The sequence below is a fragment of the Nocardioides flavescens genome (genome assembly GCF_009823805.1).
GTDB classification, from domain to species: domain Bacteria; phylum Actinomycetota; class Actinomycetes; order Propionibacteriales; family Nocardioidaceae; genus Nocardioides; species Nocardioides flavescens.
Map to the genome: position 1 here is coordinate 282449 of NZ_WUEK01000003.1, position 55789 is coordinate 338237.

Here is a 55789-nt window from a genome sequence, read left to right on the forward strand (position 1 = left end):
GGGCGCCGCCGACCACCACGCTGCAGCGGCCCGCCTCCATCCGCACCTCCTCGACGTGGCGCAGCGCGACCAGCAGCGAGCGGTGGATGCGCACGAAGCCGGCCTCGGCCCAGTCCTCCTCGAGGGTGGTCAGCGGCACTCGGACGAGGTGGGAGCCGGTCGGGGTGTGGAGGCGGGCGTAGTCGCCGTGCGCCTCGACGTGGGTGACCTCCGAGCGGGCGACGAAGCGGGTGACGCCGCCGAGCTCGACCGCGATCTGCACGTCCTCGACCGGCGCCGGCGCGCGCTCCTCGACGACGCCCTCGATGACCCGGCGGACGGCCTCGGCGAGCCGCTCGGCCCGCACCGGCTTGAGCACGTAGTCGACCGCTCGCAGCTCGAAGGCGTCGACGGCGTGCGCCTCGTGCGCGGTCACGAAGACGACCGGCGGCGGCTGGCGGAAGCGCCCCAGCACCTGAGCCAGCTCCAGCCCGGTCAGCCCGGGCATCTGCACGTCGAGGAACACCGCGTCGACCTCGCGCTCCTGCAGGGTCTTGAGGGCCTCGGTCGCCGAGCCGCAGGCCAGCACCTCGCCGATGCGCTGGTCCTGCTCGAGCAGCCACTGCAGCTCGTCGAGGGCGGGGCGCTCGTCGTCGACGGCGAGCACCCGCAGGCCGCTCACGCCTGCACCCCCGGCGCGAACTTCGGCACCCGCACGACCACCCGGGTGCCCGCACCGGGCGCGGTCTCGACCACGAGCCCGTGCCCATCGCCGTACGCCGCGCGCAGCCGGGCGTCGACGTTGCCGAGCCCGACCGAGTCGAGGCTGGCGTCGCCGGCCAGGGCGCGGCGCACCCGCTCGGGGTCCTCGCCGGCGCCGTCGTCCTCGACCTCGATCACGGCCTCGCTGCCGCGGTCGTGGGCGGTGATGGTGATCGTGATGGCGCCGCTGGCCCCCTCGAGACCGTGGCGCACAGCGTTCTCGACGAGGGGCTGCACGCACAGGAACGGCACCGCCACCCCGAGCACCTCCGGGGCCACCGACAGGCGCACCTGCAGCCGGTCGCCGAAGCGTGCCTGCTCGAGCAGGAGGTAGCGCTCGATGGAGCGCAGCTCCTCGGCCAGCGTCGTGAACTCGCCGTGGCGGCGGAAGGAGTAGCGCGTGAAGTCCGCGAACTCCAGCAGCAGCGAGCGCGCGCGGTCGGGGTCGGTGCGCACGAAGCTCGCGATGGCGTTGAGGGAGTTGTAGATGAAGTGCGGGCTGATCTGCGCGCGCAGGGCCCGCACCTCGGCCTCGGCGCTGCGGGTGCGGGTCGCGTCGAGCTCGGCGAGCTCGAGCTGCCCGCTCACCCACTGCGCGGTCTCGTCGGCGGCGAGCGCGAGCCCGGCGGTGGGGTAGGGCGCGAACGCCGCGAGCGTGCCGACGATCCGCTCGTCGACGACGAGCGGGCTCAGCACCACGGTGCGCACCGGGCACCCGGCGACCTCGCACCGCAGCTCGGAGCGCCCCGCGCTGTGGGTGCGCCCGCGCTCGACGGTCGCGGCGACCAGCGGGCGCAACTGCTCCTCGTGGTGGTCGCCCTCGCCGTCCCAGGCCAGGCTCGACGCGGTGTCGGTCACCGCGAGCGCGGGGGTGCCGAGCAGGGCCCGCAGGTGGCGCACCGAGCGCTGCGCGCTGGCCGCGGTCAGGCCCTCGCGCAGCGCCGGTGAGGCGAGCGAGGCGGTGTGGAGGGTGCGGAACGTCGCGCGGTCGGCCTCCGAGCCGAGGTGTGTCCGCCGCCACACGCGCATGCGCACACCCTCACACACTCCCCGGTGGCGAGTCCTCAGCCGCCGATCGGCGTCCTCGGCAGGGCGACCGTCTCGTTGCGCTGCTCCCCGCCCTCGACGTACGTCACGCCGAGCCGGGTGAAGACCCGGGTGCCGTCCACCGTGCGCACCCGGTGGAGCGAGAACGTCGCGGGGTAGCGCTCGACGTCGCCCGCCGCGCAGTCCGGCTCGCAGGTGTTCACGACCCAGGTGCCCGTGCCGCGCGCTTGGTGGGCGGTCCAGGAGGTCCAGTCCCTCACCACCGCGATCGCGCCGGCGTCGGCGCAGGCGCCGATGACGCGCCGCGGGGTCTGCCGGTAGGCCGTGCAGTTCGCGACGACCTGGGTCTGGCCCTCGACTCCCGGAGCAGGAGCGGCGGAGGCGGCGTGGGCGGTGGCGGTGAGGGCCAGGGGAGAGGACAGGACGGCGGCCAGGAGGCGGGCGGGCGTGGTCATGCCGGTGGGACGCCCGGGCGTCGCGGCTGGTTGTGCTGCCCGGGTGGTTTCGAGACGGCCGTAGCCGGCCTCCTCAACCACCGGGGCCGACGGTCGCTGGCGCGCCTCCTCAACCACCGGGGCCCGTGAGGCGGTGAGGTCCGTGAGGCCGTGAGGAGAACGTGCGCGAGACGAGACCTCGTCTCGCTCGCGACGTCACACGGGGTGGAGAGGGTCGGGTCACCGACGACACCCAGGAGTGGCGATGACCCTGACCTCCGAGCCCGAGCCCGTGACCGATGCGGGTGCACCGCAGGAGCCGGTCCGCACGCGCGGGCGGTGGATCGACGACTGGCGGCCCGAGGACCCGGCGTTCTGGGAGGCGACCGGTCAGCGCGTGGCCCGGCGCAACCTCGCCTGGTCGATCTTCGCCGAGCACCTCGGCTTCTCGGTGTGGCTGATCTGGAGCGTCTCCTCGGCGTTCCTGGTGGCCCAGGGGTTCGCGTTCAGCCCGCAGCAGCTGTTCCTGCTCGTCGCGCTGCCCAACCTGGTCGGCTCGCTGCTGCGGCTGCCCTACACCTTCGCGGTCCCGCTCTTCGGTGGACGCAACTGGACGATGGTGAGCGCTGCGCTGCTGCTGGTCCCGACGCTGCTCTTCGCCTACGCCGTGACCCAGCCCGGCACGCCGTACTGGGCGTTCTGCCTGATCGCCGCGACGGCGGGGCTGGGCGGCGGCAACTTCGCCAGCTCGATGGCCAACATCAACTTCTTCTACCCGGCGGCCAAGAAAGGCGCCGCGCTCGGGCTCAACGCCGCCGGCGGCAACCTCGGGGTCAGCCTCATCCAGTTCCTGCTGCCGGTCATCGTCGGCGGCGCCGGCGTCTTCGGCATCGTCCAGGCCAGCGACGGCGGCATCCACCTCGAGCGCGCCGCCTGGGTCTACGCCGGGCTCGCGGTCGTCGCGACCGTGGCGGCGTACTTCTGCATGGACAACCTCACCACCGCCAAGTCCTCGCCCCGTGAGCAGCTGCAGGTCGTCAAGCACCGCCAGACCTGGGTGATGGCGTTCCTCTACATCGGCACCTTCGGCTCGTTCATCGGCTACTCCGCTGCGATGCCGCTGCTCATCAAGCTCAACTTCTGGGTCGCCGACCCCGCGCCGCTCGGCACCGGCATCTACTTCGCCTACTTCGCCTTCCTCGGCGCCCTCGTGGGCTCGATGACCCGTCCGCTCGGCGGCTGGCTGGCCGACAGGTACGGCGGTTCGAAGGTCACGCTCGCGGCGTTCGCCGCGATGATCGCCGGCACCTTGATGGTGCTGTGGACGCTCACGCAGCTCACGCCCAACCCCACCGCCAGCGTCGCGATCGCCGAGGACAACCGGTCGTGGTTCCCGTGGTTCCTGGCCTTCTTCCTCTGCGTCTTCGCCGCGACCGGGATCGGCAACGGCTCGACGTACAAGATGATCCCGGCGATCTGGCGGACGAAGGCGCTGCGCAGCACCGCTGCCGGCACCCCCGAGCGCGAGGCCGCCCTCGATGCGGCCACCAAGCAGTCCTCGGCCGCGATCGGCGTCATCGGCGCGGTCGGTGCCCTCGGCGGCTTCCTCATCCCGCTGGCCTTCTCCTCCCCGTGGGTGGACGACCCGCTGTCGGCGACCAAGGGCGCGTTCGTGGTCTTCACCGCCTTCTACGTGGTCTGCGCGGTCGTGACCTGGGCGGTCTTCCTGCGCCGCCCGCGCACCGTGAGCGCCACGTCGATGGCAGGCGCGGGCATCTGACCCGATGACGCGCCCCGCCACCCGGACCGCCACCCGGACCGCCACCCGGACCCACTGCCCCTACTGCAGCCTGCAGTGCGGGATGACGCTCCAGCCCCGCGGCCGCACCCTCGAGGTGCAGCCGTGGGCGGAGTTCCCCGTCAACGAGGGCGGCCTGTGCCGCAAGGGCTGGACCGCCGGCGGCCTGCGGGGTCACCGGGAGCGGCTCACCAGCCCGCTGCTGCGCGACCGCGCGACCGGCGCGCTGCGCGAGGCGTCGTGGGACGAGGCGCTCGACCTCTTAGCGGGACGGCTGCGGGCGCTGCGGGCCGAGCACGGGCCCGACGCGGTGGCGGTCTTCGGCGGCGGCGGGCTCACCAACGAGAAGGCCTACCAGCTCGGCAAGCTCGCCCGGGTCGCGCTCGGCACCAGCCAGATCGACTACAACGGCCGCTGGTGCATGTCGTCGGCCGCCTCCGCGGGCAACCGCGCGCTCGGCGTCGACCGCGGGCTGCCGTTCCCGCTGGCCGACGTCGAGGGCACCGAGGTGCTGGTGCTCGTCGGCTCCAACCTGGTCGAGACCATGCCGCCCGCGGCTCGCCACCTCGACCGGCTGCGTGAGAACGGCGGCCGCGTCGTGGTCATCGACCCGCGCCGCACCCCGACCGCCGACCGCGCCGACCTGGTCCTCCAGCCGGTGCCCGGCACCGACCTGGTGCTCGCGCTCGGGCTGCTGCACCTGCTCGACGCGGCCGGCGCCGTGGACACGGCGTACGTCGAGACGCGGACGACGGGGTGGGCGGCCGTGAAGGCGGCTGCCGCCGGGTGGTGGCCCGAGCGGGTCGAGCGGGTCTCGGGGGTGCCGGCCGCGCAGCTGCGCGAGCTGGCCGACCTGCTCGCCGGGGCCGAGAAGGCGATGGTGCTCACCGCCCGCGGGGCCGAGCAGCACGCCCAGGGCACCGCCACGGTGCTCGCCTGGATCGACGTCGCGCTGGCGCTCGGGCTCCCGGGCCGCCCGCACTCGGGCTGGGGCTGCCTCACCGGCCAGGGCAACGGCCAGGGCGGGCGCGAGCACGGCCAGAAGGCCGACCAGCTGCCCGGCTACCGGATGATCGACGACCCGGCCGCCCGCGCCCACGTGGCCGGGGTGTGGGGCGTCGAGCCGGACAGCCTGCCCGGCCCCGGGCGCTCGGCGTACGAGCTGCTCGAGGCCCTGGGGACCGAGGACGGGGCGAAGGCGCTGCTCGTCTTCGGCAGCAACATCGCGGTCTCCGCACCGCGCACCGGCCACGTCGTGCCACGCCTCGAGGCGCTCGACCTGCTCGTCGTCGCCGACCTCGTGATGTCGGAGACCGCGGCGCTCGCCGACGTGGTGCTGCCGGTGACCCAGTGGGCCGAGGAGACCGGCACGATGACCAACCTCGAGGGCCGCGTGGTGCTGCGCGAGCGGGCGGTCGAGCCGCCGGCCGGCGTGCGCGACGAGCTGGCGCTCATCGCCGACCTCGCCGCGCGGGTCGGCTCCCCGGTGCCGTTCAGCACTGAGGCGGCCGAGGTGTTCGCCGAGCTCGGCCGCGCCTCGTCCGGCGGCCGCGCCGACTACGCCGGCATCGACCACGACCGGATCCGCCGCGAGGAGGGCGTCTTCTGGCCGTGTCCGTCTCCCGAGCACCCCGGCACCCCGCGGCTGTTCACCGAACGGTTCGCCCACGCCGACGGCCTCGCGCGGTTCGTCACCGTCGAGCACGCCGGTCCGGCCGAGCCGGTCGACGACGCCTACCCGCTCCACCTGACCACCGGACGGGTGCTCGCGCAGTACCAGTCCGGCGCGCAGACCCGGCGGATCGCCGAGCTGCCCGACGACGGCCCGTTCGTCGAGCTGCACCCGATGCTCGCCGACCGGATCGGTGCCCACCACGGCGAGCCGGTCGTCGTCACCACCCGCCGCGGCGAGCTGAAGGCGACCGCCCGGGTGGTCGACACGATCCGTCCCGACACCGTCTTCGTGCCGTTCCACTGGGTCGGCGCCAACCGGCTCACCCACGACGCCCTCGACCCGGCCAGCCGGATGCCGGAGTTCAAGGTCTGTGCCTGCGCGGTGCGCACGTGAGCGCCGGGGAGAGGACGGTCGTCGTCGGCGCCGGGATGGCCGCGACCCGGCTGGTCGAGGCGCTCGTCGCACGCGACACCGGACCGGTGACGCTGGTCGGCGAGGAGCGCCACGCGCCGTACAACCGGATCCTGCTGTCGGCGGTGCTCGAGGGCACCCACAGCCGCGCGGCGATCGGGCTGGGCCTGCCGGACGGCGTCGACGCCCGCCTCGGCACCCGGGTGGCCGAGGTCGACCGGTCGGAGCGCGAGCTCGTGCTGGTCGACGGCGAGCGGATCGGCTACGACCGCCTGGTGCTCGCCACCGGCAGCATCCCGAGCCTGCCGCCGGTGCGCGGGCTCGTCGGCCTCGACGGCACCCTGCACCCCTCGGTGCACACGCTGCGCTCGCTCGACGACTGCGACCGTCTCGATGCTGCCGTGCCGCACGCGCGCCGCGCGGTCGTCGTCGGCGGTGGGCTCCTCGGCCTCCAGGTCGCCCGGGCGCTGAGCATCCGTGGTCTCGACGTCGAGGTGGTCGAGGGCGGGGAGCACCTCATGCGCGGCCAGGTCGGCCCGCGGGCCGGCTCGGTGCTGGCCCGCGACCTCACCCGGCTCGGCTCGGCCGTCTACACCGGGGCCCGGCTGATCAAGCTCACCGAGGCGGGCCTCGTGCTCGACAACGGCGCCGTGCTCGCCGACGTCGACCTCGTGGTCCTCGCCGCCGGCGCCCGACCCGCCGCCGCACTGGCGCGCCGTGCCGGGCTGGCCGTGCGGCGGGGGGTCCTCGTCGACGACACCCTCACCACCAGCGACCCCGCGATCCACGCGATCGGCGACTGCGCCGAGCACGCCGGGCGCACCCACGGCACCGTCGGTCCCGCCTGGGAGCAGGCCGAGGTGCTCGCCTCGCGGATCGCCGGCGCCGACCCGACGTACGACGGCAGCCGGTTCGTCGCCCGGCTGCGCGCCACCGGGCTCGACGTGGCGGTGCTGGGGGACCGCGACGCCGAGGGCGAGGTCGTCGAGGTGACCAACCCGGTCGTCGGCTCCCACCGCCGCCTGATGGTGCGCGAGGGCCGCATCGTCGCCGCCACCCTGGTCGGCGACCTGTCGCGCATCGGCCTGATCACCCAGCACTTCGACCGCGGCACCGTCCTCGGCCCCCACGAGCCGGCCGCGCTGCTCACCCCCGACCGACCCGGCGCGCCGGTGGTGCTGCCCGACACCGCCGAGGTGTGCGCCTGCGCGGGCGTCACCGCCGGCGCGGTCCGCGCGTGTGCGTCGTTCGACGAGGCCCGCGCCACCACCCGCGCCACCACCGGCTGCGGCGGCTGCTCCGCCGCCGTCCGCGCCCTGCTCTCGACCCGCACCAGCACCGGCCCCACCCTGGAGAGGACCCACCCATGAGCCCACACCTGCGTCGGACACTGCGCCGGACCCTGGTCGTCGTCGGCCACGGCATGGTCGCCCACCGCTTCGTGCAGGCGGCGGTCGAGCGTGGCCTCACCGAGACCCACGACGTCGTCGTGATCGGTGAGGAGGCCCGGGCGGCCTACGACCGGGTCGCGCTCACGTCGTTCTTCGAGGTCGGCGCCGACGCGCTCTCGCTCCTGCCGTCGGGGGTGTACGACGACCCGCGAGTGCGGTTGCTGCTCGGCCACGCCGTGGAGGGCTTCGACCTCGAGGCGCGGACGGTGCTCGTCGACACCGGCGAGGTCATCGCCTACGACGAGCTGGTGCTCGCGACCGGGGCGGCGCCGTTCGTGCCGCCGGTGCCGGGCCACGACCTCCCGGGCTGCTTCGTCTACCGCACGGTCGAGGACCTCGAGGCCATCCGCGACGCGGCCGCGACCGCGCGCAGCGGAGCCGTCATCGGCGGCGGTCTGCTGGGGCTGGAGGCCGCCAACGCGCTGCGCGGACTCGGCCTGGAGACCCACGTGGTCGAGATGGCGCCGCGACTGATGGCGGTGCAGGTCGACGAGGCCGGGGGTGCGACGCTCGCCCGCCACGTCGAGGGGCTCGGCCTGCACGTGCACACCGGCGCCCGCACCGAGCGGGTGCTCGGCACCGACGCGGTCACCGGGCTGGCGCTGGCCGACGCCGAGCCGCTCGAGGTCGACCTCGTCGTCTTCTCCGCGGGCATCCGACCCCGCGACCAGCTGGCCCGGGCGGCCGGCCTCGAGGTCGCCGAGCGCGGCGGGGTGCTGGTCGACGCGCAGTGCCGCAGCTCGGACGCGCACGTCTGGGCGATCGGCGAGTGCGCCGCCCCCGCGGGCCGGATGTACGGCCTGGTCGCTCCCGGCTACGCCATGGCCGAGGTCGTCGTCGACGCGCTGCTCGGCGGTGCCGGCACCTTCGAGGGCGCCGACCTGTCGACGAAGCTCAAGCTGCTCGGGGTCGACGTGGCGTCGTTCGGCGACGCGTTCGCGACCACCGACGGGGCCCTCGAGCTGGTCTTCGCCGACGCGGTCGCGGGCGTCTACAAGAAGCTCGTCGTCTCCGACGACGGCCGCCGCCTGCTCGGCGGCATCCTGGTCGGCGACGCGTCGGCGTACGGCGTGCTGCGACCGATGGTCGCCTCCGGCATCGACCTGCCCGCCAACCCCGAGGAGCTGATCCTCCCGCAGGGCCGCGGCGGCGCCGAGATCGCGCTGCCCGACGAGGCGCAGGTCTGCTCGTGCAACGACGTGAGCAAGGCCGACATCGTGGCCGCCGTGAGTGACGGGGGTGGCTGCGACAGCGCCTCCTGCGTCACGAGGTGCACCCGGGCCGGCGCGACCTGCGGCTCGTGCAAGCCCGTGGTGAAGAAGATCGTCGAGGACCACTTCGCCTCGATCGGGCGCACCGTCGACCGCAGCCTGTGCGAGCACTTCGCGCTCACCCGGCAGGAGCTCTTCGACGTCGTGGCGGTGCACCAGTACACCTCCTTCGACCAGATCGTCGCGGCCCACGGCACCGGCCGCGGGTGCGACGTCTGCAAGCCGGTCGTCGCCTCGGTGCTGGCCTCGACCGTCGGCGGCCACGTGCTGGAGGGCGCCACCGCGGTGCTGCAGGACACCAACGACGCCTACCTCGCCAACATCCAGCGCAACGGCAGCTACTCCGTCGTCCCGCGCATCCCGGGCGGCGAGATCACCCCCGAGAAGCTGATCGTCATCGGCGAGGTCGCCCGCGACTTCGGGCTCTACACCAAGATCACCGGCGGCCAGCGCATCGACCTGTTCGGGGCCCGGATGGAGGAGCTGCCCGCGATCTGGCGACGTCTGGTCGACGCGGGGTTCGAGTCCGGCCACGCCTACGGCAAGAGCCTGCGCACCGTGAAGTCGTGCGTCGGCTCCACCTGGTGCCGCTACGGCGTGCAGGACTCGGTGCAGCTCGCCATCGACCTCGAGCTGCGCTACCGCGGGCTGCGCTCGCCCCACAAGCTCAAGGGCGGGGTGAGCGGCTGCGCCCGCGAGTGCGCCGAGGCGCGCGGCAAGGACTTCGGCGTCATCGCCACCGAGAAGGGCTGGAACCTCTACGTCGGCGGCAACGGCGGCGCCAACCCCGCGCACGCGCGGCTGCTCGCCGGCGACCTCGACACCGAGACGCTGGTGCGCTACCTCGACCGGTTCCTCATGTACTACGTCCGCACCGCCGACCGGCTCCAGCGCACGGCCCCCTGGGTCGACTCGCTCGAGGGCGGTCTCGACCGGGTGCGCGAGGTCGTGGTCGACGACGCGCTCGGGCTCGGAGCCGAGCTGGAGGCGGCGATGGCGACCCACGTGGCGGCGTACGCCGACGAGTGGAAGGCGACGCTCGACGACCCGGAGAAGCTGCGCCGCTTCGTCTCCTTCGTCAACGCCCCCGACCTCCCCGACCCGCACATCACCTTCCGCTCCGAGCGCGACCAGGCGGTGCCCGCCGACTCCGACGGGCCGGTGCTGCTCGGCGCGGCGATCCCCGTGGGGCGGCCCCGGTGAGCGCGCGGACGATGACCGCGGTCTGCCGCGTCGAGGACGTGCCGGTCGAGGGCGGGGTGTGCGCACTCGTCGACGGCACGGCGGTCGCGATCTTCCGGACACACGACGGCAACCTCTACGCGATCTCCAACTACGACCCTGTGGGCATGGCCTCCGTGCTCTCCCGCGGCATCGTCGGCACCCGCGGCGGTGCGGCGTACGTCGCCTCGCCGTTGCACAAGCAGGGCTACGACCTGCGCACGGGCCAGTGCCTGGACGACCCGGAGGTCCGGGTCGCGACCTACGACGTGAGGGTGGACGATGGTGTCGTGTGGGTCGGGACGTCGTGACCGGTGAGGTGGCGGACGGTCCCCTCGCCGGCTACCGCATCGGGGTGACCGCCGCGCGCAAGGTCGAGGAGCAGGTCGCGCTGCTCGAGCGTCGCGGCGCCTCGGTCGTGTGGGCGCCCGCGCTCGCGACCGAGTCGAGCCGGGTCGACGAGACCCTGCGCGCCGCGACCGAGCAGGTCCTGGCCCGCCCGGTCGACCTGTTCCTGGCGACGACCGGGATCGGGATGCGGGCGTGGTTCGACGCGGCCGAGGAGTGGGGGCTGCTCGAGGCGCTGCTGGAGGCGCTGGGTCGCGCCGAGATCCTCGCCCGCGGACCCAAGAGCGTCGGCGCGCTGCGTCGGCGCGGGCTGCGCGAGCTGTGGGCGCCCGACTCGGAGTGCTTCGACGACGTGCTGGCGCACCTGCGCGGCCGCTCCCTGGAGGGGCTCCACATCGTCGTGCAGGAGCACGGCCAGTCGCTGTCGATGGTCGCCCACGCGCTGCGCCGCCAGGGTGCCGATGTCACCACCGTCACCGTCTACCGGGTCGAGCCGGCCTCCGACCCGGGTCCGATGTTCGCGCTCATCGACCAGATCGCCGACCGCGAGCTCGACGCCGTCACCTTCACCTCGGCGCCCGCAGTCGCGGCGATGATGGAGGCCGCCGGCTCGACCGGGCGCCGCGACGAGGTGGTCGGTGCCTTCCAGGCCGACGTCGTCGCGGTGTGCGTGGGTCCGGTCACCTCGGCGGCCTTCGAGATGTGGGGCGTGCCGACGATCGTCCCCGACCGCTCCCGGCTCGCCGCGATGGTCAAGCTGATCGAGACCGAGCTGCCCTCGCGCGACTCCGGCACCACCCTGGAGGTCGCCGGGCACACGCTGATCGTGCACGGTGAGCAGGTGCTGGTCGACGGCGTCGAGGTGCGGCTCTCGCCCGCGCCCTACGCCGTCCTGCAGGCGCTGCTCGTCAACCCCGGCCACGTCGTCTCGCGCCGCGACCTGCTCGCCGCGCTGCCCTCGGGCACCGCCGGCTCCGAGCACGCCGTCGAGATGGCGGTCGCGCGGCTGCGCGCCGGGCTCGGCACCCGCGTCGTGCAGACCGTGGTCAAGCGGGGCTACCGGCTGGCGGTGGCGCGGTGACCTCGCCCGCCTCGCGTCTCGTCACCGTCGCCCACGGCACCCGCCACGGCCCCGGCAACGCGGTGGCCCGCGAGGTGACCTCGGCGGCGGCCGAGCGGCTCGAGATGCCGGCGGTGGCGTCGTACGTCGAGCTGTGCGAGCCGCTCTACGCCGACGTCGTCGCCGCCTCCGACGTCCCCACGGTCGCGGTGCCGCTGCTGCTGTCGACGGGGTTCCACATCCGCGAGGACATCCCCGGCGCCGAGGCCGCGGGGCCGCTCGTGATCGCCCCGCCGCTGGGGCCGCACCCCCTGCTCGCCGCCGCGCAGGTGGCGCGGCTGCGCGAGTGCGGCGCCGTCCCCGGCCAGCCCGTCGCGCTGGTCGCGGCCGGCTCGCGCGACCCGCTCGCCGCCGCCGACCTCGACGAGGCGGTGCGGCTGCTCGGCGAGGCGTGGGGAGGCCCGGTCGCGCTCGCCACGCTCACGGGGCCCGGCCCGCGTCCGGCCGAGGTGCTGACGCCGGACACCGCCGTGTCGCCGTACCTGCTGTCGGAGGGGTTCTTCGCCGACCGGTGCCGTGCCGCCGCGGCTGAGGCAGGTGCCCTCGTGGCCGACGTCATCGGCCCGCACCCGCTCGTGGTCGAGCTCGTCGTCGAGCGGACGCGGGCGGCTCAGGCGGGCCAGACGAGGTCGAAGCGCTCGAACAGCAGCTGAGGGTCGTCGTCGGCGGGCCTGCCGGCGGCGGCGAAGGCGCGCCGGACGTAGGCGCGGTGGCCCTCGAGCCAGCCGTCGAGCGTGCGGTCGCCCTCGCCCTCCTCCCACGCGAAGGTCGCGTCGACGCTCGAGAGCGGCCCGGTGTGCACGGCCCGCGTGCGGATCACGGCGGCCGGGGTCCCGTCGCCGGCGTGGACGACGCTGTGGTCGCCCGGCGCGGGGCGGAACCCCTCCTCGTCGTAGTCGGCGAGCAGTCCGGCGGTCGCCCGCTTGGTGCCCGCCAGCACCAGGGCCAGCAGCTCGTCGGCCATCGCGACGGAGTCGCCGAAGCAGAAGACGTCGACCGGTCTCCCGGTCACGCCGGTGGCCTCGCAGAACTCGTGCCAGAAGGCCTCGACGGCGGCCGGGTCGGGCCCGGGGGGCGTCACAGCGTCGCGTCGGGGAAGGCGATGACGGACAGGAAGGTCACCGGGAGCGTGACGAGCTCGAGCGGACCGTGCGCGCCCTCGCCGTCGAACTGCAGCGAGTCGCCGGGACCGAGGCGGTAGCTCGAGCGACCGTGGCCGTAGACCATCTCCCCGCTCAGCACGTAGATGAACTCGGTGCCGGGGTGCTGGAAGAGCGGGTTGAGCTCGCTGGCCGCGTTGAGCGTGACCAGCAGCGACTCCAGCCGCTTGTGCTCGCCGGGCAGCGAGCCGAGCAGCTGGTACTCGTGGCCGCGCTGGGTGCCGCGGCGCACGATGGGGGCGCCCTGGCCGGCGGCGACGAACGACGCGGGCCGCTCGCTCTCGGCGCCGCGCACCAGCGTGGTGACCGGCACGTCGAAGCCCCGGGCGAGCAGGGCCAGCGTCGACAGGCTGCAGGAGGTCTGGGCGTTCTCGACCTTCGACAGCATCGCCTTGGAGATGCCGACGCGCGCCGCCATGTCGCCGACCGACAGACCGAGCTGGGCCCGCAGCCGCTTGGTGTTGCGGGCGATCGCGCTCTCCAGGTCGAGGACGTCGCCGTCCTCGCCGGGCTGGCGCTCCCGCGCGGTCCCCGCGTTGCGCAGGAGGGCGTCGTTCGCGGGGTCCACGGGTCCACCGTAGTAGGCCACCGTCTCACCGCAGTGGCCGGCGGGTGCGCCGGGTCCCCGCTCCCGGCGCACCCGTTCCTGCCTCTCGCTGCCGACCCGCGGACGTCGCCGTCAGACGGCGGCGGCCCCGCGCTCGCCGGTGCGCAGGCGCATCACGTCGCCGACCTCGACGACCCAGACCTTGCCGTCGCCGATCCGGCCGGTGCGGACCGTGCCCTCGAGGGCCTTGAACACCGCGTCGACGTCGGCGTCGTCGACGACGACCTCGAGGCGGGCCTTGGGCACCAGCACGATGTCGTACTCAGCGGCGCGGTAGACCTCGGTGTGGCCCTTCTGGTGGCCGAAGCCGCTGACCTCGGTGAAGGTGCCCCCGGACACGCCGACGGACTGCAGGGCGGCGACGACGTCACCGACCACGTGGGGACGGAGGATGGCGGTCACGAGCTTCACGCGTCGACCACCCGTGCGACCCGGGTGCCGGCGGCGGTGTCGGAGGCGGTGTCAGCGGTGGGCTCGGCCGGGACCGGCTTGGTCAGCGCCGCGATGGTGCCGGCGGCGACCATGCCGGTGCTGCCCGCGGGGCTGAGGTCGTAGGCGCTCTCGGCGTGCAGGGCCAGGTCGAGACCCGCCAGCTCGGTCTCCTCCTCGATCCGCAGGCCCATCATCTTGTCCACGCCCTTGGCGATCGCGTAGGTGACGACGAACGAGTAGGCGCAGGTGGCGACGATGCCCACGAGCTCCTTCCAGATGATGTCGGGGTCGCCCCCGAACAGCACGCCCTTGATGCCGGCCGGGGCGGCCTCCGCGGCGAAGAGCACGATGCAGATGGTCCCGGCGATGCCGCCGAGCCCGTGTACTGCGAAGGCATCGAGGCTGTCGTCGATGCCGAGCTTGTGCTTGAGGCTGAGCGAGAAGGCGACGACGGCGCCCGCGACGATCCCGACGCCCAGCGCACCCAGCGGCGTCATCGTGTTGGCCGACGGCGTGATGCCGACCAGACCCGCGACGACGCCGGTGATGAGACCGATCGTCGTGAAGTGGCCGCCGCGGAACCGCTCGACCAGGCCGAAGCCGATCATGCCGGCGCACCCGGCCAGCAGGGTGTTGTTGAGGACGACCTGGGTCAGGAAGCTCGCGCCGAAGGCGCAGCCGCCGTTGAAGCCGAACCAGCCGAAGAACAGGATGCCGCCGCCGAGCATCACGAGCGGGACGTTGTGCGGGCGCTCGGGGCGGCCCCTGCGCGGACCCATGACGAGCGCCAGCGCGAGCGCGGCGACCCCGGAGTTCATGTGGACGGCGGTGCCGCCGGCGTAGTCGTGGATGCCGACCTTGCCGAAGAGCCACCCGTCGGCGTTGAACACCCAGTGACCGACCACGAAGTAGTCGAGCACCAGCCACAGCGTCGCGAAGACCAGCCAGGACTCGAACTTCATCCGGCCGGCCGCGCCGGAGGCGACGATCGCGACGGTGATCGCGGCGAAGAGGATGAAGAACGCGTTGTACCAGGCGTTCTGGTAGCCGGCGGAGCCGTTGTCGACGACGAAGTCCTGCAGGCCGATGAAGTCGGCGGGGTTGCCGATGATGCCGCCCAGGGACGGTCCCGAGACCAGGCCGAAGCCGAACAGCACGTAGAGGACGGCGGTGATCCCGAGGGTCGAGAGGACCATCATCATCATGTTGAGGGTGTTCTTCACCCCCATCAGCCCGCCGTAGAACAGGGCCAGGCCCGGGAACATCAGCAGCACCAGGGCGAACGCGGCGATCAGCCACGCCAGGTCGGCGTGGAGCGCCAGCTGCTCTGCAGTCGTGGGGTCCATCGGTCTTCCTTCACTCGAGGGGAACGGCGCGCGACGACGCTGTCGCTCGGGGTGTCGCTAGGGGTGTCGCTGGGGTGACGGGGAGGGAAGATCAGGAGCGGAGGTAGGCCACCATCTGCGGGATCAGGTGGGCGAACCCCTTGTAGGTCGCGAGGTCCTCGGGCAGCTCGTCGAGGATGGTGGCGAGCTGGGCGGCGTACGCCGGGAAGCGGCGGACCTCGGCGAGCGAGGCCATGAAGGTGCGGATGTTGAACGTCACCGCACCGCTCATGGGGAGCCGGACGAAGTGCTCGAGCTCGATGCGCAGCTGGCAGTCGGGGATCGCCGTGCCGGCGGCGAGGGCGGCGTCCATGTCGCCGGCCCAGGCGGGCAGCGCCTCGAGCGAGATGTCGTAGGTCCGGGTGGGAGAGGCCGCGACGTTCCAGTTGACGCGGCGGAAGACCTGGTCGGCCGGCATCCGCAGCAGGAACTGCTCGGCGCGGGCGGTCATGCCCGACCCGGTCATCCGCGGGACGGGGCCGTGGATCTCGTACATGTCCATGCCGACGTCGAAGCTGACCGACCACGCGGCCGCGAAGGTGACCGCCCCCGCGTCGAAGTGCAGCCGACCGTCGCGCTCGCGGACGAGCAGCAGGTCGTCAGGCACCTCGCGGGCCAGCATCTCGAGCGGCCCGCAGGGCAGGGTCTCCTCGCGGCCGAGCGTGAACTCCTGGTCGGTGCCGAGCAGGTCGTTGCGCCAGCGGAACCGGTCGGCGTCCCCGTCGACGCGCTCGTCGAGGTGCATCACCTCGGGGTAGGACAGCGCCAGGTCGCGGAAGTAGTAGAGCAGCAGGTCCCAGCAGGCGAGCTCCATGCCGGGCAGCACCTTGACCCGCGCGGGATCGGCCGCGAGGACGGCGCGGCGCTCGGCCATGATCGTGGGGTACTCCGCCCCGCCGAGGTCGACGAGGTGGCGGCCCCACTCGCCCGCGAGCGTGGGGCGCGGCACCCGCGCCTGGTCGACGTTGACGGAGTAGCGGAACGCCTCGTAGCCGTCGGGGAAAGGCCACGGCAGGCGGGCCATGTGGTCGAGCGGCTGGGCCAGGAAGGCCCGCACCGCCGGGGTGTCGAGCGGGGCGATCGGCGGCACCGGCGCCTCGGTCGTGGTGGTCATCGCGGCTCCTTCCTCACAGGTCAAGCTCGATGTCGCGCCCGCGGGAGACGCAGGCCATGACGTGGGCGCCGCTCTGCCGCTCCTCGGCGGTGAGGACGACGTCGCGGTGGTCGAGGGCGGCGGCGGCCCGGACGGGCAGGCGGCACTCGCCGCAGACGCCCTGCTTGCACAGGTAGCCGACCGGCACGCCGGCGGCGAGCAGCCCCTCGAGCAGACTGGTGCCGCTGGGCACCTCCACGCGCCGCCCGGTCGAGGCGACCGTGGCGGTGAACGGGTCGCCGGGGTCGAGCTCTGGGGCGACGAAGCGCTCGAGGTGGACCCGGCTGGCGGGCCATCCAGCGAGCTCGGCGGCTTCCTCGTAGGCCTCGAGCAGCCCGCTCGGTCCGCAGGCGTAGGCGTGGGTGCCGAAGGGCTGGTCGGCCAGCAGTCCGGTCAGGGAGACGCGGGTCTGCTTGACGTCGGTCGCCTCGACCACGCGCACCCGGGAGCCCGGACGCCCGGCCAGCTCGTGCAGGTCGTCGAGGTGGGCGGCGTGACCGGGCCGGTAGGAGTAGAGCACCGTCGCGCTGCGGCCGGCCCGCACCGCCGCCCGGGCGTGCGAGAGCACCGGGGTGACCCCGATGCCGCCCGCGACCAGGAGTGCGTGCTGCTGGTCGTGGGCGGCCGGGAACATCGACCGTGGCCCCTCCACCTCGAGCTCGCCACCGACCTCCAGGGTGCGGTGCAGCCAGGCCGAGCCGCCGTCGAGGCGCAGCACGCTGATGGCGTAGGTCGCGGGGTTGAAGCCGTCGCCGGTCAGGGAGTAGGCGTTGCGCCGACCCTCGCCGGCCTCGACGACCAGGTGGCTGCCGGGCTGGAACGCCGCGAGCGGGCGGCCCGATGGGTCCGCGAGCTCGACGTGGAGCACGCGGTCGGTGAGCCGCTCGAGCCCGACGACGTGCAACCGGCGGCGGCCGAGCGCGTAGCCGGGGTGCTGGTGGCCGACGTAGGCCTCGGCCCGCTGCACGGGGGCGGTCGAGCTGACGACTGCGCTCACGACGCACCCGCCCTGGCGTCGGAGGCCAGGAACGCGCCCAGCGTGGCGGCGGCGTGCTCGTGCACCTCGAGCACGCGACCGCAGCCGCGGCAGTCGGCCTCGCCGCCTGGCTCGACGACGGCGCGCGTGACGCTCTGGCAGTGCCCGCAGAAGACCGGCAGCTCGCGACGGTCGGTGACGAAGGCGCGCAGCTCGGACTCGTGCGCGCCTCGGGCCCGCAGCAGGGCGAGCGCCTGCATGACGTCGTACTGACCGCCGACGACGAGCACCCGGACCCCGGTGCGCGCCCGGTCGACCAGGCCGAGGAGCGTCGCGCGGTCCTCGGGGTCGTCGACGTCGTCGAGGACACCGAGGGTCGTGGGTGCCTGCGCCGCGGCGACGGCCAGCCAGCTCCGCGCGGTGCTGGCGGCGTCCTCGCCCCCGCCGAGGGCGAGCACGAGGTGGCTCGTGCCCGTCTGGTCGACGGACGGCGGCTCCGTCGGCCAGGCCGGCAGCGAGGGGTGCTGCGGGGGGACGACCTCGGCCGGCGCCCCCGTCACCTCGGCCACGACCGCGCTCACTGCTCGCCCGCCGCGCGCAGCCAGGCCGCGGCGCGGTCGCGGTACTTGATGATGCCCTTGTAGTCGGCCATGTCCTCGGGCAGCTCGGCCAGCACCTCGGCGGCCCGTGACCGCCACGGCTCGACCCGCGCGATCGCCTCGAGGGGCTGCAGGTGGGTGCGGATGAGGAACATGACCGCGCCCGAGTCGGGCAGGCGCACCAGGTGCTGGACCTCGACGCGCAGGTGCACGAGCCGCCCGAAGGTCTCGTCGTCGACGCGCTGCACGAGCTCCCGGTCGGGTCCCCACTCGTGGTACCGCTCGGTCGCCACGTCGAGCCGGCGACCGACGGTGAGGGTCCAGTTGGTGCGGCGGTACGGCGCATGGGGCTGCAGCCGCATGAGGAAGTCGTGGGCGCGGGTGATCACGCCCTCCTCGTGGATGCGCGGCACCGGGCCGTGGATCTCGAGGAAGCTCATGCCGACGTCGAAGCCGAAGCTCCAGTCGGCAGCGAACGTCACGACCCCCGCATCGCCGTACAGCTGCTCGCGCTGGTCGAGCAGGACGACGTCCTCCTGCACCTGCCCGCACACCCAGCGCAGCGGCTCGTCGGGCAGGGACGCGTCGTCGCCGTAGGTGAAGGTGAGGTCGTCACCGGTGAGGTCGTTGCGCCAGTGCCAGCGGCCCTCGCCGCGGGCGCCCACGGGGGTGAGCGAGGCGAGGTGCGGCACGGCGGCGGCGAGCTCGCCGAGCAGGGTCAGGCAGGCGTCCCAGGCCGCGGGCCGCATGTGCGGCAGCACTGCGTGCCGGCTGGGGTCGGCGGCGAGGATGGCCGCGCGCTCGTCGAGCTCGGTGCGGTAGTGCTCGTCGACGGCCACGAGGGGCGTGCCCCAGCGACCGACGGGAGTCGCGACCGGACGCCGGGCGGGCTCGACGTTGGTGCTGTAGCGGTACTGGTCGGCCACGAAGGGGAACGGGAACTGCTCCCACGCGGTCGGCACGGACGCCAGCGCGGTGTCCTCGGGGCTGTCGACGGCGGTCACAGGGCCACCTCCAGGCTGGGGCCGTCGGCGCGGGAGACGCACGGCATGACCACGCGTCCCGAGGCCTTGTCGGGCTCGGACAGGAACAGGTCGCGGTGCAGCGGCCGGCCGCTCACGACCGGCAGCATGCACTCGCCGCACACGCCCTGGCGGCACAGGTTGGGCACGGCCACGCCGTCGGCCTCCAGCGCCTCGAGCAGGCTGGTGCCGCTCGGCACCCGCAGCGTGCGCCCGGTGCGGGCGAGGGTGACGGTGAACGGGTCGCCGGGGTCGAGCGCGTCGGTGCCGAACCGCTCCAGGTGCACCCGGGACCCGGGCCAGCCGGCGTCGGCCGCGGCCGCGAGGACGGCGTCGATCATGGCCCCTGGCCCGCAGACGTAGAGGTGGGTGCCGACCGGCTGCTCGCGGAGCGCGACGCGCAGCCGGGCCAGCAGCTCGTCCGGTCCGTCGACCAGCAGCTCGGCGCTGGGACACAGGTCGAGGACGTCGTCGACGTGGGCGCCGTGGCCCTCGCGGAAGGCGTAGAGGACCTGCACCTCGCGGCCCCAGCGGGCGGCGGCCCGCAGGTGCGAGACGATCGGGGTGACGCCGATGCCGCCGGCGACGAGCAGGTGCTTGCGCGCCCGGGCGACGGGGGCGAAGGCGCTGCGCGGCAGCCGGGCGCGGACGCGGTCGCCGACCGCGAGGGCGTCGTGCACCCACCGGGAACCGCCCGCGCCGTCGGCGACGCGCAGCACCGAGATGGAGTACGCCGTCGGGTCGGTGCCGTCGCTGGTGAGGCTGTAGGCGTTGGTGCGATCGCCCTCCTCGCCCAGGTGCACAACCAGGTGGCTGCCGGGCACGAAGCGGGGCAGCCGGGCGCCGTCGGGCGTGGCCAGGTCGAGCGAGCGCACGCCCGGCACGGAGTCGTCGACGCGGGTGACGACGAGCTCGAGATCGCTCATCGGGGGTCACCTCCTGTCGGGTCGGTCGGATCGGTGGCGGTCTCGGCGTCGGCCTGGAAGCCGAGGAAGCGGCCGTCGCGCCGCGAGACGTGGTGGTAGACGAACAGGCCCCGGTCACAGCTGTCGCAGGCCACGACGTCGCCGACCTCCGCGGTGGCGCGGGTGGTGGCCCCGCAGTGCACGCAGAAGACCTCGAGGCCGGCGGCGGAGGTGGGTGCGACCAGCAGCTCGTCGTCCTCGAGACCGGCCGAGACCAGCTGGCCACGCAGGGCCAGGCAGTCCGCGACCGGTCCGGCCACGGCGACCCGCACCCCGACCCGCGCGGCCTCGAGTGCCGCGTCGAGCGCGGGAGCGACGCCGTCCGCGGACGTGCCGGCGACGAGCTCCGTCGGCACGTCCGCGGGCAGTCCCTCGGCCCACCGGAGCGCGAGGTGGTGGGCCTCCTCGCCGACGGGGACCAGCAGCCACGAGGCGGCGCCGGACGGCAGCGTCGACTCCCTGGGCGGGTCGTGCGCGTCGCGCGCCCACCTCGGGATGCTCGTGGTGCTGAGTGCCGTCATCGGTCCGGACTCAGAGCTCGTCGGCCTTGCGCGTGCCGGCGTAGAAGGCCAGCGCGTGGTCGGGCGTGGAGAAGGCGATGCGCGAGCCGGCCGGGAAGAAGATCGCGTCCTTGGCCTTGGCGACGCTCTGCTGGCCGGTGTCGAGGTTCTCCAGGAGGAACTCACCCTCGAGCACGACCTTCATCTCGTCGTAGGTGTACTCGTAGACGAGCGGGTCGTCCGTGGCCTTGAGCTCGAAGAACCCCGAGCACATCGCGGAGCCCTCGGGGTTCTCGTAGACGTCGGCGATGTAGCCGTCGCCGGTGGAGTCGGTCATCGCCGGCAGGGCCTTCCAGGCCTCGGGGGTGACGCGGAACGGGGCGACCTCGGTCATGGGCTCTCCAAGTCGGTCAAATCATGTGGTGAGACGATGTCTATCGTCAGGAGACAGGCTGGGTGTTTCGGGCGTGTGTCGGTGGGTTGAAAGTCCTGCGACGGGGCTTGCGGACCGCTTGCGGCGTGCGCCCGCGGGCCGTCGTACGCCGCAGGAGAGCCGCAAGCGGCCTCGCGCACTCTTCGTCGTGGCGGCGTCCCACCGGGGGCCGGCGCCGAGAGAAGAGAGTCCGTCGTGAAGATCGTCAGCACCACCCTCGCCGCCACGGCCCTGGTCGCCGCCGCCGGCACCCTCACCGTCCCCGTGGCCGACGCCGCCGCCGGCCGCACCGCCCTCGCGGTCAGCATCACCGACTGCGAGGGCTGCACGGTCCAGCTGCAGCAGGCCGTCCCGCGCGGCGACGGCGTCCGCGTCTGGAGCTCGAAGGCGGTGGCCGTCACCGGCGGCAAGGCCGTGCTCGACGTGCCGAGCCGCCGCACCTGGGGCTCGGTCCTCACGCTGAAGGCGCCCTGGGAGGGCCAGCTCGGCTACGTCACCACGGTCGCCGTGAGGTACGCCGGTCACGTGGTCGGCGAGGAGGTCTCGGCCACCGAGGCCGCCGGCGAACGTCGGGCGACCGGCTGCTGGGCCGGCACCCGTCAGCCCCGCGTCGCCGTCGAGGTCGACGTCGAGCGCACCACGGTCCAGGGTGTCTCGGGTCCGGTCACCGGCACCCGCGCCTGGACCCCCGAGACGCAGGACTGGCAGGGCGCTCTGCGCCGGGCCCCCGGCGGCGTGCTCGGCAGCCAGGACGTGGACGTGTGCCGATGAGCGCGCGTCCCCGCGGCCGGTCGCTGCTGCGCCGCGCGCTGGCCCTCGCCGCGATCAGTGCCGGCCTCGCCGGCGTCCAGCTCGGCACCGCCGGTGCTGCCCACGCCGGCCAGGTCGGCGTGACCGTCTCCATCAGCGGCCGCGGGGCCCTCGCGGTCTCCGACGGGTCGCCCGAGGACGGCGCCGACGGCTACTGCCGCAACAAGGACGCCCAGAAGCTGGGCGACGTCATCACCTGCGACCGGTTCCGCGACTCCGAGGTCTTCGAGGCGTGGGTCTGGCTGCGGCCCTACCCGGGCGACCCGGGCAAGCCCGGCGACTGGACGGTCTACGGCTGGGGCGGCTGCGACGAGATGCGCACGAAGAACGGGGTCGTCGAGTGCGGCGTGCACTCCTCGTCGTTCGGGACGGTCGAGAAGACCCCTAAGGTCTTCTTCCGCGACTCGGTCGCTCCCGCGACCCCGTCGCTGAAGGTCACGACCGACGCGCGGGCCGAGCGCTCCGTGGAGTGGGACATCCGCAGTGGTGACGACGGGCGCAACGTCTGCCGGATCGACGAGCAGCCGCCGTTCGACTGCGGCAGCTTCGGCACCCGCGAGGTCGAGGAGGGCAAGCACACGTTCACCGCGTGGCGCGTGGACTCCTCCTCGAACTACAGCCCGCCGGCGACCTCGACGTTCTGGACCGTCGACACCACCGTCACCTCCGGGCCGAAGGCCCTCGACACCAGCGCGACCGCGACGTTCGGGCTCAGCTCGGGTGCCGCCGAGGGGTTCGCGTGCAGCCTCGACGGCGCGGCGTTCACCACGTGTGCCGGCGGCCGGGTCGCCACCGCGACCCTCGCCGGACTCGCGGAGGGGCCTCACACCGTCAGGTTCCGCGCCGACCGTGACGGCTGGCGTGACCCGATCCCGGCCACCTGGAGCTGGACGGTCGACACCGTCGCGCCGGTCAGCTCGGTCGAGCGCTACACCCAGACCGGTCGACGCATCGTCGTCACGGCCGGCACCGACGACGCCGCCAGCTCCCTCGAGTGCCGGCTGACCGGACCCAGTCGCGACGGTGCCTGGGCCTCGTGCGCACCCGGCTCGGTGGTCTTCGACGACCTCGCCGACGGCACCTACGTCGCCGAGACCCGCGCGACCGACGAGGCCGGCAACGTCGGTCCGGTCGCCCGGGTGTCCGTCGACGTGGACACCACAGCACCGACCGCGGCCATCACGTCCGCCCAGACCGACGGCACCGCGGCGCGCTTCGCGTTCTCGGCGCCCGACGCGACGGCGTACTCCTGCCGGGTCACCACCCTCGGCGTGGTCGGGGAGTGGAAGGTGTGCACGTCGCCGTTCTCGCTCGCCGGGCTCACCCCGGGGGCCCACCGCTTCGAGGTGGTCGCCCGCGACGCCCGCGGCAACGTCCAGGCGGTGCCCACCGTGCACGAGTGGCGGGTGGCCAGCCCCACGCAGGTGCCCGACGGCGTCCAGAGCGGACCCGTGGCCGACACCGTCGCACCGGAGACCGCGCTCACCTCCGGCCCGGCCGAGGGGGCGCTGGTGACCTCGACGAGCGCGACGCTGGTCGCCGCGGCGAGCGAGGTCGGCACCTACGCCTGCACCCTCGACGGCGCGGCCCTGCCCTGCGCCGACGGCCGCCTGTCGCTCACCGGTCTCGGTGCCGGGCGCCACGAGGTGCGCATCGCCGCCGTCGACGCCGCGGGCAACCGCGACGCCTCGCCGGTCGTGCGCAGCTGGAGGGTGCCCATGGGTGTGGCCGCGATGAAGGCCGCCAAGGGGTTCAAGCGCCTCGCCGACGCCACGTCGTGGGCCGGCACCTCCGCCGTCGCCACGCGGCGCGGCGCGACCCTGACCGCCTCCGTCACCGGCGCGACCCAGCTGTCGCTGGTCGCCACGCCCGGCAAGCCGGCCAAGGTCAAGGGCGGCGTGAAGGCGAAGCAGGGCAAGGTCGCGGTCTACGCCGGCACGAAGCGGATCGGCGTCGTCTCGCTGACCCGAGGCTCCGGCGCCACCACCGTGCTGACGCTGAAACCCCTCGCCGCGGCGTACACGGGACCGGTGCGGATCGTCAGCCTCACCGCCCAGCCGGTGCGCATCGACGGCCTCGGCTGGAGCTGACCCGGACCGCCGGCTACTTGAAGTCGATCAGCAGCAGGTCGGTCGACGAGCCGTCGGAGACGGCACCGGCACCGTCAGCGGCGGCGTCGCCCTCGGGGGCGGCGCCGCCGTCGGCGTCGGAGACGGGCGCCGCCGGGGTGACCCGCTCGTGCACCTCGGCGCGGAAGCAGCGTGCGGTGTAGGGCAGCTGCATGCCGTCCATGCCGCGGCCGTACTCGTCGTAGAACGCCACGACCTCGGCCAGCTTGGCCTCCTGCTGCTCGGGCGGCAGTGAGGCGACGTTGGAGCGCGAGCGCACGAGGTCCTGCACGGAGTGGCGGTCGACGACCTGCCAGAAGCGGTGAGCCGACTCCTCGACCTCGCCGAAGAGCCCACTGGCCGCGAGCAGCTCGGCCGGGTCGCCGACGCGGTCGTGGTTGCCGATGAGGGCGCCGAGCCGCTTGACCCACGGGATCCGCTCGTCGCGCTGGTTCCACACCAGCGAGAGGCGACCGCGCGGGCGCAGCACTCGGGCGATCTCCGGCAGCGCCCGGTCGAGGTCGAACCAGTGGAACGCCTGACCCGCCACCACCACGTCGTACGACGCGTCCCCGGACGGGATCTCCTCGGCCGGTGCCTGGGAGACGCGCACGTCGGGCAGGCGGCGGCTGAGCACGGCGAGCATCGCCGGGTCGGGGTCGGTCGCGTGCACGTCGTGGCCGAGCGCGACGAGCTGCTCGGTGAGCTTGCCCGTGCCGGCGCCGAGCTCGAGCACGCGCAGCGGCTGCTCGTGGGTCAGCCAGGCCGCCGCCTCGCGCGGGTAGCTAGGGCGGCCGCGGTCGTAGGCGTCGGCGACGGAGCCGAAGGAACGGGCAGGCTCGGGAGTGCTCATCACCGTCCACGGTAGCCCCGAGATAGCGTTTCGCCGGTGAGCGCAGACCCCTTGTCGTGGCTGATCTCGCTGGAGGGCGTGCCGTCCGCGTTCGCCGCCGCTCGCGACGGCATCGACGTGGTGCTGCGCGACCGCGGCCTGCGGCGGACCTCGCCCGAGAGCACAGGTGAGTCGCTGCTGCGCGGGGCGCACGCCTCGGCCGTGCTGGAGGGTTCGGCGTCGTCGCTGGCCGACGTGCGCGCGGGGGAGGTCGACGCCGTGGCCGCCGACGCCGTACGGGTCTCCACCGCCCTGCTCGGGCTCGCCCCCACGCTGTCGCGCTCGCCCCTGCAGGCGCTCGCCCGCCTGCACACCCTCGCCGCCACCGGGTCCGTCGACGACACCGAGCTCGGTCGCCCTCGCGACGCCGGCGCCGCCGAGCGGCTCCAGGCCCTGGCGCGGCTGCTGTCCGGCGGCACCGAGGTGCCGGCGCTCGTCCTCGCCGCGGTCGTGCACGCCGACCTCGCCACCGCGGCGCCGTTCGCCTCCCACAACGGACTCGTCGCCCGCGCCGCCGAGCGCCTCGTGCTCGTCGCCAAGGGCGTCGACGAGAAGTCGCTGACCGTCCCGGAGGCGGCCCACCTCGCGCTGCGCGCGGAGTACGAGTCCAACCTGCGCGGCTACCGCGACGGCGGTCGCAACGGCGTCCACGCCTGGCTGCTGTACGCCGCCGAGGCGTTCGCCGCCGGAGCCGAGGCGAGCCCGCTGCGCCGCGAGGCGGAGTAGTCGCCGCACCGGTGGTCGAGGAAGGACGAAGTCCTGTCGTCCCCGGTGGTTGCGGAAGGACGAAGTTCTGTCTCGAAACCACCTCTACACCTGCAGTGCCGGGGGCCACGGGAGACCGCAGACCCTCCCCAAGATCCTCCTGATCCGACCCCGTTTCAAGGGGTTGATGTGGCCTGGGAGCGGGCGTACAAAGGAGTCACAACTCCAGACGTACACGGGCAGCCGGTACCCACGCGGCGATCTCCCTTCGAGAAGGGCGCACGCCTCCGGAACAGCTCCGGGGCGGCACTTGTGGATGCACGCCTGGTAGCCGGGCGCACGTGTCAGCGGTGGCACCCGAGGTCCTGCACCTCGGGTGCCACCAGCACGTCCGGGGTCCTCACTGGTCCAGCCGTCAGCGGCGGCGGCGGGCACTGGCCCAGAGCACGCCGCCCACGGCCACCGCGCCGCCGACCGCGAGCGCGGCCAGGGTGGGTACGACCGCGACCCGACTGCGCAGGGTCACCGGCTCGGTGAAGACCAGCACGGGCCAGCCGCGGGCCCGCGCCGTACGCCGCAGCTCGCGGTCGGGGTTGACCGCGAACGGGTGCCCCACCGCCTCTAGCATCGGTACGTCGGTGATCGAGTCGCTGTAGGCGTAGCACCGCTCGAGGTCGTAGCCGCGCTCGGCGGCGAGCTCCTCGATCGCGCGGGCCTTCTCCTCGGCGTAGACGTAGACGTCGATCTCGCCGGTGTAGCGCCCGTCGCGCTCCTGCAGCCGCGTGGCGACGACCAGGTCGGCCCCGAGCATCGCGCCGATCGGCTCGACGACCTCGGTGCCGCTCGCGGAGACGATGACGACGTCGCGCCCGGCGGCGTGGTGCTCCTCGATGAGGCTCACCGCTTCGTCGTAGACCAGGGGGTCGACGACGTTGTGCAGCGTGTCGGCGACGATGTCGCGCACGGTGGCGACGTCCCAGCCCGCCACGAGCTGCGACATGAACAGCCGCATCTTCTCCATCTGGTCGTGGTCGGCACCGCCCACGAGGTAGACGAACTGGGCGTAGGCCGTGCGCAGGACCGCGCGCCGGTTGATGAGGCCGCCGGCCTGGAACGGCCGGCTGAAGGCGAGGGTGCTCGACTTGGCGATGATCGTCTTGTCGAGGTCGAAGAAGGCCGCCGTGCGGAGCGACGGGTCGGCCATGGCTTCATCGTATTGACCGCGAGGCGTCCACAGGGCGCCTTGGTGGGACCGTCCTCCACAGGTCGCGTCGCAGCTCGCCCGGACGGAGGCCGCCGCGGCCATGGTGGACGGCATGGATCCCGCCCTCGCGCTGACCTCCGACCCCCTCCTCGCCGACGAGCTCGGCCGCCTCGCCGCCGCGGCCGGGGTGCCGCTGCGGCTCGTCGCCGACGGTTTCGCCGGCGGCGCGGCCGATCGAACGCTGGCCGCCTGGTCGAGCGCGCCGCTGGTGCTGGTGGGTGCGGACCGTGCGGCGGAGCTCGCCGCGCTCGCGCCCGCGCGGCGACCGGGCGTGCTGGTCGTGTGCTGGTCTCCGCCGCCCGACGGGGCGTTCCGCGACGCACTGCTCCTCGGCGCCGAGCGGGTCCTCGAGCTGCCGGCGGCGGCGCCTTGGGTCACCGAGGCGCTGATCGACCTCGGCGAGGCGGGCCGTGGCGACGGCGCGCTGCTCGGGGTGCTCGGCGGCTCGGGCGGCGCTGGGGCGACCACCCTGGCCTGCGCGCTCGCCCAGGTCGCGGCGGAGCGCGGGCCGACCCTGCTCGTCGACCTCGACCCGCTGGGGCCGGGGTGCGAGCGGATGCTGGCCCTCGACGCGCAGCCCGGCGTGCGGTGGGACTCGCTCGGCCGCGCCTCGGGGCGGCTCTCCGCGCGCTCGCTGCGCGAGGCCGTGCCGCGCGGTGACGGTCCGGGGGTCCTCGGCTTCACCGCGCATCCCCTGCCGCTCGAGGCCTCCGCGGTGCGCGAGGCGCTCTCGGCCGCGCGGCGCGGCCACGACACCGTCGTCGTCGACCTCCCCCGTGCCGGCGGCACCGAGGAGACGCTCGCCCGCTGCGACCTCGTGGTGCTCGTCGTCGTGCCGTCGTACGCCGGCGTCACCGCGGCGGCCCGCCGACTGGCCGCGGTGGCCGACCCGTCGCGCGTCGGTCTGGTCGTGCGGGGGAGGGGTGCCGACCCGGCACGCGTCGCCGACCTCGTCGGGGCGCCGGCCCTGGCGGTCATGCCCGACCAGCGCGGTCTCGACGAGGCGCTCGACCTCGGTCTGGGTCCGGTGCGCTCGCGCCGCTCGCCCCTCGCGCGCGCGGCCCGGGCCGTCCTCGCCGCCGCCACCGACCCCGGGGCGGTGGCGGCGTGAGCGTCGCCGAGCTCGAGCCGGGGCTGCTCGACCGGGTGCGGGCCCGACTGGCCGACCGGCCCGGCGAGCTCACCCCGCACCGCGTCGCCGAGGCGCTGCGCGAGGCCGGGCGACCCGTGGGGGACGCCACGGTCCTGAGCGTCTACGAGTCGCTGCGGCGCGACGTCGTCGGCGCAGGGCCGCTGGAGCCGCTGCTGCGGCTGCCCGGGGTCACCGACGTGCTCGTCAACGGCCCCGACCACGTCTACGTCGACCGCGGCGAGGGCCTCGAGCCGACCTCGGTGCGCTTCCCCGACGATGCGGCGGTGCGCCGGCTGGCCCAGCGGCTGGCGGCGCTCGCCGGGCGGCGGCTCGACGACGCGGCGCCCTTCGCCGACCTGCGGCTGCCGGACGGGTCGCGCTTCCACGCGGTCCTGGCTCCGGTGGCGCGACCCGGCACCACCATCTCGTTGCGCGTCCCGGCGGCGCGGGCGCTGCGGCTCGACGACCTCGTCGCCGCCGGGTCGCTGAGCGGCCCGGGCGCCGAGCTGCTCCGGGCGCTCGTCGCCTCGCGGGCGGCCTTCCTGGTCAGCGGCGGCACCGGCGGCGGCAAGACGACGCTCCTCGCGGCGCTGCTCTCGATCGTCGAGCCGGCCGAGCGGCTCGTGCTCGTGGAGGACGCCTCCGAGCTGCGCCCCGACCATCCACACGTCGTGGGGCTCGAGGGTCGGCCGGCCAACGTCGAGGGAGCCGGGGCGATCGACCTGCGGGTGCTCGTCCGCCAGGCGCTGCGGATGCGACCGGACCGTCTTGTCGTCGGTGAGGTGCGCGGCGGGGAGGTGGTGGAGCTCCTGGCCGCGCTCAACACCGGCCACGAGGGCGGCTGCGGCACGATCCACGCCAACTCCGCGAGTGCCGTACCCGCGCGCGTGGAGGCCCTCGCCCTCGCCGCGGGGCTCGACCGCGCGGCCGTGCACAGCCAGCTCGCCTCGGGTCTCGCCGTGGTCCTGCACGTCGCGCGCGGGCGCGACGGCGTGCGGCGGCTCGCCGAGGTCGGCGTGCTCGACCGCGGGACGGACGGCCTCGTCACGGTGGTGCCGGCGGTCACCGCCGGGGCCGACGGCGGACTGCACGAGGGGCCAGGTGCCGGGGCGCTCGCCGAGGTGCTGGCCCGGTGACCCTCCTCGCCGCGCTGGCCACGGCCGCCGCGGTGGCGCTGCTCCTCCCGGGGCCGCCCGCGCTGCCCCGGCCGCGCCGGACGGACCACGCCACCTCGACGAGGCGTCCGCTCCTGCTCGCCGGTGCGGCGCTCGCGGCCGTGGTGATCGGGCTGCCCCCGGGGTGGCTGGTGCCGGCGGTGGTGGTGCTCGCGGCCGGAGTGGGCGGGTGGCGGCTGTGGGGTCGGCGCGGGCAGCGACGGGCGGCCGAGGCCACCGGTCGCCGGGTGCTCGAGACGTGCGAACAGCTCGGGGCCGAGCTGAGCGCGGGGCAGCCCCCGGGGGCCGCGCTCGCGCGGGCGGCGACCGACTGGCCCGACCTCGCCCCGGTGGCGGAGTCGTTCCGGGTCGGGGCCGACGTGCCCGCGGCCCTGCGCGCGGTGTCGCTCCGCCCCGGTGCGAGCGACCTGCGGCTGCTCGCGGCAGCGTGGCACGTCGCGCACCGCACCGGTCAGGGGCTCGCCGACGCGGTGGACCGGGTGGCTCGCGACCTGGTCGCCAGCCGGGCGACCCAGCGCCTGGTCGACGGCGAGCTGGCCTCGGCCCGCGCGACCGCGAGGTTGGTCGCCGCACTGCCCGTGGCGGCTCTGGCCATGGGTTCCGGCGTCGGCGGGGACCCGCTCGGCTTCCTGATCGCGACCCCGGCGGGTTGGCTCTGTCTCGCCGCCGGCCTCACCTGCGGGCTCGGCGGCCTGTGGTGGATCGAGGCGCTCGCGCGCGACGTGGACGGTGCCCGGTGACGCCGACGGTGGTGGTCGTCGCGCTGGCGGCCGCCTCCGCCGTGGCCCTGGCCCTGCCCCCGCCGACGGGCCGGTTGCCCGCACCCGCCGCCACGGCCCAGGCGGCCCGGGACGCGGGGGCGGACGCCGACTGGCTGCGCCGGTGGCGGCCGGTCTGGTCGCTGCTGGCCGGGGCGGCCGTCTGGGCGTTCCTCGGTGGTGCGGTCGGTGCCCTCGCTGCGCCGTTGGCCGCCGTCGGCACCTGGGTCGTGATCGAGCGGGCCGAGCCGGCCTCCATGCGCCGCGAGCGCGAGGCGGCCGTGCGGGAGCTGCCACACGTCGTCGGTCTGCTCGCCGACGCTCTGCGCTCTGGACGGTCCCCGACGGAGGCGCTGGCCGTGGTGGCCGACGCCCTGCCCGGGCCGGCATCAGTGCGGCTGGCCGAGGTGGTGCCGCGGCTGCGTCTCGGTCTCGACCCGGCCCAGGTCTGGGCCGAGCTCGCCACCGACCCCGCCCTCGGCCCGCTCGGCCGAGCACTGGCGCGGGCCCAGCGCACCGGCGCGCCCGTGGTCGCGACCGTCGAGCGCCTCGCCGATGACCTCGCCCGCGGAGCCCGCGCCGACGTCGAGGACCGGGCCCGTGCGGTCGGCGTGAAGGCAGCCGTGCCGCTCGGGCTCTGCCTCCTGCCGGCGTTCGTCCTGATCGGGATCGTGCCCGTCGTCGCCGGGCTGCTCACCGAGCTCGGTCTGTGAGGCTCAGTCGACGTGGACGAACGCCCGCCGGTTGGAGCGCGCGTAGCCGCGCCGGCCGAGCTTCAGCAGGACGCGCACCGGGAGCGGAGCGCCGCCGAGCAGTCGCGCCAGCACCTCGTCGGGCATCCCCTCGGCGGCCCACGCGAGCAGGAACATCATCTGCTTGGGGGTGCCGGAGGCTCGCAGGGCGGTCTTCTCGAGGTGGGCCCACTCCTCCGCGCTGATCCGCTCCTGGATGACGGGGATCGCGGCCCGCTCCTCGTGGGCGAGGTGCTGGTCGAGCAGCTCGGTGAGGCCCGCGAAGGCCCTGGCGAGACTGTCGCGGTGCTCGGTCTGAGGCCGGGTGGACGTCAGGTCGGCCAGCGACTGCTCGACCTGGGCGAGCAGGGGGTCGATGGCGGAGTGCTCGGCCTCCATGTCGGTCAGCACTGCGTGCGCCTCGTGGTCGCCCGCGGCGTCGACGCGCTCGAGCAGCAGCGGCCAGATCGCCTCGTCCTCCTTCGTGTGGTGGTGGTGCAGCTCGCGGGCGAAGTCGTCCCAGCGCCGCCGCAGCGCCGACCAGGTGGCGGCGTCGTCGAGCGGGGTCGACCGCGCCGCCGCGGTGAAGCGAGGCAGGTCGCGCCGGAAGGCGTGGTGCATCACGAACATCCCCGTCATGTCGCACGGGCCGTCGGGTGCGGCGGCCTGGCCGGGGAGTCGGATCTGGGTGAGTCGGTCGTCGGTCTGGGTGCTCATGCTGCCGACGCTAGGAACCAGCTCTTGCGGTCGCCTTGCGGCTGAGTTCGGGCCGGGTTCCGGCCGGGTTCTGGTCCCTCAGTCGTCCACAGACGGGCGCGACGAGGGGGCTCTCCACAGCCTCACCCGGACGCGCCCCACGCGGATGCCGGGAGCGGCAGCCTCGGAACCCGGTGGCCGCATCCCGCGGCCCGTCACGAGGAGTTCCTCATGTCCCTCTCCACCGTCATCGCCACGCGCTCGGCCGCCCGCTCCACCGACGAGCGCGGCATCACGACCGCCGAGTACGCCGTCGGCACGGCCGCGGGCGCCGGTCTGGCCGGTCTGCTCTACAAGCTGCTGACCGGCGGCTTCGGCGACAAGCTGCTCAAGCTGCTCTACGACCACGTGCTCGGCCTGCTCGGGATCGGCTGAGCCGATGCCGGGGTCGGTGCTGGGGCACGGGCGGCGCGGCGGACCTCGCGGCGAGCGCGGGGCGGCCACGGCGGAGCTGGCCATGGTGCTGCCGCTGCTGGTCGCGGTCGCGATGGGTCTCGTCTGGCTGCTCGTCGTCGGCGCCGCCCAGGTGCGGGTGGTCGACGCGGCGCGCGAGACCGCCCGCGCCGTGGCCCGCGGTGACGACGAGGGCGCCGCCGTCGCCCGCGGGCTCGAGGTGGCGCCGGAGGGCAGCAGCGTCAGCGTCGGTCGCAGCGACGGGAAGGTCCGCGTCGTGGTGACCGGCCGGGTCGCCGGGCCGGGTGGGCTCTTCGCCCACCTCCCGGCGCCCCGCCTGCGCGCCGAGGCGGTCGCACTCGACGAGGCGGTGCCGCCGTGAGCCGGCGTCCTGACCGGGCTGAGCGAGGGTCGGCGACGCTGGCCGCGTCGGGGGTGCTGGGCCTGCTTCTCGTGCTGGGGGCCGCGCTCGGCGTGGTCGGCGCGATGGTCCACGCCCACCGCGTGGCCCAGTCGGCCGCCGACCTCGCCGCCCTCGCCGGGGCTCACGCTGGTGGCGTGGCCGGCGCAGACCCGTGCGGTGCGGCCACCGACGTCGCGGCGGCCAACGGCGCCCGGCTCGTGTCGTGCGTGGCGGCGCCGTCGGGTGCCGGCACGGACGTGCGGGTGCGGGTGGAGGTCGACGGGCCGCGGTTGCTGGGTCAGACCCACGACCTGCGGGCCGAGGCCCGCGCTGGACCCGCTGGGTGACCACGTGCGCCCGTGGATCACGCCCCTCCCCGAGCCTGGACGGGATACTGGGAGTTCTGTACCGTTCAGTACGTTATGTATTGATCAGTACATTCGAGAGTCGAGCGGGGGAGCCCGCTCGGGAGGAGTCCGCCGTGTCCCGTCCGCCCCTGCCGCCGTTCACCGAGGCCAGCGCGACCACCAAGGTCCGCGCCGCCGAGGACGCGTGGAACACCCGCGACCCCGAGCGCATCTCGCTCGCCTACAGCGAGGACAGCCGGTGGCGCAACCGGTCGACCTTCCTGCAGGGCCGTGTCGCGATCGTCGACTTCCTCGTCGGCAAGTGGGACCGCGAGCTCGACTACCGGCTGATCAAGGAGCTGTGGGCCTTCACGGGCGACGTCATCGCCGTCCGCTTCGCCTATGAGTACCGTGACGTCTCTGGTCAGTGGTTCCGCGCCTACGGCAACGAGAACTGGCGCTTCGACGAGGACGGCCTGATGACCCATCGCCACGCCAGCATCAACGACGTCGTCATCCAGGAGTCGGAGCGCCTGTTCACCTGGGACGACTCCGGGGCCCGACCCGCCGACCACCCCGGTCTGAGCGAGCTCGGGCTCTAGGGCGTGGTTCGGACCGTCCGCGACCGATCGGACGCGGTCCTCGCCCTCGCCGGGGTCTTCCGCAGGCGCGGCTTCGAGGGGAGCTCGCTGTCGGCGATCCAGGAGGAGACCGGGCTCGGTCGCGGCAGCCTCTACCACTTCTTCCCCGACGGGAAGACCGACATGGCCCGCGCCGTGCTCGACCAGGTGGGTGGGTGGTTCGAGGACCACGTCTTCGTTCCGCTGCGGACCGCCGAGGACGCCGCCGGGGCGGTCCGGACCACGTCGCAGGAGGTCACCGAGTACTTCGCCTCGCGCGAGAGCGTGTGCCTGTTCGCCGCGATCTCGCTGGGGCAGGAGCGAGAGACGTTCGACGAGGCGGTCCGGACCTACTTCACCGACTGGGTGGACGCTCTCGCTGCGGCTCTGGGGCGCCACGGGCTGTCGGCCGAGGAGGCGTCGGACCGCGCTGAGGACGCCGTCGCGGCGATCCAGGGCGGACTCGTCCTCGCCCGCGCCCGCGGCGACGACTCCACCCTCGTCCGCATCGTCCGCCGTGTCCAGGAGCGACTGCTCGCACCGGCGGGTTGAGCGGTCCTCGGCGGGCCGGGCTCAGTCGCGGTGCCGGTCGTCGTCGCTGTCGCGACCGCGACGCTCCTCGACGGCGTCGAGCTTGTCGGAGAGGTCGCCGAGGCGCTTCTCCTCGCGGCGGCGGGCGAGCGAGCGCCGCGACCCCACCTTGAGGATCCACAGGCCCCACCAGATCGCGACGGCGGACCCGACGCCGATGAGGAACAGCGCCAGCGGGCTGACGTCGATGCTGAGGAACTCGATGGTGCCGCGGGAGTCGACATCGGTGGCGAAGACAGCCGAGACGACGGCGAGGGCACCGAGGACGACGAGGACCAGCCCCAGGATCACCATGGCGGGACAGTAGCGCCGCCGGGGGCCGCCCGTCAGCGGGTCGGACACGCTCAGGCGAGCAGCACGTCGAGCAGGCGCAGGGCGCCCTCCTTGTCGAGCGGCTCGTTGCCGTTGCCGCACTTGGGCGACTGCACGCACGACGGACACCCCTCGGCGCACTCGCAGGCCGCGATCGTCTCGCGGGTCGCGCCGAGCCATTCCCGGGCGGCGTGGAAGCCGCGCTCGGCGAACCCCGCGCCACCGGGGTGACCGTCGTAGACGAAGACGGTGAGCCGACCGGTGTCGGGGTGCATCGCGGTCGAGACGCCACCGATGTCCCAGCGGTCGCAGGTCGCGAAGAGCGGCAGGAGGCCGATGGAGCAGTGCTCGGCGGCGTGTGCCGAGCCGGGCAGGTCGCGTGCGGTGAGGCCGGCGTCCTCGAGGGCATCGGCCGGCACCGTCCACCACACCGAGGAGGTCCTCAGGGTGCGCGGCGGCAGGTCGAGGGGCTCCTCGCCCATCACCTCGCCGGTGGGCTGGCGACGTCGCTGGAAGGAGACGACCTGGTGGGTCACGTCGACCTCCCCGAAGGACAGCCGGCAACCGCCTGGGCCCTCGCCCCACGCACGGTGGTCGCGCTCGGCGACGATCGAGATGTCGGTGGTCTCGCGGGCGCTGGTGGACCACGGCACGTCGGTGCGGGAGATGACCGCCAGGTGCTCGTCGAGGTCGAGCGACTCGACCATCCAGGTCTCGCCGCGGTGGAGGTAGACCGCGCCCTCGTGCGCGGTCGAGTGCGCCCCGGCCGCGTCGACGGTGCCGATCACCCGGCCGGTGCCGGCCTCGACCAGGCTCACCGGGGCGCCGCCCGCGGAGCGGATGTCGGCGAGGTCGCTGGCGCGGCGTCGGTCGGTCCAGAACCACCCCTGCGCCCGTCGGCGCAGCAGCCCGGCCTCGGTCAGCCGGTCGGCGACAGCGCGCGCCGTCGGTCCGAAGAGCGGGAGCGCGTCCTCGGTCAGCGGGATCTCGGCCGCGGCGGCGCACAGGTGGGGGCCGAGGACGTAGGGGTTGCCCGGGTCGAAGACCGTGGCCTCGACCGGAGTGCCGAGCAGGGCCTCGGGGTGGGTCACGAGGTAGGTGTCGAGCGGGTCGTCGCGCGCGATCAGGACGCCGAGCGCGTCGCCGCCGTCCCGCCCCGCGCGGCCCACCTGTTGCCAGAACGCCGCCCGGGTGCCGGGGAAGCCCGCCAGGAGCACGGCGTCGAGGCCGCTCACGTCGATGCCGAGCTCGAGGGCGGAGGTGGCGGCCAGGCCGAGCAGGTCGCCCGCCCGCAGCGCGCGCTCGAGCTCGCGGCGCTCCTCGGGGAGGTAGCCGCCGCGGTAGGAGGCGACCCGGCTCGGCAGCGACGGGTCGACCTCTCCGAGCAGTCGCGCCGCCGTGAGCGCGATCTGCTCGGCGCCCCGCCGCGACCGGACGAAGGTGAGCGTGCGGCGTCCGGCCACGACCAGGTCGGTCAGCAGGTCGGCGGCCTCGGACGAGGCGGCGCGACGTACGGGCGCGTCGTTCTCGCCCGCCAGGGCGGTGAGCCGCGGCTGCCACAGTGCGATCGAGACCTCGCCGTGCGGGGAGGCGTCACCGGTCACGGGCAGCACGTCGAGCCCGGTCAGCCGTCCGGCGTGCGCCTCGGGCTCGGCGACCGTGGCAGAAGCGAGCACGAACGTCGGGTGGGCGCCGTACGCCGCACAGATGCGCCGCAGCCGTCGCAGCACCGCGGCCACGTGCGCGCCGAAGACGCCGCGGTAGTGGTGGCACTCGTCGACGACGACGTAGCGCAGCTGGGCGAAGAAGCGGCGCCAGCGCTCGTGGCCGGGCAGCAGGGAGTGGTGGAGCATGTCGGGGTTGGTGAGGACGTACTCGCCCTGCTCGCGCGACCACTCCCGCTGCTCGCGGCTGCTGTCACCGTCGTGGGTCGTGACGCGTACGTCGAGGCCCAGCTCGCGCAGCCCGGTGAGCTGGTCCTGGGCGAGCGCCTTGGTCGGGGCGAGGTAGAGCGTCGTGGCGCCCCGCTGGCCCCGCGGACCCCGGGCCTCCAGCGCGGCGCTCAGTGCGGGCAGCTGGTAGGCCAGCGACTTGCCGGAGGCCGTGCCGGTCGCCAGCACGACGTGTTGACCCGCACGGGCGGCGTCGGCGGCCACGACCTGGTGCACCCACGGCTCGCGCACCCCGCGAGCGGCGTACGCCGCGACGACCTCGGGCGCGGCCCACGGCGGCCACGGGGCGTGGCGAGCCGCGCGGGCCGGCAGCACCTCGAGGTGGGTGAGCCGCTCGTCGGAGGGCAGCGGCAGGGACACCCGGCGAGGTTGGCACACCCCACCGACGCCGGGGCGGGCGACGGGTGGGGGACGGGTGCGCTCAGGGCCCCCGTGGCAGGGTGGAGGCCGTCGAAGGGGGTCGCTCGGCCTATGTGAGCGACCTTTGCACGCGTCTCGGGTCGACGTGGTTTCATTGTGCTGGCGTGTGGCACGGGGTCGACGTGGTCCCTGGGCGAACGCCGCCCGGACCCCCAGGGAGTACATCGTGGACCTGACGCTTGCGACCAACGAGGTCGACGGAGCGACCATCATCGCCGTCGGCGGCGAGATCGACGTCTACACCGCTCCCAAGCTGCGCGACAAGATCACCGAGCTGGTCGCCGCCGGCACCTACGACATCATCGTCGACATGGAGGCCGTCGAGTTCCTCGACTCCACCGGCCTCGGCGTCCTGGTCGGCGGCCTGAAGAAGGTGCGCGCCCACGACGGCTCGCTGCAGCTCATCTGCACCCAGGACCGGCTCCTCAAGATCTTCCGGATCACCGGCCTCGCCAAGGTCTTCGTCATCCACGACTCGGCCGACGGCGCGCTCGCCGCGCGCTGAGCAGAGCTCCTCACCCCAGCGGACGGCTCCTCCCGCGACACGACGTGGCCCACGTCACACGTGCAGTGTGACGTACGCCACCCGTGCGTAGACTCCGGCTCGTTCCGCGACCCGGGCTCACCTCCTCACCTCTCGGGCTCGTCCCGGGTGCGCGGTCCCGCACCGGACCGAGCACGACCTGACTCACAGAGGAGTTCGCATGGCCGGGTCTCACCCTTCCCTCTCCCCGTTGGCAGTCGACACGGCGCTGGACGTCGGCGGCGGCAACCTCGTCCTCGTCCTCGTCGTGGCGCTGCTCTCGCTGGTCGCCCTCGGCTTCGGGGCGATGTTCCGCAAGGAGGTCCTCGCCGCCGGCGAGGGCACGCAGAACATGCGGACCATCGCGCAGGCCGTCCAGGAGGGCGCCGACGCCTACCTGCAGCGCCAGTTCCGCACGCTCGCGATCTTCGCGGCGGTGGCCTTCGTGGCCCTGCTGGTCCTGCCCGTCGGTGACGCCGACAATGCCACCCTGGTGCGGATCTTCCGCTCGGTCTTCTTCCTCATCGGCGCCGGGTTCTCCGCCGCCGTGGGCTACCTCGGCATGTCGCTGGCGGTGCGGGCCAACCTGCGCGTCGCCGCCGCCGCCGAGTCCGAGGGGCGCGACCCCGCGATGAACATCGGACTGCGCACCGGCGCGATGGTCGGCATGCTCACCGTCGGCCTCGGCCTGCTCGGCGCGAGCGTCGTGGTGCTGCTGTTCCAGGGCGACGCGCCCAAGGTGCTCGAGGGCTTCGGCTTCGGCGCCGCGCTGCTGGCGATGTTCATGCGCGTCGGTGGCGGCATCTTCACCAAGGCCGCCGACGTCGGCGCCGACCTGGTCGGCAAGGTCGAGAACAACATCCCCGAGGACGACCCGCGCAACGCCGCCACCATCGCCGACAACGTCGGTGACAACGTCGGCGACTGCGCGGGCATGGCCGCCGACCTCTTCGAGTCCTACGCCGTCACGCTGGTCGCGGCGCTGATCCTGGGCTCGCAGGCCTTCGGCGACAAGGGCCTCGTCTTCCCGCTCCTCGTCCCGGCGATGGGCGCGCTCAGCGCGATCGTCGGCGTCTTCATCACCAAGCCCCGCGCCGGCGAGAACGGCCTCACCACCATCAACCGGGCCTTCTACATCTCCGCAGCCATCGGTGCCGTCGGGTCGGTGGTCATCGCGTTCCTCTACCTGCCCGGTGACTGGACCGAGCTCGGCATCGACGTGGCCGGCGCCCCCGACGCCAGCCCGCGGGTCATGGCCTCGGTGGCGGTCGTCATCGGCATCGTGCTCGCTGCGGCCATCCTCGCCCTCACCGGCTACTTCACCGGCACCGACTTCCGACCGGTCAAGGACGTCGGCCGCACCTCGCTCACCGGCGCCGCGACCGTCATCCTCTCCGGTCTCTCGGTCGGCTTCGAGTCCGCGGTCTACACGGCGCTCGTGATCGGTGCAGCGGTCTTCGGAGCCGCGGTCGTCGGCGGTCAGTTCGCGCTCTTCGCCGTCGCCCTGGCCGGCTGCGGCCTGCTCACCACCGTCGGCGTCATCGTCGCGATGGACACCTTCGGCCCGGTCTCCGACAACGCCCAGGGCATCGCCGAGATGTCCGGCGACGTCAGCCCCGAGGGCGCGCAGATCCTCACCGAGCTCGACGCGGTCGGCAACACCACCAAGGCGATCACCAAGGGCATCGCGATCGCGACCGCGGTGCTCGCGGCCAGCGCGCTGTTCGCGTCCTACACCCAGGACGCGCTGTCGGCGTACGCCGAGTCGCTGGGCGACGCGGTGACCGCGGGCGGCCTCGACTTCTACCTCACCTTCGTCGTCTTCGACGCCAAGGTGCTGGTGGGCGCGCTGCTCGGGGCGAGCGTCGTCTTCCTCTTCTCGGGCCTGGCCATCAACGCCGTCGGCCGTGCCGCCGGCGCGGTGGTCTACGAGGTGCGCCGCCAGTTCCGCGAGATCCCCGGGATCATGGAGGGCACCGGTCGGCCGGAGTACGGCCGGGTCGTCGACATCGTCACCCGCGACTCGCTGCGCGAGCTCGCTACGCCGGGCATCCTGGCGATCCTCGCCCCGGTCGCGGTCGGCTTCGGTCTGGGCGTCGCGCCCCTCGCCGGCTTCCTCGCCGGCGCCATCGCCACCGGCACCCTGATGGCAGTCTTCCTGGCCAACGCCGGTGGTGCGTGGGACAACGCCAAGAAGCTCGTCGAGGACGGCAACCACGGCGGCAAGGGCTCCGCGGCCCACGAGGCCACGGTCATCGGCGACACCGTCGGCGACCCGTTCAAGGACACCGCCGGCCCGGCCATCAACCCGCTGCTCAAGGTGATGAACCTGGTCTCGCTGCTGATCGTCGCCGCGATCGTGCAGCTGTCCTACGGCGACAGCGAGAACGACGTGCTCCGCATCCTCATCGCGGTGCTCGCCGCCCTCGGCATCGCCGCCGCGGTCTACGTCTCCAAGCGCCGCTCGTCGGTCATCGGCGACGACCAGCCCGCGACGACGACCACCGTCTGACGCACGTCGGGAGTGGTTTCGAGACGGCGCTGGCGCGCCTCCTCAACCACCGGCAACGGTGACTTCGAGACGGCGCTGGCGCGCCTCCTCAACCACCGGTGCCGGTGGTTGAGGAAGGACGAAGTCCTGTCTCGAAACCACTCCTGACATAGCCCTCCCTAGGCTGCTCCCGTGCGTGAGACGTCCCCCGACCTGCCCCGCAAGCTCCGCGAGGCACTGCTCGCCGCCGACTTCACGGTCGACGCCGTGCGCGAGCTGCTCGGCGACGTGGCCGACGGTGCGCTGCTGCGCAACGAGACGACGCCGGCGCTGCGGCGCACGGCGCGCGACACCGGGCCGCTCGCGACGCTGACCCGGCTGTTCCTGCTGCAGACGACGGTCTCGGCGGAGGCCGCCGACGCGGCGCTGCCGGGGCTGGTCGACCGGCTGGTGGCCGAGGGGGTGCTCGACCGCTCGGTGAGCGAGGTCGCGGCCCGCCTCGACGTGCGGCCGTACTCCTCCGACGACGTCGACCTGTGGGTCGTGAGCGACCTGACCCCGGGCCTGGACGGGATGGCCCAGCGCGTCGGCGCCGACCACGTGCTGGGCATCAGCCCGGCGTCGACCTCGCTGGCGCAGCTGACGCTGCGCGCCCCGGTCGGCCGGGCGCTCGACCTCGGCACCGGCTGCGGGGTGCAGGCGCTGCACCTCGCGACCCACGCCCGCAGCGTGGTCGCCACCGACGTCAACCAGCGCGCGCTCGGCATCACCCGGTTCAACGCCGCGCTCAACGAGGTGGGCGAGCGGGTCGAGGTGCGCGACGGGTCGTTCTTCGAGCCGGTGCGCGGCGAGCGCTTCGACCTGATCGCCACCAACCCGCCGTTCGTCATCTCCCCGGCGACGGGGGAGCGGCTGGTCTACCGCGACTCGGGGCTGCCCGGCGACCGGGTCGTCGAGGACATCGTGCGCGCCGCGCCCACCCACCTCGCCGACGGCGGGGTCTGCCAGGTGCTGGCCAACTGGGTCGTGCACCGCGACCAGCCCTGGGACGAGCGGCTCGCCGGCTGGCTCGACCCGACCTGCGACGCGCTGGTGGTGCAGCGCGAGACCCTCGACCCGGCGGCGTACGTCGAGCTGTGGCTCAAGGACTCCGGCCACCACCCGGCCACGGGCGGCGACGGCGGGGAGTACCGCCGTCGCTACGACACCTGGCTCTCGTGGCTGGAGGAGCAGGGCGTCGAGGCGATCGGCTTCGGCTGGATCAACCTGCGCGCCGCGGGTCGCGCCGAGGGCACCGCCCGTCACGCGCTGTGGGAGTGGCCCTACGACGTGGAGCAGCCGATCGCGCCGGCGATCGGGGACTGGTTGGCCGCCGACCCGGAGGTCGGCCCGGACGACACCCTGACCCTGCGCGTCGACGTGGTGCAGGAGACCGTCGGCGCCGCCGGCGCCGAGGACCCGGAGTCGATCGTGCTGCGCCAGCAGCGCGGCTTCCGCCGGGCCCGCACCGCCGACACCGTCACGGCCGGCTTCGTCGGAGCGTGCGACGGCGACCTGCCGGTCGGGGCGATCCTCGACGCGCTCGCCGAGCTGCTCGCCCTCGACCCGGCGGCGCTGCGCGAGGACCAGCTGCCCGTCGTGCGCGAGCTCGTCGACGAGGGGTTCCTGCTGCGCCGCTGACCCGTCGTCGGCCCGTCACGCCGCCTCGGCGTCGGAGAGGGCACGCTCGCGCAACCGCACCAGCCGGCGGCGCACGCCGGACACCAGCAGGTCGGCGTGCCCGAGGGGGAGCAGCCGGGGCACGCCGAACGGCTCGGACCAGTGGTGCACCCGACCGCCCAGCGCGTGGACCACGAGGTGCCCGCTGCTCGACAACGGCCCCCGCAGGCCGATCTGCTCGCCGAGCTGCCGCTGGGTGAGCGGGCTGGCCGGGTGGAGCAGCAGGTTGGCCTTGCCCACCGCCCACACCAGCCCGCCGGCGAGGTGCTCGGGCGTGGGCGGCGACGTCACCGCCCACGGGTCGCGCTCCCAGGTGCGCACCAGCGCCCTGCGCAGCGCGACGGCACCCTCGCCCGCCAGGCCCCGCGCGGTCACCCGCTCGAGCGCGGCCCACGTCTCGGCCAGCCGCCGCTGCGCGGCCCGGTCGCCAGCGTCGGGCAGGTCGGTGCCGTCGTCCTCGAGCCGCTCCTCGTCGAGCGCGAGCACCGCCGCGCGCCCGCCGCACACCTCGTCGAGCCACTCCAGGATCTGCACGTGCTGTGGCGGCCGGGGCGGCGGGTCCGGCCGCCTCGGCGCACTCCACCGCTCGGTCAGGGCCTCCCACCGCGATCCCTCGACCGGCTCGGTCCACGTCTCGGCCAGCCGGCCGTCGACGAAGACCAGGTGCGTCACCCGGTCGGGCTCGTGATCACGCTCGTCGAAGGCCCACTCGTCGTACCGCTCACGTCTCATGGCTCGACGGTGGCACGGATCCGCTTCGCCCCGCCGAGCTCCTCCACAGGGCCCGGCGACCCTCAGCGGTGCGAGCCGCTGAGCCGCAGCGAGGGGCCGTCGACCTCACTGCCGAGGCTCGTGTCGACCTCGAGCTCGAGGACCGGGGTCGGGTCGCACGAGGCGCGCAGCACCCGGATCGTGCCCTCGCCGCTCACGGCGCTCGACACCTCGTTGGCCTCGGCGCCGCCGGTGCCCGGCGATGGGTCGGCCACGAAGACCGTGATCGGGAAGGACCCCGAGTCGCCGGGACCGTCGACCGGCAGCTCCAGCGTGCGCGGGGCGTCGAACGCCGCGACGCGCGCCTCTACGTAGACGAACGGTCGCCGCACGGCGAGGTCGTCGGAGTCCTCGGAGCCGGTGACGTCGATGGGGCTCCACAGCCACACCCGGTCCTTGCCCCCGCCCTCGCCCATCGGGTCACCGGCCGTGGTGGTCGGCGGGTCGCAGCTGACCGTCACGTCGGAGAACTCGTACGTCGACCCGTCGGGCCGGGTGAGCACCAGCGGGCTCGTGGCGGGCGTGCCCTCGTCGGTCGCGACCGGCACGTCACCTCGACCGCCGGAGCCGGTGAGAGCCACGGCGGCCCCCGTGCCGCCGACGACCGCGAGGGCGGCGACCCCGGCGAGGGCGGCGCGGCGGCGGTGACGCCGGACGACGATCCGGCGACCGATCCGGGTCCCGGCGTCGCGCGGCGGCTCGAGCGCCGAGCCGAGGCGGTCGTAGGCGTGCTGGAGGTCGGGCTGGGGGTCGTGGGCGTCGTTCACTGCGTGTCTCCTGTCGTGGTGCGCAGCGGCCCGTGGTCGCGGGCGTGCTGCCGGAGCCGCTCGGTGCCGCGGGAGAGCTGGCTCTTGACCGTGCCCTCCGAGCAACCCATGCGCGCGGCGATGGTGCGCACGTCGAGGTCCTCGACGTACCTGAGCGCCAGCGCGGTCCGCTGACGTGGGGTGAGCGTGGTGAGCGCCTCGACGAGCCACCCGTCGAGCTCGCCGACGACGACCACCGGGGCGGGCTCGTCCGTGCGGTGGGGCTGCAGCAGCTCGCGGCGCAGCCGGCGGATGCGGTCGACGTTGAGCCGCACCATCACGGTCCGCGCGTACGCCCCGGGCTCATCGAGCCGGAGCCGGCCCCACCGCTCGCCGAGGCGGGCGAGCGTCTCCTGGGTGAGGTCCCAGGCGTCGTGCGGGTTGGCCGTGAGGGCGTGGGCGAGGCCGAGCAGTGGCCGCGTCTGGGCGCGCACGAAGTCGTCGAACGTCGTACCGTCGTCGTGCGGTGGGGAGGGTCCGTCCACCGGGCCCCCTTTCTCCGAGTGCCTCAGGGCGTGTCTCCCACGCCCTCGTAGTCGCCCGCGCGGCGTCGCATCGGACCTGGACTGCGTTTTCGTCGCCCGCCGTGACTCCGCCACGGCGGGCTCCTCCGCCTTGCCAGCTCCGCGCGACCCCACGCCTGCTCCCACGCGGACTTGGGAGACGCGCCCTACGCTGACACTGACGAGGGCGGACCCCAGAACGTTGAGGGGACGCCGCCTCGTCCCTCCGGGCCGGTGGACGACGGGTGACGCGCTACCGTGAGCCGCCGTGACCCGGGCTCGCCGCGGTGGCGCGGCAGCAGGACACGAGCAGCAGACGAGCGGCACGACGAGCGGATTGCAGGGAACCAGTGGCACACAAGTTGGTGATCGTCGAGTCCCCGACGAAGGCCCGCAAGATCGGCGGGTACCTCGGTCAGGGGTACGTCGTCGACTCCTCCTACGGACACATCCGTGACCTGCCGCAGTCCGCGGCCGAGACGCCGCCCAAGATCAAGGACAAGCCGTGGGGCCGCCTCGCGGTCGACGTCGACAACGGCTTCGAGCCCTACTACGTCGTGCCGCGCGACAAGAAGCAGCAGATCTCCAAGCTGAAGACGCTGCTCAAGGACGCCGACGAGCTCTTCCTCGCCACCGACGAGGACCGCGAGGGCGAGGCGATCGCCTGGCACCTGCTCGACGAGCTCAAGCCCAAGGGCATCCCGGTGCACCGGATGGTCTTCCACGAGATCACCGAGCCGGCGATCCGTGCGGCCGTCGAGAACCCCCGCACGATCAACGACGACCTCGTCGAGGCCCAGGAGGCGCGGCGCATCCTCGACCGCCTCTACGGCTACGAGGTCAGCCCGGTGCTGTGGAAGAAGGTCATGTCCGGCCTGTCCGCGGGCCGCGTGCAGTCGGTCGCCACCCGCCTGGTGGTCGACAAGGAGCGCGAGCGGATGGCCTTCCGCATCGCGTCGTACTGGGACCTCGAGGGCACCTTCGACGCCGGCGCCGACAAGGAGCCCCGGATGTTCCCGGGGCGCCTGCACTCCATCGACGCCAACCGGGTCGCGAGCGGCTCCGACTTCGGCCCCGACGGTCAGCTCAAGTCCAGCGCGACCGGTCGCACCCACCTCGACCGCGCCGGCGCCGAGACGCTGGTGCGGGCGCTGGCCGACACGACGTTCGACGTCCGCTCGGTCGAGTCCAAGCCCTACCGCCGCCAGCCCTACGCGCCGTTCCGCACGACGACGCTGCAGCAGGAGGCCAGCCGCAAGCTCGGCATGTCCTCGTCGGTGACGATGTCGGTCGCGCAGCGGCTGTACGAGAACGGCTTCATCACCTACATGCGCACCGACTCGACCACGCTGTCGGTCACCGCGATCAACGCCGCCCGCTCGCAGGCGCGCGAGCTGTACGGCGACGAGTACGTCCCCGACGCGCCGCGCGAGTACGCCTCCAAGGTCAAGAACGCACAGGAGGCCCACGAGGCCATCCGCCCGGCGGGCGACACCTTCCAGACCCCGGCGCAGACCGGGCTGACCGGCGAGCAGTTCCGCCTCTACGAGCTGATCTGGATGCGCACCGTCGCCTCCCAGATGAAGGACGCCGTCGGCCAGAGCGTCTCGGTGCGCGTCGGCGGCGCGGCCAGCGACGGTCGCGACGTGGTGTTCTCCTCCTCGGGGCGCGTCATCACCTTCCACGGCTTCCTCAAGGCCTACGTCGAGGGCACCGAGGGCGGCAAGCGCTCCGACGACGACCAGGTCCCGCTGCCGGACCTCGCGCAGGGCGACGCCGTCACCGCGGCCTCGCTCGAGGCCCGCGGCCACGAGACCAAGCCCCCGGCGCGCTACACCGAGGCCTCGCTCATCAAGGAGCTCGAGGAGCGCGAGATCGGCCGCCCCTCGACGTACGCCTCGATCATCAGCACGATCATCAACCGCGGCTACGTCTACAAGAAGGGCACCGCGCTGGTGCCCGCCTGGATCGCGTTCTCGACGATCCGGCTGCTCGAGGAGCACTTCCCGCGCCAGATCTCCTACGAGTTCACCGCGCAGATGGAGGACGTGCTCGACGAGATCGCCAACGGCCAGAAGGACCGCCAGAGCGAGCTCGGCGAGTTCTACTACGGCAAGGGCGACATCGAGGGGCTCAAGACCCTCGTCGACGAGCTCGGCGACATCGACGCCCGCGAGCTGGCGACGTTCCCGATCGGCGGTCCCGACTCCGGGATCCACCTGCGGGTCGGGCGCTACGGGCCCTACCTCGAGGGTCCCGACGACGAGGGCAACCCGACCGGTCGTCGCGCCAACGTGCCCGACGACCTGCCGCCCGACGAGCTCACGCTCGAGAAGGCCACCGAGCTGTTCGCCAACCCCGCGGGTGAGGAGATCCAGCTCGGCGTGCACCCCGAGACCGGGCTGGAGGTCGTCGCCAAGAACGGCCGATACGGCCCCTACGTCACCGAGACGCTGCCCGAGGACGCGCCCAAGAGCGCCAAGCCGCGCACCGGCTCGCTCTTCAAGTCGATGAGCCTCGACACCGTCACGCTGGAGGACGCCGTCAAGCTCCTCTCGCTGCCGCGCGTCGTCGGCGAGGACCCGGAGAGCGGTGAGGAGATCACCGCCCAGAACGGTCGCTACGGGCCCTACCTCAAGAAGGGCACCGACTCGCGCTCCCTGACCTCGGAGGACCAGCTCCTCACGATCGGGCTCGACGAGGCGCTGAAGATCTACGCCCAGCCCAAGCAGCGCGGTCGCGCCGCCGCGGCCCCGCCGCTCAAGGAGCTCGGGCCCGACCCGGTCAGCGGCCAGCCGATCGTGGTGAAGTCCGGCCGCTTCGGCGAGTACGTCACCGACGGCGAGTACAACGCCACGCTGCGCAAGGACGACACCGTCGAGGCGATCACCCTCGAGCGGGCGGCGGAGCTGATCGCCGAGCGCCGCGAGCGCGGGCCGGCGAAGAAGGCGGCCAAGAAGGGCGCCAAGAAGGCCCCGGCCAAGACCGCCGCCAAGAAGACGACGACCAAGAAGGCCGCCGCGAAGAAGACGACGGCCAAGAAGACCACCACTGCGAAGAAGGCGGCGAAGAAGTCGTGAGTGCCTACTGGATCAGCCTCTACCGCGAGGTCAACGACGCCGACAAGCTCGCGGCGTACGCCGAGCTGGCGGGTCCCGCCCTGGTGGAGGCCGGCGGCCGCTTCATCGCCCGCGGCACCCCGGTGCAGGTCTACGAGGCCGGGCTGGAGCAGCGTGCGGTCCTCATCGAGTTCGACTCGGTCGAGGCGGCCGTGGCCGCCCACGACTCGGCGGCCTACCAGGCGGCGCTGGACGCGCTCGGTGACGGCGCCGTGCGGGACATGCGGATCGTGCCGGGTGTCGGTGCGGCCTCCTAGGCTCACCGCGTGACCCCGACCCTCCTGCCGACGTACGACGCGGTCTACGCGCAGCGCGGGGTCTTCGTCTGCCTCGAGGGCGGCGAGGGGTCGGGCAAGTCCACCCAGGCGCGCCTGCTGGCCGACTGGCTGGCCGAGCGGGGCCTCACCGCGGTGCTCACCCGGGAGCCGGGCGACACCCCGGTCGGTGCCGAGCTGCGCCGCATCGTGCTGAGCCCCGAGACCGGGGCGCTGGCGCACCGCACCGAGGCGCTGCTCTACGCCGCCGACAAGGCCGAGCACGTCGAGACGGTGGTGCTGCCGGCGCTCGAGCGGGACGAGGTGGTCGTCACCGACCGCTACGTCGACTCGACCCTGGCCTACCAGGGCGCCGGCCGTGACCTCGACGTCTCCGAGGTCGAGGCAGTGGCGCGCTGGGCGACCCGCGGGCTGCGCCCGCACCTGACCGTCGTGCTCGACCTCGACCCGGCCCAGGGGCACGCCCGCTTCGAGGGCCGCGACCGCATCGAGGGCGAGCCGCTGGAGTTCTTCGTCCGCGTGCGGCAGGCGTTCCTCGACATGGCCGCCGCCGACCCTGAGCACTACCTCGTCGTCGACGCCCGCGCCGAGCGCGAGGCCATCGCCGCCCAGGTGCGCGCGCGGCTGGAGCCGCTGCTGGAGCCGGAGCTGGAGTCAGAGCAGTGAGCGTCTGGGACGACCTCGTCGGCCAGCGCCGCACCGTCGAGAGCCTGGCCACGGCGTCGTCCGGTCACGGGATGAGCCACTCGTGGCTGTTCACCGGTCCGCCCGGCTCGGGGCGCTCCAACGCCGCCGTCGCCTTCGCCGCCGCGCTGCAGTGCGAGCGCGGGCCCGGTCCCGAGGCCGGCTGCGGGGTCTGCCACGCCTGCCACACCGTGCTGGCCGGCTCGCACGCCGACGTGAGCGTGGTCCGCACCGAGAAGCTCTCGATCGGCGTCGACGAGGTCCGCGACCTGGTCCGGCGGGCGGCGCTCGCCCCGGTCGGCCCGCGCTGGCAGGTGCTGATCGTCGAGGACGCCGACCGGCTCACCGACCAGGCCTGCAACGCCCTGCTGAAGGCGATCGAGGAGCCGACCGACCGCACGGTCTGGATGCTCTGCGCGCCGACCGTCGAGGACGTCCTGCCCACCATTCGCTCGCGCTGCCGCCTGGTCACGCTGACCACGCCCAGCACGACCGACGTGGCGGCGTTCCTCCAGCGCTCGCTGGGGGTGCCCGAGGCGCGCGCGTCCCACGCCGCCCGCGCCAGCCAGGGCCACATCGGACGGGCCCGTGCCCTGGCCCGCGACGACGACACCCGCGACCGGCGGCGCGACGTGGTCGTGATGCCGGCCCGGCTCACCTCGCTCGGCGCGTGCATGAAGGCCGCCGCGGAGCTCGCCGAGGTGACCAAGGCCGAGGCCGACGCGGTCACCTCCGAGCTCGACGCCCGCGAGAAGTCCGACCTCGACAGCGCCTACGGCGTGGTCGAGCGCGGCCGCCGTCCGCGGGAGTACGGCCCCGCCCTGTCCGCCCTGGAGAAGGGGCAGAAGACGCGGGCCAAGCGTCGCCACCTGGACACCGTCGACCGCGGGCTGATGGACCTCGTCTCGGTCTACCGTGACGCGATCGCGCTGGCCACCGGGGCGCCCGGTCCGCTCGTCAACGAGGAGATCCGCGCCGATGTGGAGGCGGTCGCCCGCACCTCGACCCCCGAGCTCAACCTGCAGCGCATCGACGCGATCTTCGCGGCCCGCGAGCAGATGCTCGAGTTCAACGTGCCCGTCGCCCTGGCGCTGGAGGCCATGATGGTGGCGCTGCAGGCCCCCGCTGCCCGAGGACAGGTCCCCGCATGAGGTCCACCGCTTCCCGCGTCGTCGCCGTGGTGCTGGTCGTCCTGCTCGTCGTGGGCGCCGCCGGGGTGGCGGTCTTCGAGCTGCGAGGCGACGGGTCGTCGGGCGGGTCCGGCTCCGCGTCCCGCGCGACCCTCGCCCCGACCCCCGAGGCCCAGGACGGCGCCACCGACGCGCCGTCGCCCGAGCTCGCGACGTTCTACGACCAGAGCATCGACTGGCAGCTGTGCCGCGGCGACGACTTCGAGTGCGCCACGCTCACCGTCCCGATCGACTACGCCGACCCCGGCGGCGAGACCATCGACCTCGCCCTGCTCAAGGTGCCCGCGCGCAAGCCCGGTGAGCGGGTCGGCTCGCTCGTGGTCAACCCCGGTGGTCCCGGCGCCTCGGGCGTGGAGTACGCCGCCCAGGCGTCGTTCGCCTTCCGCGACCGGCTGCTCGACTCCTTCGACATCGTCGGCTTCGACCCGCGTGGCACCGGTGGCTCCGACCCGGTCGACTGCCTCTCCGACTCCCAGCTCGACGAGTTCCGGGCCGCCGACCCCGACCCGGACACCGCCGCCGAGGGGCAGGCCTACCAGCAGGGTCTCGAGGAGTTCTACGCCGGCTGCCTCGAGCGCTCCGACTCCCTCATCGGCCACGTCACGACGATCGAGGCCGCCCGTGACATGGACGTGCTCCGCGCCGCGCTCGGCGAGACGCAGCTGACCTACTTCGGCGCGTCGTACGGCACCAAGCTCGGCGCGACCTACGCCGACCTGTTCCCCGACCGGGTGGGCCGCCTCGTCCTGGACGGCGCGGTCGACCTCTCGATCGACTCGCGCCAGCTGACGCTGGAGCAGGGCGCCGGGTTCGAGGTGGCGCTGCGCTCCTACGTGCAGGACTGCGTCGACGGCGGCGACTGCTACCTCGGCGACACCGTCGACGACGGCATCTCGACGATCGCCGACTTCATCGACCAGGTCGACGCGGAGCCCTTGCCGAGCGGTGACGACGACCGCCCGCTGACCGTCGGCCTGGCCTTCACCGGCATCGTCGCGCCGCTCTACAGCCAGCAGGTGTGGTCGGCGCTGGACCTCGCGCTGGGTCGCGCCCTCGACGGTGACGGCTCCCTGCTGCTGCGCCTGGCCGACCTGTTCCAGTCGCGCAACGCCGACGGCACCTACTCCGACAACAGCTCGGAGGCGATCTACGCGATCAACTGCCTCGACGACCCTTATGCCATCAGCGCCGACGAGGTGCCGGCGCAGATCCCGGCCTTCGAGGAGGCCTCGCCGACCTTCGGCGCGGCGTTCGCCTGGCAGCTGGTCAACTGCGAGGGCATCCAGGTGACCTCGAGCGAGCCCGCCCGCGACGTCACCGCCGCGGGCGCCGCGCCGATCGTCGTCGTCGGGACGACCCGCGACCCCGCCACGCCGTACCAGTGGGCGGTGCACCTCGCCGACCAGCTCGAGTCGGGCGTGCTCGTCACCCGCGACGGCGACGGTCACACCGGCTACAACCAGGGCAACGAGTGCGTCGACACCGCGCTGGAGGACTACCTCGTCGAGGGCACCGTGCCCGACGACGGGCTGCAGTGCTGAGCGGGCGCCGTCAGTCGGCCGACCGCTCGCCCTCGAGGTGTCGCTTGAGCGAGGCCAGGCGACCGTCGCGCCAGCGGCGACGCTGGTCGAGCTCCTCGCGCGGCAGGGTGGCGGCCCGGTCGGCGGCTAGGCCCGCGTCGAGCACCGCCTGCCAGTCGACGGGCTCGCGCTGCTCCTCGGCCAGGCGGGCGTACATCGGCCCGTAGCGCGCGACGTAGTCCTCGATGCCGAGGGGCGCGTTGAGGTCGATGGTCTCCACGACCCCCAGCGTCAGCCACCGCGGCGCGAGGGCGCCGCGCACGGCGCGGTCGAGGTCGCCGGCGCCCACCACGCCACGGTCCAGGAGCCGGAACGCCTCGTGGATCATCGCCGACTGCAGCCGGTTGACGACGAAGCCGTCGAGCTCCTCGGTCAGCTCGATCGGCTCCATGCCGGCGTCCTCGAGCAGACGGCGGGTCGCGCCCATCGCCTCCGCGGAGGTCCACGGAGCAGGGACCAGCTCGACGGCCGTGTGCAGGTGCGGCGGGTTGAAGGGGTGGGCCACCAGAGTCCGCTCGCGGCCCGGGACGTCGGCGGTGAAGGAGGAGGGCACCAGGGCCGAGGTCGAGGAGGCGATGACGGCGGTCGCAGGGGCGGCCTCGGCCACCTGGGCGAAGACGCGGGCCTTCACCTCGGGGTCCTCGACCACGCACTCCTGGACGTGCACGACGTCGCGGACGGCCTCGGCGAGGTCGGTCGTCATGGTGATGGTCTCCGGGACGGGCCCGCTCTCGACGTCGCTCCACAGGGCGGCGATCCCGGCGCCGGCGCGGTCGAGTGCGGCCTGGTCGGTGTCGACCAGGCGCACCTCGTGACCCGCCCGGGTCCAGACGACGACCCAGCCCAGGCCGACGAGTCCGGCGCCGACGACGGCGACCGGTCCGCGCCGGCCGCTCACAGGTACTCCACGTTGCCGCAGATGCTGAGCGACTGTCCGCTGATGCCGCGTGCCGCGGGGGAGAGGAGGTAGGCCACCAGCAGGGCGACCTCCTCCTCGCTCACCTTGGTGCGCAGCGAGGTCTTGGACAGCAGGATCTGCTCGACCTCCTCGAAGGGGACCTCCATCGCCTCGGCACGGGCCTGGGTGGTCCGGTTGAGGCGGTCGCTGTCGACGAAGCCGGGCAGCACCTCGTTGACCCGGACGCCGTCGGGTCCGAGCTCGCGCGCCAGGGACTCGGTGAGTCCGCGCATGCCGAACTTGGCGGCGTTGTAGGGCGAGCGCAGGGCGTAGCCCAGGCGACCAGCGACCGAGGAGATGTTGACGATGGCGCCCGACGTGTCGCGCAGCAGCGGGGCCGCCTCGCGCGCGCAGAGGAACGCGCCGGTCAGGTCGATGTCGAGCGTGCGCCGCCACTCGGCTGGGTCGACCTTCTCCACCGGAGCCGTCGGACCGGCGATGCCTGCGTTGTTGACGAGGACGTCGAGGCCGCCGAGGGCCTCGTGCGCCTCGGCGAAGAGGGTGCGCACCTCGGTCTCGGAGGAGACGTCGCAGACCGTGCCCGTGCGCCCGTCGACGGCGCCGAGGTGAGCAGCGAGGCGGTCGGCGTCGGTGCCGCAGACGTGGACCCGCGCTCCGGCCGCCTCGAGGACCCGGACAATGGCGAGTCCGATCCCGGAGGTGCCTCCGGTGACGAGCACGCGCAGGCCCGGTGCGGGCCTGAGGGCGGCGAGTGGGTCGAAGGTCGAGTCAGGCGATTGACGCATGGTGCGATGATATGATGAATTCTCGGATGTGACCAGGATCATCGACGCTCACCACCACGTCTGGGACATCGAGCGGCGCCCGCAGGGGTGGATGTCTCCGGAGCAGCGTCGGGTCATCGGCAAGGACCGCTCGCTCGCGGACTGGGCCGCGGAGGCCGTCCCGGCCGGCGTCGTCGGGTCCGTGCTCGTCCAGACGGTCCGCGATGCAGGGGAGACGCCGGAGTTCCTGGCCCTGGCCGCGAGCTCACCGCTGGTCCTCGGTGTCGTCGGGTGGGTGGACCTCGACGCGGGCCCGGACTCGGTCGCCGCGCAGGTCGACGGCGTACGCCGCCTGCCGGGCGCCGAGCGGCTGGTGGGGCTGCGCGACCAGAGCGCCGACCGGCCCGAGTCGGACTGGGCCCTGTCGCCCGCGGCCCGCGCGCTCTTCGACGCGTGCGGCGAGGCCGACCTGGTCGTCGACCTGCTCCTGCGCCCGGACCAGGTGCCCGCCGCGATCGAGGCGGTGCGCCGGCACGCCGGGACGAGGTTCGTGCTCGACCACCTCGGCAACACGGACTTCGACACCGTCGCGCCGCAGGCGTGGCGGGACTCGGTCGAGGAGCTGGCCGCCTGCCCGGCGGTCGCACTGAAGGTCTCGGCCCTCGCCGCCCGGGCCGCCCGGCCCCGGGACGTCCGCCGGGGCCTGCCCGCGCACCTGCGCGCGGCCCTGGAGACGTTCGGCCCGTCGCGCCTGATGTTCGGCAGCGACTGGCCCGTCTCGCAGATGACGATGAGCTACGCCGAGGTGGTGGACACCCTGGAGTCAGCGCTCCGCGAGCTGGAGGTCCACGACCCCGGCGCGCGCGACGACCTCTGGGGCGGGACCGCGATCCGGTGGTACGGCCTGGCGGTCTCGCCGCAGGTCACTGCTCGCGCGTGACCGGGGCCGGTCGACGTCGCTGCCAGGAGTCGATGATGTGCTCGTCCATCTCCGTCGAGGCCCGGGTGGCGTCGCCTGCGACGATGGACTCGAGGATCCGGCGGTGGGCCCCGTGGGTGGCCCGGATGTGCTCGGTGGACGGGTCGCCGACGTAGCGCAGGCTGCGGTAGGCCTCGACCGTCAGGTTGTGCACCATCGCCCGCGCGAGCCGGTTGCGCGACGCGGCCATGATCGAGTCGTGGAAGGCCACGTCGGCCTTGAGGTAGGCGGTGGGGTCCTCGGTGCTGGCGTCGAGGTCGACCATCTTGCGCTGCATGACCTCGATCGCGGCCGGGGTGGCGACCTCGGCGGCCTGGCCGGCCATCCGGGCCTCCAGCGTGCGGCGAACGTCGACGATCTCCTCGAGGATCGCGTAGTCCGTGTCGTGGCGGACCGCCGCAGCGAGCACCGTCGGGTTGAACAGGTCCCACTCGGCCATCGGCCTGATGCGCGTGCCGTGGCCCTGCTGCACCGTCACCAGGCGCATCGTCTCGAGCGACTTGACCGCCTCGCGCACCACGGTCCGGGAGACGCCGAAGGTCTCGCACAGCATCGGCTCGGTCGGCAGGGTGGCGCCGATCGCGAGCTCGCCCCCCACCAGCCGGTCGACGAGCTCCTCGACCAGCACCGTCGCGAGCCGACGCGGGCGTCGCGGCCACGGAGTGGACACGATCGAGCCCATCACGTCGGTCTCGGAGGGGTCTGGGCTCGTCATCGTCAGATCATACTACATCTTAGGGTTGACAGCATACGTATGACGAATGATGCTGTGTCCTACGTCACCCGATGGGGGGTGTCAGACACTGAGGAGCACGCATGTCCGTTCGTCGCACCGGGACCGCCGCGGTCGCCGTCCTGTGCCTCACGCTCACCGCCGCCGGCTGTTCGAAGCGCGAGGCAGGGTCCGCCACCGGAGGTGACGGCAGCACCCTGTCGGCCAGTGAGATCAAGGTCGCGCTCGTGCCCGGCGGCCCCCACCCCTACTTCCAGCCCTGGAAGGACGCGGGTGCCGAGGAGGGCAAGGAGCTCGGTCTGTCCGAGGTCACCTTCAACGAGACCGCCGGCTGGGACCAGACCAAGCAGAACGACGTCCTGAGCTCGCTGGCTGCTCAGGGGTACAACGCGTTCGGCATCTTCGGCGTCTCGCCAGAGAACATCAACTCGACGTTCACCGACCTCACCGACCAGGGCTTCCAGGTCGCGTCGCTGGCCTCGTGCCCCGCGGGTGACGAGAACAAGGCGGCCTTCTGCCTGGCTACCGACGTCGAGGTCGCCGCCTACCGCGCGGCCCAGGCCGCGATCGAGGCGATGGGCGGCGAGGGCAGCCTGGTCCACCTCACCGGCAACCGCGTGGACTCCAACACCCAGCGTCGCATCGCGGGTGTGGAGAAGGCGGTCTCCGAGACCGGCGGCAAGGTCGAGCTCATCCAGACCGTCACCGACATCGACGTCGACCTGCAGTCGGCCCAGCGGGCCGTGGCCGACCTGCTCGCGGCCAAGGGCGGCGACATCGACGGCATCGTCACGACCGCCTACAACCCCGCTGTCGCGGCCGCCGAGGGCGTCAAGGAGGCCGGGCTCCCGATCAAGGTCGTCGCCATCGACGACGACCCGTCGATCATCTCCGGCGTCGAGGAGGGCTCGGTCGCCGCGACCGTCACGCAGAACCCCGTCGGCCAGGCGAAGGTCGGGACGTACGCCCTGTCCAAGCTGCTCGAGGGCTGCACCATGAAGGAGCCCGGCGTCGCTGTGGACTCCGGCTCCTTCGTCGTGACCAGCGACAACGTCGCGACCTACGACGACGAGCGCTCGGCGAAGACCGACGAGCTGATGACGGCGTTCCAGGACGACTACCTCTCCTGCTGACCACTGCCTCCGACCGGGCCGATGCGGCCCGGTCGGAGCAGCGTCGACAGTCCCACGAAGAACCCGGAAGGACCGAGGTGAACAGGAAATCGACGGCCACCCCCCGCGGTGGCCCCGAGACGGACGTGCAGCCACCGCGGCTGGACGCGCCGGTCCCGGACGACGGCCACGGGCCGGAGGGGACCGCGGCCGAGCGGGTCGGTCCCCGGGCCGCCGGGCTGCCGTGGTGGGCCAACCCCCGCGTCGGCCTGGTCGTGGTCATCGCGGTGCTCGTCCTCGGCTTCAGCAGCGCCCGACCGGCGTTCCTCGACGTCGAGCTCACGCTGGTGCCCCTGCAGCGCGACATCGCCGTCTTCGCTGTCGTGGGCCTCGCCCAGCTGGCCGCGCTCTCGCTCGGGCACATGAACCTCGCCGTGGGTCGCATGGCCGCGCTGGCGGCGTTCTCCGCGGGGCTCTGCTACGACCGGTTCGGCGCCCCTCTCGTCGTCGGTCTCGTGGTGGCGCTCGTCGTGGGTGCTCTCGTCGGCGCCCTCGCGGGCGGCATCATCACCGCCACCGGGGTCAACTCGTTCGTGGTGACGCTGGCCCTCGACTTCGGGCTGCTCGGCGTCGTCGCCCTGCTCTACGACCGTTTCGCCGGCGGGGTCGCGTTCAGCGTCCGACCGCCGGGGCTCGACGCGCTGCGCTCGGACACCTTCTCCGACTACTGCGCCGGCTCGGTGTGCGGTCCGCCGGTGCCGCTGCTCGTCCCCTTCGCCCTCGTCGCCCTCCTCGCGGTGGGCCTGTTCTTCGGCCGCACGCGTCAGGGCCGCGAGATCCTGATGACCGGCTCGAGCCCGCGCGCCGCTCGTGCCAGCGGCATCCCCGTCGGTCGCCGGATCGTCACCGCCCACGCCCTGTCGGGACTGCTCGCCGGTCTCGCCGGCTTCATGCTCGCCACGGCCAACGGTGCCTTCTCGGCCAGCATCGGCGAGTCCTTCCTGCTCCCGTCGTTCCTGGCTCCGGTGCTCGGCGGCACGCTGCTCGCCGGCGGTGCGGTGAGTGCCTTCGGGACGGTCCTCGGCGCCACGCTGACCTCGGTCATCCAGAAGGGCCTGAACCTCCTGCAGTTCGAGGCCGACGCGCTCCAGATCTTCATCGGGGTGGTCCTCGTGGTCGCCCTCTCGCTGGACCGGATCCGCCAGGTCCTCGCCGAACGACGGGGGGTCCGCCCATGAGCACCGTGCTCGACGAGGACATGGGTGCCGGGGCTGGCCAGGGCGCCGGCGCCAGCCGCCGCACGGCGCTGTCGCTGCACCGCACCGAGCTGGTCCTCGCCCTGGTGGCGGTCGCCGGCTTCGGCGTGCTCGCCGCGACCACCGGCGGCAACATCCTGCAGCCCGGCACGATGCAGGCCGTCCTGCAGTTCCTGGCCGTCCCGATCGTGGTCGGCCTGGCCCAGATGGTGGTGCTCTCGGTGGGTCAGATGAACCTGTCGGTCGG

56 protein-coding genes (2 of these 56 cut by a window edge) are annotated in these 55789 nt (G+C 73.9%); 31 read left to right on the forward strand and 25 right to left on the reverse strand.

Annotated features, from left to right (window positions below):
• The 3 genes in view from GRQ65_RS06500 to GRQ65_RS06510 are tightly spaced (at most 35 nt apart) and all read right to left on the reverse strand, a layout consistent with a single transcriptional unit that may run on beyond the window.
• Positions 1-661 carry the 5' portion of a response regulator gene (locus GRQ65_RS06500; RefSeq protein WP_160876357.1) on the reverse strand. 62 nt of this gene lie to the left of the window's left edge, so 661 of the gene's 723 nt are visible here — the first part of the coding sequence; the start codon lies at positions 659-661; its stop codon lies off the left edge, out of view.
• The gene (locus GRQ65_RS06505; RefSeq protein ID WP_160876359.1) at positions 658-1770 is read right to left on the reverse strand and encodes a sensor histidine kinase; all 1113 of its coding nucleotides are present in this window, start codon (positions 1768-1770) and stop codon (positions 658-660) included. The genes GRQ65_RS06500 and GRQ65_RS06505 overlap by 4 nt, the downstream gene beginning before the upstream one ends.
• 35 nt (positions 1771-1805) lie before the next feature.
• Positions 1806-2243, reverse strand: a complete 438-nt coding sequence (locus tag GRQ65_RS06510) for a hypothetical protein (RefSeq protein ID WP_160876361.1) — start codon at positions 2241-2243, stop codon at positions 1806-1808.
• A 244-nt stretch (positions 2244-2487) separates the two neighbouring features.
• Between GRQ65_RS06510 and GRQ65_RS06515 the strand changes: the two genes are divergently transcribed.
• Genes GRQ65_RS06515 through GRQ65_RS06545 form a run of 7 tightly spaced genes read left to right on the forward strand, consistent with a single transcriptional unit; the run spans position 2488 to position 12170 of the window.
• Entirely contained in the window at positions 2488-4002 is a 1515-nt protein-coding gene (locus tag GRQ65_RS06515; protein ID WP_160876363.1) for an MFS transporter, read from the forward strand.
• Positions 4003-4006: 4 nt separating this feature from the next.
• Complete coding sequence (locus GRQ65_RS06520; protein WP_160876365.1) at positions 4007-6088, forward strand: molybdopterin oxidoreductase family protein; 2082 nt, start codon at positions 4007-4009, stop codon at positions 6086-6088.
• Positions 6085-7476 (forward strand): FAD-dependent oxidoreductase, encoded by a 1392-nt coding sequence (locus GRQ65_RS06525; RefSeq protein WP_337191534.1) that lies wholly within the window; start codon positions 6085-6087, stop codon positions 7474-7476. The genes GRQ65_RS06520 and GRQ65_RS06525 overlap by 4 nt, the downstream gene beginning before the upstream one ends.
• Complete coding sequence (gene nirB, locus GRQ65_RS06530; protein WP_160876367.1) at positions 7473-10031, forward strand: nitrite reductase large subunit NirB; 2559 nt, start codon at positions 7473-7475, stop codon at positions 10029-10031. Before GRQ65_RS06525 ends, nirB begins: the two co-directional genes overlap by 4 nt.
• Positions 10028-10360 carry a nitrite reductase small subunit NirD gene (nirD, locus tag GRQ65_RS06535; protein WP_337191535.1) on the forward strand — a complete coding sequence of 111 codons (333 nt, stop codon included), beginning with the start codon at positions 10028-10030 and terminating at the stop codon, positions 10358-10360. Before nirB ends, nirD begins: the two co-directional genes overlap by 4 nt.
• Positions 10342-11478, forward strand: a complete 1137-nt coding sequence (locus tag GRQ65_RS06540; RefSeq protein WP_337191536.1) for a uroporphyrinogen-III synthase — start codon at positions 10342-10344, stop codon at positions 11476-11478. The genes nirD and GRQ65_RS06540 overlap by 19 nt, the downstream gene beginning before the upstream one ends.
• On the forward strand, positions 11475-12170 hold the full coding sequence (locus GRQ65_RS06545) for a CbiX/SirB N-terminal domain-containing protein (protein WP_160876369.1): 696 nt from the start codon (positions 11475-11477) through the stop codon (positions 12168-12170). Before GRQ65_RS06540 ends, GRQ65_RS06545 begins: the two co-directional genes overlap by 4 nt.
• Here the strand turns inward: GRQ65_RS06545 and GRQ65_RS06550 are convergent.
• From GRQ65_RS06550 to GRQ65_RS06595, 11 genes are all read right to left on the reverse strand, one after another.
• Entirely contained in the window at positions 12128-12598 is a 471-nt protein-coding gene (locus GRQ65_RS06550; RefSeq protein ID WP_202387675.1) for an ASCH domain-containing protein, read from the reverse strand. The two genes, GRQ65_RS06545 and GRQ65_RS06550, sit on opposite strands and share 43 nt — an antisense overlap.
• Entirely contained in the window at positions 12595-13245 is a 651-nt protein-coding gene (locus GRQ65_RS06555) for a helix-turn-helix domain-containing protein (RefSeq protein ID WP_160876371.1), read from the reverse strand. The genes GRQ65_RS06550 and GRQ65_RS06555 overlap by 4 nt, the downstream gene beginning before the upstream one ends.
• Positions 13246-13356: 111 nt before the next feature.
• Positions 13357-13695, reverse strand: coding sequence for a P-II family nitrogen regulator (locus tag GRQ65_RS06560; RefSeq protein ID WP_160876373.1), 339 nt, complete (start codon positions 13693-13695; stop codon positions 13357-13359).
• Positions 13692-15062, reverse strand: coding sequence for an ammonium transporter (locus GRQ65_RS06565; RefSeq protein ID WP_160876375.1), 1371 nt, complete (start codon positions 15060-15062; stop codon positions 13692-13694). The genes GRQ65_RS06560 and GRQ65_RS06565 overlap by 4 nt, the downstream gene beginning before the upstream one ends.
• Before the next feature lie 91 nt (positions 15063-15153).
• On the reverse strand, positions 15154-16215 hold the full coding sequence (locus GRQ65_RS06570; RefSeq protein WP_160876377.1) for a heme-dependent oxidative N-demethylase family protein: 1062 nt from the start codon (positions 16213-16215) through the stop codon (positions 15154-15156).
• Between the two features lie 13 nt (positions 16216-16228).
• Complete coding sequence (locus tag GRQ65_RS23870) at positions 16229-17251, reverse strand: 2Fe-2S iron-sulfur cluster-binding protein (RefSeq protein WP_202387676.1); 1023 nt, start codon at positions 17249-17251, stop codon at positions 16229-16231.
• Complete coding sequence (locus GRQ65_RS23875; protein ID WP_202387677.1) at positions 17248-17811, reverse strand: dimethylamine monooxygenase subunit DmmA family protein; 564 nt, start codon at positions 17809-17811, stop codon at positions 17248-17250. Before GRQ65_RS23875 ends, GRQ65_RS23870 begins: the two co-directional genes overlap by 4 nt.
• Positions 17808-18833, reverse strand: coding sequence for a heme-dependent oxidative N-demethylase family protein (locus GRQ65_RS22120; RefSeq protein WP_337191537.1), 1026 nt, complete (start codon positions 18831-18833; stop codon positions 17808-17810). Before GRQ65_RS22120 ends, GRQ65_RS23875 begins: the two co-directional genes overlap by 4 nt.
• The gene (locus tag GRQ65_RS06585; RefSeq protein ID WP_160876379.1) at positions 18830-19777 is read right to left on the reverse strand and encodes a PDR/VanB family oxidoreductase; all 948 of its coding nucleotides are present in this window, start codon (positions 19775-19777) and stop codon (positions 18830-18832) included. Before GRQ65_RS06585 ends, GRQ65_RS22120 begins: the two co-directional genes overlap by 4 nt.
• Entirely contained in the window at positions 19774-20337 is a 564-nt protein-coding gene (locus GRQ65_RS06590; protein ID WP_160876381.1) for a dimethylamine monooxygenase subunit DmmA family protein, read from the reverse strand. Before GRQ65_RS06590 ends, GRQ65_RS06585 begins: the two co-directional genes overlap by 4 nt.
• 10 nt (positions 20338-20347) lie before the next feature.
• Positions 20348-20710: a cupin domain-containing protein gene (locus tag GRQ65_RS06595; RefSeq protein ID WP_160876383.1), complete on the reverse strand. Its 363-nt coding sequence runs from the start codon at positions 20708-20710 to the stop codon at positions 20348-20350.
• Positions 20711-20944: 234 nt separating this feature from the next.
• Here GRQ65_RS06595 and GRQ65_RS06600 point away from each other — a divergent pair, with 234 nt between their 5' ends.
• Positions 20945-21520: a hypothetical protein gene (locus GRQ65_RS06600; protein ID WP_160876385.1), complete on the forward strand. Its 576-nt coding sequence runs from the start codon at positions 20945-20947 to the stop codon at positions 21518-21520.
• Positions 21517-23649: an Ig-like domain-containing protein gene (locus tag GRQ65_RS06605; RefSeq protein ID WP_160876387.1), complete on the forward strand. Its 2133-nt coding sequence runs from the start codon at positions 21517-21519 to the stop codon at positions 23647-23649. Before GRQ65_RS06600 ends, GRQ65_RS06605 begins: the two co-directional genes overlap by 4 nt.
• Before the next feature lie 13 nt (positions 23650-23662).
• Here GRQ65_RS06605 and GRQ65_RS06610 read toward each other — a convergent pair whose 3' ends face one another.
• The gene (locus tag GRQ65_RS06610) at positions 23663-24520 is read right to left on the reverse strand and encodes a class I SAM-dependent methyltransferase (protein ID WP_160876389.1); all 858 of its coding nucleotides are present in this window, start codon (positions 24518-24520) and stop codon (positions 23663-23665) included.
• A gap of 36 nt (positions 24521-24556) precedes the next feature.
• On the opposite strand from GRQ65_RS06610, the gene GRQ65_RS06615 reads away from it, so the two are divergent.
• Positions 24557-25285 (forward strand): Fic family protein, encoded by a 729-nt coding sequence (locus GRQ65_RS06615; protein WP_160876391.1) that lies wholly within the window; start codon positions 24557-24559, stop codon positions 25283-25285.
• A 394-nt stretch (positions 25286-25679) separates the two neighbouring features.
• On the opposite strand, the gene GRQ65_RS06620 is transcribed toward GRQ65_RS06615, so the two are convergent.
• Positions 25680-26468: an HAD family hydrolase gene (locus GRQ65_RS06620; RefSeq protein WP_160876393.1), complete on the reverse strand. Its 789-nt coding sequence runs from the start codon at positions 26466-26468 to the stop codon at positions 25680-25682.
• 112 nt (positions 26469-26580) lie between these two features.
• Here GRQ65_RS06620 and ssd point away from each other — a divergent pair, with 112 nt between their 5' ends.
• From ssd to GRQ65_RS06635, 4 genes are read left to right on the forward strand one after another with little or no spacing between them, the layout of a single operon-like run.
• A complete protein-coding gene (ssd, locus tag GRQ65_RS22125; protein WP_202387678.1) occupies positions 26581-27639 on the forward strand; it encodes a septum site-determining protein Ssd in 1059 nt (352 codons plus the stop codon).
• Positions 27636-28796, forward strand: a complete 1161-nt coding sequence (locus GRQ65_RS06625; protein ID WP_337191538.1) for a TadA family conjugal transfer-associated ATPase — start codon at positions 27636-27638, stop codon at positions 28794-28796. Before ssd ends, GRQ65_RS06625 begins: the two co-directional genes overlap by 4 nt.
• The gene (locus GRQ65_RS22600) at positions 28793-29575 is read left to right on the forward strand and encodes a type II secretion system F family protein (RefSeq protein ID WP_160876395.1); all 783 of its coding nucleotides are present in this window, start codon (positions 28793-28795) and stop codon (positions 29573-29575) included. The genes GRQ65_RS06625 and GRQ65_RS22600 overlap by 4 nt, the downstream gene beginning before the upstream one ends.
• On the forward strand, positions 29572-30306 hold the full coding sequence (locus GRQ65_RS06635) for a type II secretion system F family protein (RefSeq protein ID WP_337191539.1): 735 nt from the start codon (positions 29572-29574) through the stop codon (positions 30304-30306). The genes GRQ65_RS22600 and GRQ65_RS06635 overlap by 4 nt, the downstream gene beginning before the upstream one ends.
• A gap of 3 nt (positions 30307-30309) precedes the next feature.
• On the opposite strand, the gene GRQ65_RS06640 is transcribed toward GRQ65_RS06635, so the two are convergent.
• On the reverse strand, positions 30310-31041 hold the full coding sequence (locus GRQ65_RS06640) for a hemerythrin domain-containing protein (RefSeq protein ID WP_160876397.1): 732 nt from the start codon (positions 31039-31041) through the stop codon (positions 30310-30312).
• Positions 31042-31251: 210 nt separating this feature from the next.
• On the opposite strand from GRQ65_RS06640, the gene GRQ65_RS06645 reads away from it, so the two are divergent.
• The 5 genes from GRQ65_RS06645 (at position 31252) to GRQ65_RS06665 (ending at position 33395) form a co-directional block, all read left to right on the forward strand.
• Entirely contained in the window at positions 31252-31455 is a 204-nt protein-coding gene (locus GRQ65_RS06645) for a DUF4244 domain-containing protein (protein ID WP_202387679.1), read from the forward strand.
• Positions 31456-31459: 4 nt separating this feature from the next.
• On the forward strand, positions 31460-31855 hold the full coding sequence (locus GRQ65_RS06650; RefSeq protein ID WP_160876399.1) for a TadE family protein: 396 nt from the start codon (positions 31460-31462) through the stop codon (positions 31853-31855).
• Entirely contained in the window at positions 31852-32223 is a 372-nt protein-coding gene (locus tag GRQ65_RS06655) for an Rv3654c family TadE-like protein (RefSeq protein ID WP_160876401.1), read from the forward strand. Before GRQ65_RS06650 ends, GRQ65_RS06655 begins: the two co-directional genes overlap by 4 nt.
• Positions 32224-32357: 134 nt before the next feature.
• Positions 32358-32825, forward strand: a complete 468-nt coding sequence (locus GRQ65_RS06660) for a DUF1348 family protein (RefSeq protein WP_160876403.1) — start codon at positions 32358-32360, stop codon at positions 32823-32825.
• A gap of 3 nt (positions 32826-32828) precedes the next feature.
• Positions 32829-33395 (forward strand): LmrA/YxaF family transcription factor, encoded by a 567-nt coding sequence (locus GRQ65_RS06665; protein WP_160876405.1) that lies wholly within the window; start codon positions 32829-32831, stop codon positions 33393-33395.
• 21 nt (positions 33396-33416) lie between these two features.
• Here the strand turns inward: GRQ65_RS06665 and GRQ65_RS06670 are convergent, their stop codons facing one another.
• Together GRQ65_RS06670 and GRQ65_RS06675 are read right to left on the reverse strand one after the other, a co-directional pair.
• Complete coding sequence (locus GRQ65_RS06670) at positions 33417-33728, reverse strand: hypothetical protein (RefSeq protein WP_160876407.1); 312 nt, start codon at positions 33726-33728, stop codon at positions 33417-33419.
• 50 nt (positions 33729-33778) lie between these two features.
• Positions 33779-36058: a DEAD/DEAH box helicase gene (locus GRQ65_RS06675; protein ID WP_337191540.1), complete on the reverse strand. Its 2280-nt coding sequence runs from the start codon at positions 36056-36058 to the stop codon at positions 33779-33781.
• A 226-nt stretch (positions 36059-36284) separates the two neighbouring features.
• Here GRQ65_RS06675 and GRQ65_RS06680 point away from each other — a divergent pair, with 226 nt between their 5' ends.
• The 3 genes from GRQ65_RS06680 to GRQ65_RS06690 all read left to right on the forward strand — a co-directional run bounded on the left by GRQ65_RS06680 (position 36285) and on the right by GRQ65_RS06690 (position 40812).
• Positions 36285-36623 (forward strand): anti-sigma factor antagonist, encoded by a 339-nt coding sequence (locus tag GRQ65_RS06680; RefSeq protein WP_160876411.1) that lies wholly within the window; start codon positions 36285-36287, stop codon positions 36621-36623.
• Between the two features lie 199 nt (positions 36624-36822).
• On the forward strand, positions 36823-39153 hold the full coding sequence (locus tag GRQ65_RS06685) for a sodium-translocating pyrophosphatase (RefSeq protein WP_160876413.1): 2331 nt from the start codon (positions 36823-36825) through the stop codon (positions 39151-39153).
• Positions 39154-39324: 171 nt separating this feature from the next.
• A complete protein-coding gene (locus tag GRQ65_RS06690; RefSeq protein WP_160876415.1) occupies positions 39325-40812 on the forward strand; it encodes a DUF7059 domain-containing protein in 1488 nt (495 codons plus the stop codon).
• A 15-nt stretch (positions 40813-40827) separates the two neighbouring features.
• Here GRQ65_RS06690 and GRQ65_RS06695 read toward each other — a convergent pair whose 3' ends face one another.
• The 3 genes from GRQ65_RS06695 to GRQ65_RS06705 form a co-directional block, all read right to left on the reverse strand.
• The gene (locus GRQ65_RS06695; protein ID WP_160876417.1) at positions 40828-41583 is read right to left on the reverse strand and encodes a hypothetical protein; all 756 of its coding nucleotides are present in this window, start codon (positions 41581-41583) and stop codon (positions 40828-40830) included.
• A gap of 62 nt (positions 41584-41645) precedes the next feature.
• Positions 41646-42389: a hypothetical protein gene (locus GRQ65_RS06700; protein WP_160876419.1), complete on the reverse strand. Its 744-nt coding sequence runs from the start codon at positions 42387-42389 to the stop codon at positions 41646-41648.
• Positions 42386-42913 carry a sigma-70 family RNA polymerase sigma factor gene (locus tag GRQ65_RS06705; protein WP_160876421.1) on the reverse strand — a complete coding sequence of 176 codons (528 nt, stop codon included), beginning with the start codon at positions 42911-42913 and terminating at the stop codon, positions 42386-42388. Before GRQ65_RS06705 ends, GRQ65_RS06700 begins: the two co-directional genes overlap by 4 nt.
• 368 nt (positions 42914-43281) lie before the next feature.
• Between GRQ65_RS06705 and topA the strand changes: the two genes are divergently transcribed.
• From topA to GRQ65_RS06730, 5 genes are read left to right on the forward strand one after another with little or no spacing between them, the layout of a single operon-like run.
• Entirely contained in the window at positions 43282-46011 is a 2730-nt protein-coding gene (gene topA, locus GRQ65_RS06710; RefSeq protein WP_160876423.1) for a type I DNA topoisomerase, read from the forward strand.
• Entirely contained in the window at positions 46008-46307 is a 300-nt protein-coding gene (locus GRQ65_RS06715; protein ID WP_160876425.1) for a DUF1330 domain-containing protein, read from the forward strand. The genes topA and GRQ65_RS06715 overlap by 4 nt, the downstream gene beginning before the upstream one ends.
• A gap of 9 nt (positions 46308-46316) precedes the next feature.
• Positions 46317-46991 carry a dTMP kinase gene (tmk, locus tag GRQ65_RS06720; RefSeq protein WP_337191541.1) on the forward strand — a complete coding sequence of 225 codons (675 nt, stop codon included), beginning with the start codon at positions 46317-46319 and terminating at the stop codon, positions 46989-46991.
• Positions 46988-48160 carry a DNA polymerase III subunit delta' gene (locus GRQ65_RS06725; protein WP_160876427.1) on the forward strand — a complete coding sequence of 391 codons (1173 nt, stop codon included), beginning with the start codon at positions 46988-46990 and terminating at the stop codon, positions 48158-48160. The genes tmk and GRQ65_RS06725 overlap by 4 nt, the downstream gene beginning before the upstream one ends.
• A complete protein-coding gene (locus GRQ65_RS06730) occupies positions 48157-49740 on the forward strand; it encodes an alpha/beta hydrolase (protein ID WP_160876429.1) in 1584 nt (527 codons plus the stop codon). Before GRQ65_RS06725 ends, GRQ65_RS06730 begins: the two co-directional genes overlap by 4 nt.
• 10 nt (positions 49741-49750) lie before the next feature.
• On the opposite strand, the gene GRQ65_RS06735 is transcribed toward GRQ65_RS06730, so the two are convergent.
• Positions 49751-50677: a 3-hydroxyacyl-CoA dehydrogenase gene (locus GRQ65_RS06735; protein WP_160876431.1), complete on the reverse strand. Its 927-nt coding sequence runs from the start codon at positions 50675-50677 to the stop codon at positions 49751-49753.
• Complete coding sequence (locus GRQ65_RS06740; protein WP_160876433.1) at positions 50674-51483, reverse strand: SDR family oxidoreductase; 810 nt, start codon at positions 51481-51483, stop codon at positions 50674-50676. The genes GRQ65_RS06735 and GRQ65_RS06740 overlap by 4 nt, the downstream gene beginning before the upstream one ends.
• A gap of 28 nt (positions 51484-51511) precedes the next feature.
• Between GRQ65_RS06740 and GRQ65_RS06745 the strand changes: the two genes are divergently transcribed.
• On the forward strand, positions 51512-52402 hold the full coding sequence (locus tag GRQ65_RS06745; protein ID WP_160876435.1) for an amidohydrolase family protein: 891 nt from the start codon (positions 51512-51514) through the stop codon (positions 52400-52402).
• On the opposite strand, the gene GRQ65_RS06750 is transcribed toward GRQ65_RS06745, so the two are convergent.
• Positions 52386-53156 (reverse strand): FadR/GntR family transcriptional regulator, encoded by a 771-nt coding sequence (locus tag GRQ65_RS06750; protein ID WP_160876437.1) that lies wholly within the window; start codon positions 53154-53156, stop codon positions 52386-52388. The two genes, GRQ65_RS06745 and GRQ65_RS06750, sit on opposite strands and share 17 nt — an antisense overlap.
• A 101-nt stretch (positions 53157-53257) precedes the next feature.
• On the opposite strand from GRQ65_RS06750, the gene GRQ65_RS06755 reads away from it, so the two are divergent.
• From GRQ65_RS06755 to GRQ65_RS06765, 3 genes are all read left to right on the forward strand, one after another.
• On the forward strand, positions 53258-54307 hold the full coding sequence (locus GRQ65_RS06755) for a sugar ABC transporter substrate-binding protein (protein WP_160876439.1): 1050 nt from the start codon (positions 53258-53260) through the stop codon (positions 54305-54307).
• A gap of 125 nt (positions 54308-54432) precedes the next feature.
• Positions 54433-55524: an ABC transporter permease subunit gene (locus GRQ65_RS06760; protein ID WP_202387681.1), complete on the forward strand. Its 1092-nt coding sequence runs from the start codon at positions 54433-54435 to the stop codon at positions 55522-55524.
• Positions 55521-55789, forward strand: the start of a protein-coding gene (locus tag GRQ65_RS06765) for an ABC transporter permease (protein ID WP_160876441.1). 739 nt of this gene lie beyond the right edge of the window; 269 of the gene's 1008 nt are visible here — the first part of the coding sequence; its start codon is at positions 55521-55523; the stop codon falls past the right edge of the window. Before GRQ65_RS06760 ends, GRQ65_RS06765 begins: the two co-directional genes overlap by 4 nt.

What these genes read in the sequence shown, in the direction of transcription:
- GRQ65_RS06505 (WP_160876359.1), bottom strand. Translation starts at nt 1,770, where the DNA reads ATGCGCGTGTGGCGGCGGACACACCTCGGCTCGGAGGCCGACCGCGCG.
- GRQ65_RS06510 (WP_160876361.1), bottom strand. Translation starts at nt 2,243, where the DNA reads ATGACCACGCCCGCCCGCCTCCTGGCCGCCGTCCTGTCCTCTCCCCTG.
- GRQ65_RS06515 (WP_160876363.1), top strand. Translation starts at nt 2,488, where the DNA reads ATGACCCTGACCTCCGAGCCCGAGCCCGTGACCGATGCGGGTGCACCG.
- GRQ65_RS06520 (WP_160876365.1), top strand. Translation starts at nt 4,007, where the DNA reads ATGACGCGCCCCGCCACCCGGACCGCCACCCGGACCGCCACCCGGACC.
- nirB (WP_160876367.1), top strand. Translation starts at nt 7,473, where the DNA reads ATGAGCCCACACCTGCGTCGGACACTGCGCCGGACCCTGGTCGTCGTC.
- GRQ65_RS06565 (WP_160876375.1), bottom strand. Translation starts at nt 15,062, where the DNA reads ATGGACCCCACGACTGCAGAGCAGCTGGCGCTCCACGCCGACCTGGCG.
- GRQ65_RS06570 (WP_160876377.1), bottom strand. Translation starts at nt 16,215, where the DNA reads ATGACCACCACGACCGAGGCGCCGGTGCCGCCGATCGCCCCGCTCGAC.
- GRQ65_RS06585 (WP_160876379.1), bottom strand. Translation starts at nt 19,777, where the DNA reads ATGAGCGATCTCGAGCTCGTCGTCACCCGCGTCGACGACTCCGTGCCG.
- GRQ65_RS06590 (WP_160876381.1), bottom strand. Translation starts at nt 20,337, where the DNA reads ATGACGGCACTCAGCACCACGAGCATCCCGAGGTGGGCGCGCGACGCG.
- GRQ65_RS06595 (WP_160876383.1), bottom strand. Translation starts at nt 20,710, where the DNA reads ATGACCGAGGTCGCCCCGTTCCGCGTCACCCCCGAGGCCTGGAAGGCC.
- GRQ65_RS06605 (WP_160876387.1), top strand. Translation starts at nt 21,517, where the DNA reads ATGAGCGCGCGTCCCCGCGGCCGGTCGCTGCTGCGCCGCGCGCTGGCC.
- GRQ65_RS06610 (WP_160876389.1), bottom strand. Translation starts at nt 24,520, where the DNA reads ATGAGCACTCCCGAGCCTGCCCGTTCCTTCGGCTCCGTCGCCGACGCC.
- GRQ65_RS06620 (WP_160876393.1), bottom strand. Translation starts at nt 26,468, where the DNA reads ATGGCCGACCCGTCGCTCCGCACGGCGGCCTTCTTCGACCTCGACAAG.
- ssd (WP_202387678.1), top strand. Translation starts at nt 26,581, where the DNA reads ATGGATCCCGCCCTCGCGCTGACCTCCGACCCCCTCCTCGCCGACGAG.
- GRQ65_RS06640 (WP_160876397.1), bottom strand. Translation starts at nt 31,041, where the DNA reads ATGAGCACCCAGACCGACGACCGACTCACCCAGATCCGACTCCCCGGC.
- GRQ65_RS06645 (WP_202387679.1), top strand. Translation starts at nt 31,252, where the DNA reads ATGTCCCTCTCCACCGTCATCGCCACGCGCTCGGCCGCCCGCTCCACC.
- GRQ65_RS06650 (WP_160876399.1), top strand. Translation starts at nt 31,460, where the DNA reads ATGCCGGGGTCGGTGCTGGGGCACGGGCGGCGCGGCGGACCTCGCGGC.
- GRQ65_RS06670 (WP_160876407.1), bottom strand. Translation starts at nt 33,728, where the DNA reads ATGGTGATCCTGGGGCTGGTCCTCGTCGTCCTCGGTGCCCTCGCCGTC.
- GRQ65_RS06685 (WP_160876413.1), top strand. Translation starts at nt 36,823, where the DNA reads ATGGCCGGGTCTCACCCTTCCCTCTCCCCGTTGGCAGTCGACACGGCG.
- GRQ65_RS06695 (WP_160876417.1), bottom strand. Translation starts at nt 41,583, where the DNA reads ATGAGACGTGAGCGGTACGACGAGTGGGCCTTCGACGAGCGTGATCAC.
- GRQ65_RS06730 (WP_160876429.1), top strand. Translation starts at nt 48,157, where the DNA reads ATGAGGTCCACCGCTTCCCGCGTCGTCGCCGTGGTGCTGGTCGTCCTG.
- GRQ65_RS06740 (WP_160876433.1), bottom strand. Translation starts at nt 51,483, where the DNA reads ATGCGTCAATCGCCTGACTCGACCTTCGACCCACTCGCCGCCCTCAGG.
- GRQ65_RS06750 (WP_160876437.1), bottom strand. Translation starts at nt 53,156, where the DNA reads ATGACGAGCCCAGACCCCTCCGAGACCGACGTGATGGGCTCGATCGTG.
- GRQ65_RS06755 (WP_160876439.1), top strand. Translation starts at nt 53,258, where the DNA reads ATGTCCGTTCGTCGCACCGGGACCGCCGCGGTCGCCGTCCTGTGCCTC.